Below are 57,671 nucleotides of genomic sequence, written 5' to 3' on the forward strand. Positions count from 1 at the left end.
ACGGGAGGCAATACTTCTCTAATTGTTTTTACTTTAACAAATTTTACCATTAATTTTTAGGTAGGGATGAAATGCCTTTAAATAACATCACTAACCCCCCAATTACAATAGCGATCGCAATTCCTCCCATCACCCCATCCAATACCCCTATATTTTCCATTGATTGTTAATCTCCTCTGATAATTCTGATTCTACCTTTGAAATTCTCTATCTGTTCGTATAAAACGTTATATTGATTAATAACCATTCTATAGGAACATTGGATTGTCTGACATCGAAGTAGTGGAAGAAAATACTCAAACCCCCTTTGTCCATATTCCCGTATTGAGTCGGGAATTAATTGCAGGTTTAGAAATTTGTGCGGGAGGAGAATATTTAGATGCTACCGTAGGCGGTGGCGGACATAGTTTGTTATTGTTGCAAGCGGGGGAGAATATTCGATTAACAGCAATTGACCAAGATCAAGAGGCGATCGCTGCTACTCGTGTTAAATTTGAACAAACAAATCCCTCTCTATTGGAAAGAGTGCAGTTTTGGCAAGGAAACTTTACTCAATATAACCCAAAAAGCAAACAATTTGATGGAATTATTGCGGATTTAGGAGTGAGTTCCTATCAGTTTGATCAGCCAGAAAGAGGGTTTAGTTTTCGCCATACCGCACCTTTAGATATGCGGATGAATCAACAACAATCCTTAACGGCGGCGGAGATTATTAATCGTTGGGATGAGAAGAAATTAGCGGATATTTTTTATCAATATGGGGAAGAACGGTTATCGAGACGCATTGCTAAACGAATTGTAGAAAAACGGCCATTTCAAACCACAACAGATTTAGCAAATGCGATCGCTAATTGTGTTCCGGGGAGTTATCGTCATGGACGGATTCATCCGGCTACCCGTGTTTTTCAAGCCTTAAGAATTGCGGTAAATCAAGAGTTAACTTGTTTAGAAAAGTTTTTAGATCAAGCTCAATATTGGTTAAAACCTGGAGGTAGAATTGGGGTGATTAGTTTTCATAGTTTAGAAGATAGAATCGTTAAACATCGGTTAAAAGATTCTCCTATTTTACAGGTATTAACTAAAAAACCGATTCAACCCCAACCCGATGAACTTAATCATAATCACCGTTCTCGTTCAGCAAAATTAAGATTAGCAGAACGAAAGATCATAGAATCCTAAATTTTGGTCAGAGGTAGATTTAGTTAAATTTAACTAAATTCGCCTCTATCGGAATGAACTGAAAAAGAAGGTGATCGCATCCTTCAAAAAACTCTATAATAGTTAATAATGAAATTTTGGATAACTTTATGAACATTAGTGAAATTCGCAATCAAGTTAAACATTATGTTGATCAACTATCTCCTGAAAAATTGATTATTGCTGTAGATTTTTTATCTTATTTAGCAGAACGAGATAGTCAGGAAGCTACTGAAGAATTACTCAAAATTGCTGGTTTTAAAGAAGCCTTTGAAAAGGGAAAAGAAGATGTCTTAGAAGAACGAGTTATTTCCGTTAGTGAACTCAAACGAAAATACTAAGCTTTATGTATGAAATTATTATTACTCATGAAGCGCAAGAGTTTTTTGAAGAAGCATCTGCTTCCCTTCAAAAAAAGTTAGATCGCTGAATATTTAAAAGAGTCGCTATAATACAACCGTTGAGTTAATCGTCTATTTATTTCCTGCTTATGAACATCCTCAAAAAATATTCTGTTTTTATTCTTTTGGTGATTGCGATTTTGATAGCTCCCGTTTGGACAATCTTAACATCCGCTCAAACTCCCAACACTTTACAAACACAAGTCATTGAATATCGCCAAGGAGATGCCGTTTTAGAGGGCTATTTAGCTTATGATTCCTCACAAACAGGGAAACGTCCAGGGGTGTTAGTTGTGCATGAATGGAAAGGGTTAGATGAGTATGCAAAAAAACGGACAGAACAACTAGCCAGTTTGGGTTATATCGCCTTTGCTGCGGATATTTATGGTAAAGGAATTCGACCCCAAACCGCAGAGGAAGCCAAAACCCAAGCCACTCTTTACCGCAGTAACCGGGCGTTATTACGAGAACGAGTTAATGCCGCTTTAACAGAACTTCGTAAACAACCCCAAACCGATAGTGAACGTTTAGCTGCTATTGGCTATTGTTTTGGAGGAACAACGGTTTTAGAATTAGCAAGAAGTGGTACTGATGTGGATGGTGTGGTAAGTTTTCATGGGGGTTTAGATAGTCCTAATCCCCAAGATGGGAAACAAATTAAAAGCAAAGTTTTAGTGTTACATGGTGCGGATGATCCGTTAGTTTCTCCAGAAGATATTAAAGCATTTGAGAAGGAAATGCGAGAGGGGAATGTAGATTGGCAAATGGTGAGTTATGGTAGAACTGTTCATAGTTTTACGAATCCCAAATCAGGAAATGATCCCTCTAAAGGAGTAGCCTATAATCCCGATTCTGATCGACGTTCTTTTGAAGCGATGAAACTATTTTTTGAGGAGATTTTTTAAGGGTTTAAGTTATGGAAGGTGCGATCGCTTTTTTTAAAATAGGCGATCGCCAACCCCTGATTATGCTTCTTTGACAAATCGAATAATTTCTCGAACATGATTGAGAAATTGTCCATCGGTTGTTAATTGAGCGATCGCATTTTCTGCCTCTTTTTGTAAACGCTGATGTTCCGATTGATTCGTCGCTTTTAACGTTTCTAAATCAGCCGTTACATGGGTTAAATTATCACGAACAGCTTGCCATTTTTGTTCTTGTTGAGTCGCCCAAGAATCAGGATATTTTAGATTCAATTTTCTCTCTAACTCTTTTAACGTTACTTCTACAACTTCAAAGCGATTTCGCAGTTCGACAACATCCTCACGGGGATAGGAAAATTGACGACGAACCATTGCTAACCGGGCTGCTAAATATTGATAAGCGCGTACCGATGGCCGTAAAATTGTTAATAGTAAAGCCGCCCCTGAACCTAAATAACCTACCACACTAATTCCCGACCAAGCTAACCCATAAAGCCCCAAAGTTGATAAAAAATGTAAACCTAATGCGACCCCAAGGGAACGTTGAGCTAACTGGGTAACATATTGAACTTGTTGATTTTCAATTGAAATTCCCTTTTTTTTCGATTCTTCCGCCTCGGCTAAAACTTCTTTCGCCTCAAAATGAATATTCCAAGGAACGGTTACAATTAACAATAACCACCAAAAAACAGCACAACCAATCACCCAATCTACAAAGCTTCCTGCTGGAATATGTAACCATTGTAAAACACTAAAAGTCAGTAATAGGACAACGGTTAATCCTAAACCAAAATCACCATAATTAAACTGTATTTTCATATTAATTCAATCCTCCTAATTATTAGTAGGGTGCGTAAGCAACGCGCACGCACCAAAAACCCTAAATATTCTAAAGATCATGACCATTGACCATCACAAAGTCAATTCACCCCGCTTCTGTCATCTGATTATGAAGAATAATAGTAATATTCTGATCTCGACTGTGACACTTCTTAAAGCTTCATACCCTTGAGTTAGGATAAAATTAGGTTTAAACCTTCACTTCTCTAAAATTTTACCCATGATCAGGCAAAAAGGAAAAGTTTATTTAGTTGGAGCAGGGTTAGGAGAAATTGCTTATCTAACCCTACAAGCTCAAGGGTTACTCTCCCAAGCAGAAGTTTTAATTTATGATGCTTTAGTAGATGATTCTATTTTAACATTAATTCCTGCCAATTGCTTAAAATTAGAAGTGGGAAAACGGGGTGGACAACCTAGCACTCCCCAATCAGAAATCAATCAATTATTAGTTGAATATTGCCTCCGAGGAAAACAAGTTATTCGTTTAAAAGGAGGCGATCCGTTTATTTTTGGGCGCACGACTTCCGAAATTCAAGCATTAATTGAATCTCAATGTGACTTTGAAGTCATCCCCGGACTTTCATCAGCTTTAGCCGCCCCTACTCTCGCCTATATTCCCCTTACAGATCCGGTGATGAGTCGTTGTTTTGCTGTTATGACTGGCCATGATTTAGAAGCATTAGATTGGCAAATTGTTTCCCAAATTGAAACCTTAGTGATTTTAATGGGAGGACGAAATTTAGGTGAAATTGTCCATCAACTCCTCCGTCATGAACGACTCCCTAAAACCCCTATTGCTCTAATTAAATCTGGGGGTTGTCCTCAACAAATAGTTTGGGTAGGTACATTAAATGATATTGTAGAAAGAACAGCAAATGAATCCTTATCTCCCTGTGTGATTGTGGTGGGTGAAGTTGTCCGCTTGCGTGATTTTCTCAACCCTTCCCAACAATCTTGGGGACAGGATCAACTGCCCAAAAATTCTAGCTTAAATCTGGCTACTATGAATCAACCCCTATTTGGTAAAACAATATTAGTGACTCGTTCAGCAGAACAATCGAGTCAATTTAGTGAATTACTAAAAGAACAGGGAGCAACTGTTATTGAAATGCCCGCCTTAGTGATTACGCCTCCCTCTAGTTGGGAAGGGTTAGATCAAGCCATTAAACAGTTAGAAATAACTTCTGAAACCTTTTTTGATTGGTTGATTTTAACTTCTTCTAATGGAGTTGAATACTTCTTTGATCGCTTAATGACTCTCGGAAAAGATATCCGCAGCTTAGGGAAAACAAAAATAGCAGTAGTAGGCAAAAAAACCGCCGCTAGTTTGCAAGAACGCTGCTTAAAACCTGATTTTATTCCTCCTGACTTTGTAGCTGATTCCCTGGTTGAAAATTTTCCCGAATCTTTGGAAGGTAAAAGAATTTTATTCCCCAGAGTGGAAACCGGAGGACGGGAAGTTTTAGTTCAAGAATTAACCGCAAAAGGAGCAACAATTGTGGAAGTGGCTGCTTATGAATCGGGTTGTCCCCATAATATTCCTCCAGAAGTTTTAGAGGCTTTACAACATAAAATTATTGATGTCATTACCTTTGCAAGTTCTAAGACCGTTAAAAATTTCTGTCAATTAATTCAATCCCTCCCTGAACAATCTTTACCTCCTAATTATTTAGATGGGATTTGTATTGCTTCTATTGGCCCCCAAACCTCTAAAAGTTGTCAAAGTTTATTAGGACGGGTAGATGTCGAACCTCAAGAATATACTTTAGAAGGATTAACCCAAGCTATTCTTAATCAATATCTCTGAAATCAAAATATAGTTATAAAGCTATTTGTCATCAGCTTTAATTATTTTGTGGATACCAATTATCCTCTAATAATTGTTCAACAGGATAAGGGCAAACAGGAGGAAATATATTTTGAGATAAACCTGTTTTTTTACTGACTAAACTCACAGCAACATGATAGATAGAGTCTAATTCTGGAATTAGCTTGTTTTTTAAAGTCGTCGTTAATTCATGACTTAAATCATCTCGAAAAGCAATGATTTCTGCTTGCCAATGCCGATAATTTATATCATACTCTGGCTGCCAATATTCTAACAAAAGAAGATGAATAATAATCTGCCTTGAAAGACTTCTAATTTTATTAAATTCACTTCTTCCCAAACTTTCTAACTCCTCAATTAAATTTTCTATATCTAAACTTTCAAAGTCTTTTATTTTTAATAATTCAATGGTTTGTTTTAACCATAAGTAATCGTCGCTTTGATACAATTCTTGAAGTTTATTTTTAGTTGAACTTGTCATTTTTTTTAATCTTCCTATAAATTGTGATCAATTATTTGCGATCGCATCCCTGATTTTCTTATATTAATCTATAATAGAAAGAACATTCATCATCTATTCGACTAGATACAATCAGTATCTAAGGAGATATTCATGAAAGCAGAGTTAACGGCTATCATTGAAACAGCAAAGGAAGGAGGATACTGGGCTATTTGTCCAGAAATACCTGGAGCCAATGGTCAGGGGGAAACTATAGAGGAAGCCAAAGAAAGCTTAAAAATGGCTATTCAACTGATTCTTGAAGATCGTTTGGCAGATATTCGCACCGGGGCTACCAGAAGACGCTATTGAAGCAACCATTTTAATCCATGAAACGTAAAGAATTGGAAAAATAGGGAATACATTACAGCTTCGTATGATTAATAATAATTAGTCCTAATTATTTGCACATAAAAAATAGTTTGTTGTTGCGCTTTAGCCCCCACCTAGAGCACTAAAGCGCAACAACTGATTACAATGACAAAGCTAAAGGTTTAAACCCATGTTTTACAGAAACCTCGCCAATTTTTTGCATTTTTTCAATAGTAATTTGATTTCGACCCCAAGAAAAATTGGTGTACATTTTCTCAAATTCTAGTAACATTGATTCTGCAAAACAGGCAAATAGCTGACGACCGGGTAACTTCATATCGACAATTTTCATAATTTTCCAGTCAATATCAAGGGCGTGTTCAACGATTCCCCCGTCTAAAATAAAAATTTCAGGATGCTGGATTTTTGTAGCTAAATTCTTAGGATAACCACCATCAATCAGCAAACAGGGTTTTTTCAACGTCTCAGGATTAATTTCTACCCCTTTAGGCATACTAGCCACCCAAACAATAATATCCGCTTGAGGTAAAGCTGCTTCTAATCCCATAATTTTCCCCCGCCCTAATTCTTCCTGTAAAGCATTGAGGCGTTCCTTTTCACGGGCAATTAATAACAATTCTCCGGCCTCTGTGTGGCGGTTAAGCCAACGACAAACCGCACTGCCAATATCCCCTGTGGCTCCACAAACAGCAACGGTAGCCTTAGCTAAATCAATCCCTAACCTAGCCGATTCATGTTCTACCTGACGACAGATAATATAAGCGGTGTGGGTATTTCCGGTAGTAAACCGTTCAAACTCTAACTTAATATTACGAACTTGTTGAATTTGTTCTAAGTTAAAATTTTCAAAAATAATCGAGGAAAATCCTCCTAAAGCGGTGATATTAATGCCATTTTTTTGAGCATGAGCCATAGCATTAATGATTTTGCGAGTTGCGGCTTTAATCCGACGACTGGCTAACATTTCTGGCAAAAAACAAGATTCCACATATTTGCCTTCAATGATTTGGCCTGTAATACTCGTGACTTTAATATGATCAACGATTTGAGGCGGGGCGCTACACCAAAAATCTAACCCCTGGTCAGCATATTCAGGATATCCTAAATCTCTGGCTACGGCTTGGGCGTGTTCTAGGCTGGTAAGATGACCGATTAAACCAAACATGATTCAACTATAAATTTTTTAAGATGAATTTTAGATTTTAACTCCCGAAGCCGCAGACTGGGGGGAAACCCTCGCACACTTCTAGTTTTTGTACAGACGTTGCAGTGCAACGTCTCTACTCGATGTGATCTAAAATCCAAAGGGTATTTTAGGCTGCGGCGAGACCGTAGGCGGACATCCGCATAATATCGCGGGTTGAAAACCCGATATTGCTTAGAGCTTCCCCATAAGCAATCATAAAATCCTCGACTAAAGCTTCTTTTTCCATTCCCAGAACTTCAGCATCATCGGCTACTTGGTTGAGCATTTTCCAAATAATCGGAAGATTTTGGCGGTTAGCCACTTCGAGTTCGGCTTTGGAGGTTTCAAAATGTGCTTTCAGCCATTCTTCCCCAAAATTGAGGTGCAGATACTCGTCTTTAACCACCCCTTCGGTAATTTTGCGGGCAAAATCATCTGCAACGGGAATGTAAATGTTGTAAGCTGCGATCGCAAAGCATTCAATAATTAAAGATTGAATCAGCAAGCAGGTGACAAGTTTACTTTCATCGGCTGCCTCCTTAAAATTTTGGTGCAAGGAAGAAAAGAACTCACGAGCAAATTCCATGTCCGGTGTGACTGCTAAGTTCTTACCACAGGATTGAAACCCCTTTTTATGGCGCATTTCCATTTTGGCTAAACGCGCTAAATCCTCTTGCTGCTCTGGTAACATTTTACCCAGCTTGATGTAATTGTCGTAGGCTTCCTGCTCTCCTTCAATCACAATGGCGTTAATCCTGCTATAGGCATCCTTATAGGTTTCAGATTGGAAGTCAATCGCTAGAATAGCTTCAAGCTGTGGCATAGATGTACAATCTCCTCATCACAAATGAGTTATTATTGCTAGTTTACAAACTCTCTTGCCTTTTTTGGGGCAACCTTCAGATCGGGTTGGAGAGTCCATTTTTTGAGAAACTACTTAATTAAGCTTATACGAGAATATGCTATAGCAGCAAAACCCCATCGCGTTGATTTATGTTTTCCTCAATCTGGGATGATTTTGAATGGAAACCCTGATTAGAATTGAATATCATAACTTTTCCTTAATTAATATAAGATAACAACCCATTACTTACTTATGATCAAAGCGATTACACGCGAAAAAATATTAGTGGGATTCAGTTGGGGTCTACTTTTACTTGGGGCTGGGGTTGTATTATTACCGTTATTCGTGGTCTTGCTGACTTCCTTCTCCACCCCCAACACCGTTGGAGATACCCAATTTACCCTGGCTAACTATCAAGAAGCTTGGCATCGAGGTCGCTTTCTCCTGGCGTTTGCGAATTCGACCTTAGTGGCTTTAGGCGTCACCGCATTTCAAGTTATCACCTCCGCCTTAGCGGGATATGCCTTAGCACGGTTACAGTTTCCCGGACGACAGACTCTATTATTGATTGTAATCGCCACCCTGGTAATTCCGTTTCAATTATTGGTGATTCCAATTTTTTTAGTTTTGAAGTGGGGACACCTGCTTAATACTTATTGGGCTTTAATTTTACCAACGGCTGTCAATGGTTTTGGAATATTTCTTCTGCGTCAATATTTCTTGACAATTCCAGTGGAATTAGAAGAATCCGCCGCCTTAGATGGAGCCAACCGATGGCAGATTTTATGGCAAATTATGTTACCTCTAGCTCAACCTGCCCTAATCACGTTATTTTTATTTACCTTTATTGGGGAATGGAATGATTTATTTAAACCCCTGATTTTTACAACCAAACCCCAATTAAAAACCGTGCAGTTAGTCTTAGCTGAATTTCAAGAACAATATACCAATAGTTGGCCATTATTAATGGCGGCTGTTGTAATTTCTTCAATTCCGGTGATTGTATTATTTTTGCTAGGACAGAAACAATTTATTCGCGGAATAGCCACAACCGGAATTAAAAATTAAACGATCTCGACTCCATTTATTAGGGACTGTGCAGCAGGTAGAGAATTAGATTGATATCATAATTAGGATAGGAAAATTCCGAACACTTTAAAAACGCTTGTTTGAGAGAGTCAGGAAGAACCAGATAGCCCTTAGAATCAAAACTAAATTCTTCTAAGGTCAATCCTAAAGATAGAAATTTATTCGAGATTTCTTGATGAATCACGTCTTTAACCTTGACTTCTGATTCTAAACAGTGAGGATGTTGTAGTAACCAATGGGTTGTTTCTGGACAACTATTGACAACCTCTTGAACAGCTTTCGTCAAGACTTCTTTAATATGGTTGGGATTAGGAATAAAAGTCAGAAAGTTCTTCAGGATGATCAGGTTTTTCAGATTCCTATCCCTTAGCAAAGTGATGGCAATATTAATAGTAATTTCAATATCCTTTTGCTGCTTGTACATATCAATGTTGACTGTTGACTGTTAACTGTTAACTGTTGACTGTTGACTGTTGACTGTTGACGGGCGAGGAGGGACACAAGCCCCTACTTCCCCTGCTCCTTCTTAAATACAGAGGAGGTTAATATCTGATGAATTCGGTAAATAAAGATGCAGGGTTTCTAACAACATTTGCGGCCAAAAGGGTTTGTATAAAACCGAATTCGGTAAGTAATCAACCTGCCAATCTTTAAAGGGTTTTAATTCGGCTCCCGCAATTAAAACAAACGGAATATTTCTAGTTTTCACATCGAGTTTAATTTTTTGCAGAAATTCTAATCCATTGCCATCAGGAAGTTTGTAATTACATAAAATCAGATCAGGATTGTCCCTGTGTAGAAGTTCAAATCCTTGGTGCAATGTATTTGCTTTCAGAGGAAAAAAACCGACTGAAATTATCCACTCTGATAAAATTTCTAAGAGAAAAAAATCTTTTTCAATGATTAATATCTTGTACATATTTTTTTCCTATAGGGATAGTTTTCTATAACCTCAACCTAGAAAAAATTTATGAATTATTTGTGAATTTAATTAAATTTTAATATTAGGGAATAGGGAACAGGGAACAGGGAACAGGGAACAGGGAACAGGGAACAAGGGAATGAGTTTCAGGATTTAGAACTCTCCTAACTGTAATGCGTAGTCCTATATAATCCGACAGAATTCCCTAAAATCTCGCAGACAATCTCAGCAGTTATTAATAGATTCCGATCAATTGATTTTGGTTTAAATATTTAATCCTTTATTCATTCCAATTCAAAAGCGATCGCATCTGTTTAACTAAATCTGGGGCGGTGAAAGGTTTAGTAATCATCCCATTAATCGGAAGTTCACTAAATTGTTGTTTCTCGTGTATCTGAGCTTTTGCGGTTAATAAAATAATCGGCAGAGATTCAAAAACAGAATGCGATCGCATAACTTTTAAAGTCGTTACCCCATCCATTCCCGGCATCATCATATCTAATAGAATGGCATCGGGATGTTCTATCAAAGCTTTGTCAATTCCATCCTGACCCGATGTAGCAACAATCACTTCCCAACCTGCAATTGCTTTTAAAGAAATCTGCACAATTTGACCAATTGCCCAATCATCATCAATTACTAAAATTCGCTTCATGTCTCATCGGAATAATAAAATAAAATGTACTGCCTTCTCCAACACAACTTTCAGCCCAAATCTGTCCACCATGTTGTTGAATAATGCTCCGACAAATTGCTAATCCTAAACCTGTTCCGCCTTTTTCACGCGAATCAGAAGCATCGACTTGTTGAAACCGTTCAAAAATGTTTTCCAGATTTTCCCTAGGAATTCCTCGTCCTTGATCTCGGATGGTAAATAATAGGGACTCTGAGGTGCTTCTCAGCTTGGTTTCTTGGGGGGAAGGAGAGTGATGAAGTTCTACCGAAAGCCAAATTCTAGAACCATTGGGTGAGAATTTAATGGCATTACTGAGAAGATTGATTAGCACTTGCAACAACCGATCAGGATCGGCATCAATCTCAAAGGGTTGAGCATGACTTTCAAGGACTATTTCGCCTTGATTGGCTTGCTCTTGCATTTGAGCCATAGCAGTCTCGATTAAAATCGTAACATCACAGGGGCAAATTTCCAAACGAATTTTGCCCGATTCCAAACGCTCTAAGTCCAAAATATCATTCACCAAACGGACTAACCGATTTACCCCAGTCATAACAATATCAAGGGTAATTTTTCCTTCCGCCGAAGTCGGTGTAATAATATTGCTATGAAGTAAACTCAAACCCGCTTGCATTGAAGTCAGAGGAGTTCGTAATTCATGACTGACAATCGAGATAAATTCAGCCTTCATTCGTTCGAGTTGATAGCGTTCGGTGATATCTTCTCCAATACTAATTGTACCAATAGCATTGCCATCAACATCCTGTAATAACGTATTATTCCAGGCGATCATCCGTTCCTCTCCCGATTGAGTAATAATAGAATTTTGGTAATGGGAATGGAAATGATTGGCTATGATCTCTTTGAATGTCTTCTTGACTTCCAAGTTTTGACTTTTAGGAATAAACTGATCAAACCAAAACTTTCCTAACACATCCGCTTCCGCATATCCCGTCAGTTTCAGAAAGAAAGAATTAACATATTCAATTTGACCTTGATCATTCAAACCCACAACAATTAACTGCACATTATCCAGAAGAGATTGCCAACGTCGATTCGATTCTCGCAAGTTGGCTTCTGTCTGTTTTTGTAGGGTAATATCACGGCTAATTGTAGAAATGGATTGGATTTGACCTGTCCCAAAAGTATGAGCAATTAAGACTTGAGAAATCGGAACTTCTTCTCCGTCTGTCCTTAAAATAGCCGTTTCTCCCATCCAAATTCCCTCTCGAATAGCAGTGGGAATTCCCTGATCTCGAATGATTTCTAAAGCCCATTCAGGGTGAAAATTAGAGATCGGAATTTGATGAATTGCTGTCTGTTCAGATAGTCCCAACATTCGACGACCGGATAAATTCAGATACTCCATTCGCAGTGTATTGACTTCAGCCGTACCCACAATATCAGAAGTCACTTCTAAAATATCAATCAGTTTCTCTCGTTCTATTTCAATGCGTTTGCGATCGCTAATTTCCACAATAATTTTACCAACAGCATTCCGATTTCTAGCTATTCCTGGAATTGGAAAACAAGACACTAACCAATAACGCATAACTTCAGGTTGTTGAGGTAAAGCCATTGCTATTTCTAAATTAGATACGGCTTCTCCTGTGGCTTGTACCCTTTGTAATAGGGGCAAAATTTGGTAAGCCATGTCTGGGAGGAGTTCAAAAATCGAATGATTTAGATGAGCTTCTATCGAATAACCATTCATGTCAGCCAAGGCTTGATTAATTTGGATAAAGCGTAACTGATCATCATGAATTCCTAACCCAATATGGGCAACAGATGCCGCATCAAAAAAACACTTAAGCTGTTGTTCCCGTTGTCTGAGTTCTTGTTCAATAATTTCTCGTTTAAACAGTTCTTCTTGCAAACGACTGTTAACTTGAGTTAGTTTTTCTGTGCGTTCTTGAACTCGTGCTTCTAGTTCTGTATTCAGGTTTTGTAGAACGATTTCTGCTTGTTTACGCTCCGTAATTTCTAAGGTAATTCCTAATATTCGGATCGGTTGACCCTTAGCATCAAGGATCAGATGCCCTTTTCCTAACATCCAATGGCAACTCCCATCGGGCCAATAAATCCGATATTCGACATTGTACAAAGCGCGATTTTGTAGGGTGTTTTGGATACTTTGTTCTATAATTGGAATATCATCAGGATGAACTAAAGTTTTCCAGGTTTGTTCATTAGGAGGTTGACTTCCGGGGGGTATTCCCCATAACCGTAATTGATTGTCATTACAGGTTAATTGATTCTTTTGTAAATCCCAATCCCAAGATCCAATACTGGTTAATTCTAGGGTGAGGCGAAACCGTTCTTCACTGGTTTGTAGATTTTTTTCCAGTTGTTTGCGTTCGGTAATATCTTCAGAAAAAATAATAATTCCGCAAATTTCACCCATGCTGTTATACCAAGGGCGAATTTCCCAGCGTATCCATTGTTCACTACCATCGGAACGCAGGAATAGATCTTGATCACATTTTTCAATCGCTCCTGCTAAACACCGTTTATGGATTTGTTTCCAAGGTTCACTAATTTCAGGAAAAATATCATAATGCGATCGCCCTAAAATTGATGCAATTGACTCTAATTGATAATCATCAACCCAGCGTTGACTCGCCATTACATAATGCAAATTCCGATCCAGCATGGCAATTCCTACTGGAGCATAGCTAAAAAATAGCCGCAGGGTTTCTTCCCTTTCTCGTAGGGCTATTTCTGCCTGTGTTCGTTCTAATAATTCGGCTTGTAGTTGTTCGAGTAAGGTGGCTTGTTGAATGGCAATACTAACTTGAGTGGCTAATTCTTTCATTAAGTCCACTTCATTAGTTGTCCAATATCGAGGAGCGGTACAGTGATGGGCAATTAATAGCCCCCAAAGATGATCTTGGAATAGCAGGGGAACGATGAGATTGCTGCGGACGTGCAAGTGTTCCAAAAACTCTCGATGACAGTCGCTTAAGGCGGGATCGGTGTAAATATCCTGCATAACCCGTGTCCGTCCCTGTTGATAGGGTGTTATCCAGGTGTGGGGAAAGTGTTCTTCAGGCATCGCCAGCCCTAGAATGGATAAGGCAGGATCAGAAACAGATTCCTCGATGACGATACCACAGCGCTCAGGTTGAAATTGATAGACAATTACGCGATCGCTTTGCAGAATTTGTCTAATTTCTGTAACGGTGGTCTGGAGAATTTCTGCTAAATTTAGGGACTGACGAATGGATAAAGCGGTTTTCGTGATCAGTTGTTGGCGTTGTTGTTGCCATTCCTGTTTCTGAAGCAATTGTGTTTTTTCAATCACATAATTAAGCGCTCGATTTAAACTATCGGCAGTAATATCACTTTTATCTAAATAATCTTGAGCGCCCTGTTTAATTAATTCTACAGCAATTTCTGTACTTCCCTGGGCGGTCATAATTAGGACAGGAAGCTGAGTTTTTTCCCGATATTTACGAAGTTCTTTTAAAAATTCTAACCCGTCCATATCGGGTAAACTGTAATCCAATAACAGAATATCCGGCTGATTTTTTTGACACCAACTTAAAGCTTCTTCACCTAAATTAAATTCAATAATATTATAAGTATACTCAAGATTTTGTTGAAGAAATCGTTTGTAAATACTGCGATCAATTTCTGAATCCTCTATAAATACAATCTGCAAAGATTGACGATTAACCTTTAAGTTTTGGCGGTTTGCTGACCAGCTTTTTTCGGGCGGCTCCCCCTGTTCTACCAATTGCTGAAGGGTTTTTACCTGCGCCCGTAACACGTTTAACTCAGCTATTAATTGGGCTTTAGTCTTGAGGTGATCATTCATTTCCCTCCCTCTCCTTCGGTTTTTATTTTTGTTAATGGGTATGAGCAGGTTAACTCCCTATTAGTGTTAACTTAACCCGAAAACTTCTGATTATAGCCCAGATTAGATCCCCCTAAATCCCCCTTAAAAAGGGGGACTTTGAACTCTAATTCCCCTCTTTCTAAGGGAAACTTTGATCTCTAATTCCCTCCTTTTCAAGGAAAACTTTGATCTCCTGTTCCCCCCTTTCCAAGGGGGGTTAGGGGGGATCTAGGACGCTTAAAAAAATCAACAAACTTTCGGTTTTCTAGCCTACCTTTAGCCTTAAAGTTAACATCAATGACCCCGCCCCTACGATTGATGACTGATAATCCGACTTCGCCCCTGAGCTTTCGCTTGGTAGAGGGCTGTATCAGCCGATTGATAGAGGGTTTGGATGTCGTTACCATCATCAGGAAATTGAGCAACTCCTCCACTAAAAGTAACTTGAAAAGGGGTTCCATTTTTAGCCTTAAATTGATACTGACTCAACTCATTAAGAATTTCTTGTAAGCGTTTAATTGCAGTTGTTTTTGTAAGTCCATACATCCCCATGACAAATTCCTCACCTCCCCAACGTCCTACCACGTCTTCTGGTCTTAAAGATTGTCGCAGAAGTTTGCCCAAATGATTCAAAACCTGATCTCCAATATCATGTCCATACTGATCATTGATGCGTTTGAAGTGGTCTAAATCTAATATTGCCAGACTGAAGGATTGTTGTTGACGTTGTGCTAAATGAAGTAACGAGGTCAGATCCTGTAGAGCTTTTCGACGGAGACTGACTCCGGTTAACTCATCCAATTCCGTCATTTCCCAGCGTTGACATTGTTGGAGTCGGCTTGAAATCCGGGTGAGCAATTCCTTGGGCCCAAGGGGTTTGGATAAGACATCATCGGCTCCGGCTGCAAAACTGCGTTGAACAGTCTCAACGTCAGTATAGCCGGATAAAACCACGATCGGTAATCGATTCCAACGTGGATCACGGCGAATAATTTGGCACAAATCCCAACCTGTTACCCCAGGTAAGGGGTTAGATTCTCTGGTGTTCGGTAAGGAGCAGGTCGTGGATAATTCCAAATCCAGAATTAATAGATCTGGGGTCGTGTGTTCTAAGGTTTCCCAAAAGTGTTGGGGTTGACTCAGCAAGGTGACATGGTATCCTGCGGAATCTAACACACTTTCTAATGCTTCCAGTAGCATTTGATTATCATCGACGACTAAGATTCGAGTCGGTAGGGTGTTTTTTTGTTCTAGCACTTGGGACACCGCTACCAAAACTTGATGGGGAGTAATCGGTTTTTGCAAGAAGCAGGGACTCCCCAACCGCGCCGCCTCTACCCGTTTCATCAAGGTTTCTTCAGCCGTCAACATCACCACTGAAATCTGTGGATATTCACATCGGACTTTAGCCAGAAAATCTAACCCGGTTTCTGTGGAATTGGGAAAATTGAGATCCAAGACAATACCATCAATATCATATTGCTTCAGTAATTGCTCGGCTTGGTGGAGATCCGTAGCAATATGGGATTCATATCCCCAAGTGGTGGCTTCAAGAGCAATAATTTTAGCTAAGGGAAAATCATCATCCACCACTAACAGCCTGCTGCGTTTGAGGGTGGGCGGTTGGGGGTCTGTCTTCGGGTTTACCTGTTGAGTCACCTGATCAATTGTATTTTGCAAAGCCGTTGTTAGGGTCTGGAGTTGTTCGGCGTCGGATAATTTTAATGGTTTTTCCGATTTCAAAACCTGCTGAATTTGACGGGATAAATCTGAGGCTGACATTAATCCAAAACACCCTAATGATCCAATTAAAGTATGGGTTTCTCGTTCAGCTTGGTGTTGTTGTTCTGGGGTTAATGTTCCTTGACGTAGGGCTGCGATCGCTTGTTGAATTAGGGAGATGCGATCGCTATAGGTTTGTTGAGATTCTTGCCACACGGGCCACAATTCAGGTAACATCTCAGAGGATAGGGAAAAAGGTGTCACAATTTGAGGCAAAACCCTCGAACTTTCTAGCCTTTGTTCTGGCGTTGGGGTGTGGGATTTAGTTTTCTGTACGGTTTCAATCCCTGTTTCTGACCTTAACCGATAGCCTAATTTATAAATAGTTTCTATGATATCTTCGGCTCCCTGTTCTTTGAGTTTTTTTCGCAACCCTTTAATATGCGCTCGGACTGTTCCCTCGCTGGGGAATTCATCGGATTTCCACAAACAATCTAATAAACGATTAACACTAAAAATTTGCTGAGGGTTTCGCAGAAAAATCTCTAAAAGTTCATATTCTTTTGCTGTTAATATAATCGGTTTATTTTGATAGGTAACTTCACAACTCTTGGGATTCATACACAATTTACCCCAGGTTAATAGGGGTGTTCTAATGCCTTGATGTCGTCGTAATAAAGCTCGAATTCGGGCTAAAAATTCATCTAAATCAAAGGGTTTAATGATATAATCATCGGCTCCTGCATCTAAGCCAATCACTTTATTGGTCACGGTATCTAAGGCGGTCATTAGCAGTACCGGAGTATCAGAGTTGGGAGTCAAGGGAGAGCAGGAGTTAGACCGCAGTTGTTGACAGAATTGTAAACCGTCTAATTGGGGTAAAATTAAATCCAGTAAGATCAAATCGTAGCTAAAAGTTTCCGCAAAGTTCCATCCCATCAATCCATCTGTTGCAATATCAACCTGATAATGATGTTTAACTAATGTGACTTTTAGGAGTTTAGCTAAATTGTGATCATCTTCTACACATAGAATTTTCACCGGATCATTCCTTCGTCTATCGATTAAATTTTCTTCTGTGATCATACATTCAATCACTCAAAAAAAAAGCCGTTACCAAACAACGGCGCTTTAAACCCGTTTTTTAGGTAATATGGATAGATTAACGCAGGAATGAAAAAGTAACCGATGGCTGGCTATTGATCGCAGTCTGTTTGCGAGATAAAACAGTCAACGGAGAATTTTGAACTTCTAATAAGGGCATTTCTTCCCAACAAGAACGACAAAACCAATACACTTGATGTTGGCGAGCATGACGGAGCATGGGAGAGGAACAGCAAGGACAAGTATTCATAGGAGGGTTAGAAATTTTATTCTAAAGTAAAGTTTTATTAAGGGGAAACCGGGCTTAATCTTTAATACCAGGTCTTATGTTTAAATGTAGACTCAGCTTGTGAAAATTTTGTGAATTTAATATTTTTTATTTTTGACTTTTTATAAACGCTACAGATCCCCCATAGCTCCGGTGTAGAGACGTTGCATGCAACGTCTCTACACCGAGGAATGTGTAGGTAGCAAACATTTAAGCATTTCATATAACCCATAGAGTTTCGGAAAAAACCTCTAAGATAAAGATTAGTAATGAATTAGGAGGTAAACCCTCTATGCTCCGATTGATGGAGTTGCATCGACAACGAAAAACAATCGCTGTATCTCGACCTAAATCCCTTCAAAGGTGGTGGCGTCAGTGGCGGAAGTATTTTTATCGTCGCTTTATCCACCGCCAAGGTAAACCCGAATATTTAGCGAGAGGTTTAGCGATCGGGGTATTTACAGGCTGGTTTCCGTTTTTTGGTCTACAAATTGTTTTCGGGGTTGGTTTAGCGACCCTACTCCGAGGACATAAATTATTAGCCGCCGTTGGAACTTGGATTAGTAATCCGATCACGGCTATTCCTATTTATTGGTTTAATTTTCATATTGGTCAATGGTTATTGGGTTTTCCCACACTTTCTTTGGAAGAAGAACAATCATTATCCTTTGATAATATTCTCAATTTAGGTACGGATTTAATCATCGCTTTATTGGTCGGATCATTCACCGTTGGAATTATTTGTGCAATTATTAGTTATTGGGGAAGTTTATGGTTAATTCACCGTTGGCAAAAGGTAAGAGGAAATAGGTATCTTCGCAAATTCTAAGATACAGCAATCGCCAGCGAGGATACTGGCACTGCTGTCACATATCAAATTCAATTAATTTAATCATGCTATATTTTAGACAATGCCCCGTCCTAATACTTTTCTCTTTAAAGCTAACACACGGGGACGCGCCCCTTTGCCGGAAAAACCCAACCCTTCTCGAAAGATTTCCGGCATATAAAAACGAGCTATATCTTCTTTTTCTTTATCTTCATAAATCACTCCCATGTCCTCTAATATTCTAACGGTTGTTGGTTCCATATCAAACTTTTCTACAGCAAAAGGAATGCTGCGTAGTTCAACAGAATATTGTCGTAGTGTCTCAACCCATTTTTCAAACTCTGGATATTCTTCTTTTGCTTCCTCTACTTTCTTTTCACTACAAGGTTTTAAAGCTTTACGGATTGATTGGGGCGGTAAAAGTCGGCTAGTAGACCATTTTTCAAATTGAATATTGTTGGATTGTTCCACTGTAATTTTAGCCGCATTATACAAAAACCGAACAATATCTCTGGCTTGTAATCTGCCATTAAAATCTGTTAAAGCAGCAAATATCCAAGCATAAGAATAGGCTTCTTTAGAGTGATCAGAACCCAACCTTTTACCCCATAAATCTTGTAGTTTGTCTATCAAATCTTCTCGGCTCAAACTTTCTATATTAATTTGCTCTGCACCCATTATTTTTGATTGAGCGCAAAGCCAAAAAACTAGCTTTAGAAAAGAATCTTGATCCCATAATAAATCATAAGAACGGTAAAGATTTTCAAACTGTCCTAAATTTTGAGTAATCGTATAACGGAGGAAATCTCGTCGTAAGAAAATGATCACGCCTAAATTAGATTGTCTGATTTCAGACAGCTTATTAGGTAAATCTTCAATCAAAGATTTTAACGCGATTTTTTGTTGAGAATTAGCGGCAATATCAGAAAAAATATCTTCTAATCCATCAAATAGAAAAATGATTTTCAATGATTTATCTTTTAATTCATGATTGATTGTAGAAAGACTAAGAGAACTGGTTTGATCAACATTAATCCCGATCACTCTTGCCATCTCTTTAATCCAAAATTCTGTCCATTCCGGTTCACTCCAAGCTGAGTTATGAGAAATTGCTCTTTTGATTCTATCTACACAATCTGAAGATTGAAAGCTCTGCTGGTCACCAATCACCATTTGAACTTCATTTCTAGCTTCATTGATAATATTTTTTGCCTGGTCACTCAGTTTTCCTGATTGCAACAGAGGGAAAATATAAGTTTGTGAAGTTCTTAATGGTTGGGACGGATCAATCTTTTTTAAAAAATTTTCCCAATATTTAAAGCGGGATAACTGAATATAATTAAAGGTTTTACCCGCCCCTTTAGCACCAATTGATACAACACGGGGTAAGTCATCCTGAAACTGAGTTGCTAAATTTTTTAAGGGTTCTGTCACTAATAAATCTTCCCCTTCACCCTGTTCAGCATATTCGTACTTCTCGCAGATTTGCATAAGTTTCTGAACTTCAGATAGGGGATCAGATTGATTAGTCATTCCTGAATTTAAGTTCTGATTTTCCTGCTCATACAACTGTTCGTTAGCCCACTCAAAAGCCACTTTCATGACTGAAGTTGGTCTAAGTTTTGATCGGGCTTCTTCCCAATTATTAATATAAAGTAATTCCTGGGCAAAATAAGTTTCTTTGATTTGTAGTCTTGTCGAATATAAATTATCTTCTTCAGATTGTATATAAGCAGACTGAAATCTCACCAAAGCATCCTCAAAAGCTGGTAATTGTTTGAGTTCTGGCGTGAGCATAGTAAGGATTAAAGATGGATCATAATATTGTTGATCATTTATACTATTTTCTGGCGGTGCTACGCGACCAATTTGTTCAAGCACTAAACTTGTACCGCTTATTGATTGTTCTGTAATTGTTGTTATAATAAAACGCTGAATTCGGGGATCAAAAATAATCGGACTCGATATTTCACTCAAACCTGCTCTGAGATCAATAAAAATATAATCTGCACCAACAGCATGACCTAAACGATGCAGCGCATTTCCACATTCCCAAGTTCCATCTAAAGTTCTGACTAATTGTTCAGGAAGAATGGGTGTATCTAAAAGTTGATGATCATTGAGACAAGCAGGTAAGAAATATACCGTTGACTTTCCTTCGGATTTAGAAGATTTTTTGATTTCTTTTGCTAAAAATGAAAGGGTTTGTTCTCGGTCAATTGGAGAATAATGATAGGATTCTAAAAAATCAATAAATGAAAGAGTAGGTTGTTGTTTTTCAGCACGATTCCAATAGGTCAAACCCGGAGCTTCTAAATCGGCATCAATGACTAATATCGTAATTGCTTTATCTATTTCTTTAGCTCTTTCTAACAAGGCAAAAAGATGGGCAGCTAAGTGTAGAGTTCTTCCCACTCCACCTTTAAAAGAATAGAATGCAATTAAACCGGGAGGAGTTTCATATTTTTCAGGAAGATGAACTGATTTTGATCTTTCTGCTATTACTTCGGGGTCACTTTCAAGATAAGCAATTTCTTCCCAAAAGGGACGAACAACAATATTTTTTTCATAAAAATTATCTTCTACACTAAATTCTACAGGTAATGTAGAATCACCTATATCAAGCTGAATAATAAATTGTTCCTCTTGATACCAATCACCAAACCATTTTTTTAAAATAGTATTAATTTCAGGTTTATACTCATCGTTAATAATACCAATCTCTAAAGCATCTGAAAAACAATTAATTCTGACAACTCCATTAGGTAATTGACTCCCGTAACTTGTTTCTCGACGAATCACCCTTTGCACATCAAACCAGGTCAATAATCTCATGAATTTCATCGGTTAAGCTCCTGTTCAATAAATTCACAGATTGTTAACAGCTTTCCTTCTAAATCTTCATCTGTTGAGCTTTGTTGTTCGCTTTCATCACCCCACTTTTCTAGTTTACCACCATAACGCCACATTTGATTAATTTGACCTGGCTTTAATCTTCTTGATATAGTATTATCTAGCTTGTCTGTTATATCTGACATACATATAATATTATGTAACTTTAAATCGTTACCATTATTCAGCAGATCTAACAATTTATTGATGTTATGTCCGTCACGGTAAAGATCGGGACAATCATCAGTACATTCTCCTAGATTTCTTTTTATATAAATTGCCTTTAAACCACATTCAACAGCGTAAAATAAGAATAACCTATGAGCATTAGTTTTAACTTGTGCTAAATTATAAGCTGACCTATTTTCTCTCCATGCGCTCTGCATTTCTCTCTGACTAAATGGTATTATATTTACATTTCTTCTACTCAACTTTTCATTACCTCCTAGATTATAAAAATTAATTAACGGATCAGAATATAGATAATCCCCCCTGCTACTCAGGAGGGATTGAATAATTTAAACCCCAACAATAGAATGTTGATAAACCTGTTCAATCACCGTTGCCAACCGTTTCATGCCTTCTGTAATTTCCTCATCTGTTGCTGTTAAACTAATGCGAATACATTGGTTTTTATGACTCCATTCTCCTTGTAAACCCGGAAAAAATGAACTACCGGGAACAACAATAACTCCGACTTCTTTTAACTGTTGATATAATTCCCAGTCGGTCATCGGTAAATCTTTAAACCACATCCAAGCGAAAATTGCTCCTTCTCCCCGATGTAAAAACCAAGGTAAATTGTTAGGCATTGCCTGATTTAATGCGGTTTCAACAACGGTGAATTTCTGTTGATAATAAGGACGAATGACCTCGGTAGAAATTTCTGATAACGCTCCAGAACCAATAGCACGCGCAGCGATCGCTTGTCCATAACGGGGGGAATGAATACACATATTGGTTTGAAAGGCTTCTAATACTTGAATTGTGCCTTCATCCCCAATCGCAATCCCTAATCGTTCTCCAGGTAATCCTGCTTTTGATAAACTAATACAATGAATAATATTATCCCCAAAAATGGGTTTCATCTCGGCAAAATTTAGGGCAGGAAAGGGTGGAGCATAAGCAGAATCAATAAAGACAGGAACCTCAAAAGGTTCTGCTAACGCTGCAATTTTTTTAACTTCTTCTTCGGTTAAAACATTGCCACTGGGATTACAGGGACGGGAGAAAACCACACATCCGGTGGTTTCATCAATGGTTAATTGACTGAAATCAGGACGATATTTAAAATGATGATTGACTTCATCAATATCGAGGCTGGGCTGATAGGCAAAAACAGCTTCAGGAATTAAACTCACACCCCCATATCCGGTATAATCAGGACTCAGAGGAAGAACAATTTTTTTCAATTTGCCCTCGGTGGTATATCCGCCAAAAGCATTAGCAGCATAAAAATAAATTGATTGACTTCCCGGTGTAATTAATACATTTTGTTCGGTTAAATTTAACCCATAACGAGAGTTAAAATCCTCAACAATAACATCAATAAACGGTTGATATCCCTGACTAGAACCATACCGACAAACGACTTCCCCATATTCAGGACTTGATAGCAATTGTGCAGTACAATCTCGCCATAATTGTTCAACTTCTGGTAAAATTACCGGATTTCCTGCACTTAAATTAATAAAATCTTTTCCCTTTCCTGATCTTAAGGTTTCAATAATATCTTTCATAATGGCACGAACCCCGGTTAAACGAGACATCCGTTCACCAAATTGTGTCAATGCAGGATTCATAGTTCTATAACCCAATTAATTAATTAATTAACATCATGCTCCTGTTATCAGGAGACAGCAGGCAGAATCATAACCCGAAATCTGATCCCCAAAACCAAGCGCGAGGGAATCTGACACCTGTTAATCCTCATTTGATCAATCTTAACCTTAGAATTGAAAATATATAGCAACCGTCAAGGTGGTTAGGACAAAGATTAATACTGAAATCCAGACTGTGAAGCCTTTTCTTACCTGTTCCCAGATCCGATGTTCCCTGTTCCCTGCTATAGAATAGTTTTCAGCCCAAATATTAGGGTTTTTTGTGTCTATGGTAATTTGGCAAGCTGATTTTTATCGTCGTCCTCTGAAGGATACAAGCGGACAACCTCTTTGGGAGTTGTTAGTCTGTGATCAGACTCGTAAGGTTGAGTTTATAGCGATGTGTCCTCAGTCCCAAGCGAATTCGACTTGGTTAGTTGAACAGTTGCAGCAAGCAATTGTTACGCAGAAACCGGATCGGATTCAAGTATTTCGTCCGCAATCTTTAAGTTTATTAGAACTGGCAGGAAAAGTATTAGGAATTTTCGTCGAACCTTCTCGAAATACGGTGGCATTAAAACAGTGGTTAAATGAACGTTCTCAACACTATTCTGAGCTAGAATATTATACAGGTGAACCTTATGAACCTGTAAATTTAGAACAACTGCCACCTTTACCTTTACCAGAGAATTTATGGGGCGATCGCTGGCGATTTGCTAACATTCCTGCGGGAAATTTGCAAGAATTTTTTGCAGATCGTCCGATTCCTATTCTACAAATGCCTGATCAATTTTTACCGTTTAATTTGGGGTTAGCCTCTGTGGTAGCTCTTCCGGGGATTGTGATTGATGGGGGTAAAAAATCGATGCAGTTGGCGAGATGGTTAGCGGAAATTCAACCTTTTTCTTGCAATTATATTACAGGTTCACCCGATGGATTAATTTTAGAATCCGGCTTAGTTGATCGGTGGGTTGTGGCAACCTTTGAAGATGCGGAAGTTACGGAAGCTGCTAAAATCTTTGCAGTTAGAAAACAGTTAGCCAAGGGATTACATTTTCTATTAGTTCAACCGGATGATTCTGGGATAACTTTTAGTGGATTTTGGTTATTAAAAGGGGAAATAAAAAACTAATGAGTTGAGAAATCGGGTTTCTTCAAGAAACCCAATTTCTGAATAGTCTACAGTTTAACTTCTACAGTTTCAGCAACAGATTCTAGTGTAGAATTCGGTTCAGAATTAACGATAATGCTTAAAGTTAGTCCTAAAGATTGCAGCCAACTGGATAAACTATAAATCCCTTGGCTTCCGGGTTGGTCGAGAACTGTTTTCAAACGCGATAAATGTTCTTGAAGTTGTTCTGGAGACATTTTTTCTTGTCCCAGTGCCATTGCAACATCTTGAAGGGCAGATAATAATAATTCAGGTTCAGGATCTTTTTCTTGTAAAATTGCCCAAAGATATAATGCGGCTTCAGATGGATCTTTGAGAGATTCAATTAAATAGTCTTGATAATTTCTAGTTAAAGGTTGCATTAAACCGTCTCCTGTAGTCTTCCCAGTAAGTTTTAGCTGTTCTAATATCTTCTTCTTGAGTGCTTTAATTTATTATAATTGATCAATGTAAAATGAATAGGTCAGATGATTGGGGAGGAATAATCCGGGGTGTTTGACAGTATTTGTAAGTTTCTGGCAGAAAATTTTTCTGAAGATTTGGCGAGTTGGTTGTTGGGTTCTCCCGTTGCATTAACTGAGTTGAGTCCCCAAGAGTTATCATTAGAACCAATTCGTGCTGATTCCTTGATCTTACTACAATCGGATGATCTGGTCTTGCACACAGAATTTCAAACCGAACCCGATGCTAAAATCCCCTTTCGGATGTTAGATTATCGAGTAAGGGTCTATCGCCGTTTTACTAACAAAGTCATGCGTCAGGTGGTGATTTATCTGGGTAGAACTCATTCTCCTTTAGTCCAAGAAAATAGTTTTCGCCTGGAGAATACGTTTCATCAGTTTGAGGTAATTCGTCTTTGGGAACAACCCCCTGAACGGTTTTTAAATGTAACAGGATTGTTACCCTTTGCGGTACTGAGTCAGACCGATGATCCGACAATGATATTAAGTCAAGTTGCTGAAGTAATTGAGGGAATTACCGATCAACAAGTTCAAAGTAATCTTGTTGCTGCTTCAGCAATTTTGGCGGGTTTAGTTTTAAATAAAGATACTGTGAAAAGACTTTTAAGGAGTGATATTATGCGAAATTCAGTCATCTATCAAGAAATTCTACAAGAAGGGAAATTGGNATTGTTAATTTTGGATGAATTATGCAACGCTATTTTAAGATTTTAACCTTATTTTGGGAAACTGCGATCGCCGCCGAACTGGAATATCGGATTAATTTTTTGATTTCTGCTATCACCAGTTTAGGTAGTTTAATTGGCAGTATTTTTAGCTTATTTCTATTTTATAGAACGGGTTATAGTTTTGAAGGATGGAGTTGGGAAGAAGTCTTAATTGTTCTCGGAATTTTTACAATTTTACAAGGATTTTCAACAACAATATTAGTTCCTAACTTAAACCGAATTGTCACCCAAGTTCAAGAGGGAACCTTAGATTTTGTCTTACTAAAACCCCTTAGTAGTCAATTTTGGCTGTCCACTCGCATGATATCGCCTTGGGGAATACCCGATCTAATTTTTGGCTGTTCAATTATTGCCTATCAAGGGAATAAACTAGGGTTAACAGCCAAAGATTATCTAGCCAGTTTATTACCTCTTTCCTTTGGAATCATGAGTTTATATAGTATCTGGTTTATCCTGGGAGCAACCAGTATTTGGTTTGTTAAAATTTATAATGTTACTGAGGTATTGCGAGGATTATTAGAAGCTGGACGATATCCAATGGTGGCTTATCCAATGGCTTATCGTTTCTTTTTTACCTTTATTGTTCCCGTCGCTTTTTTAACCACAATTCCAGCAGAATCAATTTTAGGACGAACTGAAATATCCTGGGTGATGAGTTCAGGATTATTAGCTCTAGGATTATTAATCATTTCCGCCAAATTTTGGCAATTTGCCTTAAAATTCTATACCAGTGCATCGAGTTGAATTATCCGATAATCTCAATTAAATTGGCGATTGTAAATAGTAATTCATGAGCTTCTATCGGTTTCGCTAAATGAGCATGAAACCCGGCGGAGAATGCTGCTTTACGATCTTCGGCTTTAGCATAAGCTGTGAGGGCTAAAGCGGGAATTTTTCCACCTTCTTCTGGGGGTAATAAACGAATTTGACGTAATAATGAATAACCGTCCCCCTGGGGCATTCCAATATCACTGACTAAGATATGAAAAGGGGATGTATTATTAGTTTTTAACGTATTTATTGCTTCTTCTGCACTCCCTACTGTCACCACATCCGCCCCACAATTTTGCAAAATATGAGCAACTAAATCACGAGCATCTACTTCATCATCCACCACTAATATTCGTATTCCCTTTAACTTCAAACAACTCTCCAGCATCAAATTATTTTCACTCAGAAAATCCTCATTATCCTTTAACAAATCCGATGTCATCAGTGGTAACTTAATCGTAAATGTTGCACCCTTTCCTAACCCTGGACTCTCAACACTAACGCTTCCTCCATGCAGTTCCACTAAATGGCGCACAATTGCTAATCCTAATCCTAATCCCCCCTGTTTGCGAGTAATTGAACCATCGGCTTGACGAAAGCGTTCAAACACAAAAGGTAAAAAGTCCGGGCTAATTCCTTGTCCGGTATCACTGACTTGAATTTCTGCATAATTCACCGTCTCAACTTGCTTAATATCGGCTTCTAAAGGTTCTTGATTTAAGGAAAGTTGAGGGTCTGAATTAGAACAGGAATTGTTCTCTTGAGACTTGTCGAGTCGGACTTGAATTTGTCCTTCTTCTGCGCTAAATTTCACCGCATTTGTCAACAGATTCCAAATCACTTGTTGTAAACGGTTGCCATCCCCTAAAACAATCCCAATATTAGGCTGAAGAGAAACATGAATCGTAATATTTTTCGCCTCAGCAGCCGGACGCACGGTGTCAATTGCCGCTTCAATAATAGGAATTAAAGAGGTAGGATTAAGAGTTAAATGCAATTTTCCATTAATAATTCGAGAGACATCTAATAAATCTTCAATCAGTTGAGCTAAAGTTCGGGTATTGCGATTAATAGTTTCTGTGGCTCGATTAAATGTTTCTTCATCTAAATGTTTCGACATTAACAGTTGTGTCCATCCTAACATAGCATTTAAAGGCGTTCGTAATTCATGGGAAAGCGTGGCTAAAAATTCATCTTTGAGGCGGTTAGCTTCTGCTAATTGTTCAGCACGGGTGCGGAGTTGCGCTTCTAATTGTTTGCGATTTGTGATATCTCGTAGGGCTGTAACTTGAACTTCACGCCCTTTATAAACCTGGGGACGACCGATAATTTCTACATAAAAATTTGTCCCATCTTTTTTGAATCCCATAGCTGAATATGGAGCTTGTAAATTATTTGTGATATTGTGTAAAATTAAAGCTTGACTCTCCGGGGTAACAAAATCCAGAAAAGAAGACCCTATCATTTCTCCTAACAAACAATCAAACATAATTGCTGCCCCTTGATTGGCATCCAGAATAATACCATTTTCATGAATAATAATCCCATCAAATGTTGTTTCAATTAACGTTCTAAACCGAGCTTCACTTTCTTGTAATTCTTCTTCGGCGTGTTTGCGTTCGGTAATATCTTCATAGATAAACACCACTTCTCGAATTTGACCAATTTCATCCCGCACCGGGTAAACATAGGCTTGTACCCAGCGTTGAGCATACCCATAAATCGACAATTTGGGGAAGGTTTGATGGGGATCATATAAAATCGGAGGAATGGCAACGGCTTCCCCAGCAAACCCCCGTTGAATATAAGGAATGATCCCTTTTTCAATTAATTGTTGATCCGCTAAAAGATTGTAGTCTTTGATGTCTTCCCCTTTAATTCCCCAGAGGTCTTCCCAGGCTCGATTGACACGCTGAACAAAACCATCTAAGGATAAAATTAAAATACTCAGAGGAGATTGTTCAATCATCGTTCGATATTGTACTTCTGAACGACGTAATAAGGCTTCAGCTTGACGGCTTTCCGTGCGATCAATTGCTACACCTCCAACTAATGGTTGTCCGTAAGCATCCCAAATTGGAAATTGATAAGCTAAAAATTCTCCGATTTTTCCATCTCGTCGAGGAATAGAATCAATTACTTCTAAAACCCGATTTTCTGAAGCCACAATAGAAATTTCCTCTAGGAATTTTGAGGCTAATTTTGGGGGAAACAAATCAAAGACCGTTTTTCCTAAAGCATCCTCTGAAATGTTAAAGGTTTGGGTATAACTTCGACTAAAATACAACATTCGACCTTCGAGATCGCAAATCCAAGCCACCGCCGGACTATAATTCATAAAAGCCTGAAATCGGGCTTCACTTTCTCGCAGGGCTTTTTCTGATTTTCTCAATTCTGTTGCGTTTTTTTCAGCAATGCGTCTGGCTTGAATTTGCGATCGCATTAATCCAAATAAAATCAGACTCACCAAACTCCCTGATAACGCAATATAGGGAGCCATTAGACGTTGAGAATTAAAATCTAATTCAGGACGAGAAGTATATACAATTGTCCAAGTTTGTTCGGCAATTGAGATCATTTTCCGACGTTCAAATCGGGGTTTGAACCCAAAGGAATGATCAGGATTAGAATCATACAGGAGATGAGCCGGAGTAATCGCTAAACCATCATAAATTTCAAAATCAATAAAAGATTCTGAATTGCTTCCAAAAAGCCCTTGCATCAAGTCACCCATCCGAAACGGACTATAAATAAATCCCAATAATTTCTGTCGTCTTTCTATAACAGTTGGGGGAATAGAATTGCCTTGATAAATCGGGAAATAAATTAAAAACCCCGCTTGTTTATTCGCATCAATTTCTTGTCGCAGTGTCACTCGACCCGATGCCGCCGGGAAGCCGCCGTCTCTGGCGCGTTCCATTGCCTTCCGACGCACAGGTTCACTAAACATATCATAACCAATCGCAGCTTGGTTACGTTGATCTAAGGGTTCGAGATAGATAATGGCATGATATTCGGGTCGATTATCATCAGGATGAATCGCAAAGTTAGAGATTCCTTCTGTTTGCATTCGGGCAATTAATTGCTCTTTTTCAGATGCTAGAAACCGAATTGTAAACCCAATTCCTTGAATACCGCGATATTCTTCACGCAGTTGTAAGCGTTCCATGTAGGCGCGAAATTCTTCTCGATCTACATCATTTTGAGCCGCAAATAATCCACTTCCTGCCCGCAGTAAGGCAATATAGGTTTTAACATGATCTCGAATCAGATTTTCCGTGCGTTGAATAGAGGTATCAAATCGCAAGCGATCCTGGGTACGCGCCGTAGATTCAACATAATAAGTGGCGATCGCCGTTAGCAGCAACGTGCTTAACAGCACCAGATAGGGAACAATCTGCCGATTGGGTGATAAGAACCTATAGAGCCATTTACGCTTCATAGAGGCATCATGGAACATCTGTTGATTAGAACTGCTGGTGGACGAGTCATGCTCTGGGTTTTGGGAATGATTGCTGTTGCTGAGAGGATCAGAATGACAACAACCTATTTTTATTGTGATGCAGCCTTGGCTGTCATGTCACAAGAAAAACATGGGAAGGTTGGAAGCCTCGTCTATAAGCGAGCGAGGAGGAAAACCGACTAAGCGCGGTTTTAACCGCCTGAGTTCTTTTAAAATCCATAAGAATAACCATCCTTTTTATGAANTAGGCTGGTCAGCTATCTAAAGTTGGAGGCATGAAGCCCCGTCACAAAGAGAGCGGGGTGCTGACATGAATTTAACAAAAACGGATATTTTCTAACCGGAGCCAGACTCTATTATAGCAGTTTCAATTTCTTTGTTCATTTTGGAATTGAGGGACAAGAAGATCAAGCAGAATTAGGGTTTGTCTCCTTCATGTGGAAAATGAATTGAATCCGTCCATAATTAAAATCAATTCTTGAAGCTTAAGGGCGAAAATGGCGATCGCTATTTTCCAGAAGATAAAGCGCGATCGCTATTTCAAATCAAACTCATAAAACGGCTAAACAGGAATTGAAATATGTTGCAAATCGTAATATTATACCCTAATCAACCATCACCCTAATATTTTTAAGAAAAAGTGTAAGGGCGAGTCGAAGCTCAGATTGATGGGAACTCCGATCTTATATAGTTTCGCCCCTACTTACAAACCCGCTACCACATCTTCCAACAGGGATGCTACCGGATTGAGTCTAAATCAGGCTCCTCTGAGTCACTCAAACGGATTGATTAACCTAGAAAACCCGAATTGAGGCGCGTAGGATACATCTCTCTGCTACTGTGAACCCATTATCGCTATAGGACTCTGGATTTGAAAATCGATAAAGTTAACAAGTTTGAACCGTAAAAATACTGATCCATACTGATTCGATGATTTAATCCCTTAACATACATACTTTGTGCATTTTGTCAATATATATAAGTAGCGATTTTGGGAACAAAAAGCTGAAAATAGACCCAAAATTGTAGCCAATATTTTCGGAATTATGCTTGATTCCTGTTTACAAAAGTTTTCACAACTGTTAATTACTTGTGATTTTCGTCACACAATCTAGAGAGAAGATCAAGTGGAATTGAATAAGAGGTATAAAAGTTTTGGGAGTATAAAACTATGTTTATCAATCTTTCTTGGAGAAGACCTGTTGCTCATCCCCGTCTGGAAAAACCCACCGTAGAAGCTCCGATTCTGACCCAGACTCAAAGCAAAAGCCTAGCAAAAAAAGGACAATTAGTGGCGCGTTGGGTAAAAGATGAAAATTCTCGGCTTTTTTGTCAATGGGTGAATGAGGAATTCCATCTATAAAAATATTCAACAATTTATGCAAGTGCAAAGTACAAACCGATCAGGACACTCATCTCCTGATCGGTTTCAACGTTTTTATAGCTTTATATCTTTTAAGCTACTGCGAGGATTAAACGTGCGACTGGCGCGAATTTTTTCATAATATTCTCGTTCATTAGAACTGAGTTCTTTAGGGGGCACCACCACAATTTTGACTAATTGATCGGTGCGACCTCCTGCTTTGGGTTTTGGCCAGCCTTTCCCCCGCAACCGTAACGACTGTCCTGAACGAATACCGGGCGGAATATTCATCGTCACCATACCATCGGGTGTGGGCACTTCAATCGATGTCCCTAAAACCAATTCATCGGGGGTTACAGGTAGTTCACAGACGAGATTTTCCCCGTCAAATTGAAAGAAAGGATGGGGTTGAATTTCCACTTTCAGATATAAATTCCCCCGTTGTTGGCTGTAGGGATCAAGTTGACCTTGACCTCGAACTCGAATTCGGCTTCCGGGTTTGACTCCGGCTGGAATCGTGACTTCTCCCGTTGCATAGCGTTTTTGAGTCCCATGAAACGCTTCACTGAGGGTGAGGGTAATGATGGCTTCTGTGTCAGCGACGGTAGAGGGATTGCGAGAATTAAATCCAGAGGAAAAATCATTATTGTAGGGACTGCCACCGAATCCCGATGGCCCTCCAGTCTGGGGACGATAGGAATAACTGCGACTGCTACTACTTCCGGGTCTAGCTCCGGCGGCACCCCGACCTAAAAGCGCGTTAATAAATTCATCAAAACTGTTAAATTCAGTAAAATCAAACCCGCTAACGTCGGCATTAGACCCGGCACCACCGGGCCAACCTGTACTTCCGGCTTGGTTCCAATATTGACCAAATTGGTCGTATTTGCGGCGTTTATCGGGGTCGGATAACACCTCATAGGCTTCGTTGACTTCTTTAAAACGCGCCTCAGCTTGTTTATTCCCCGGATTCATGTCCGGGTGATATTTTCGGGCTAGTTTCCGGTAGGCTTTTTTAATATCATCGGCCGTTGCGGTTTTGTCTAGTCCTAAAATGGTGTAGTAGTCTTTATAGTCAGTCGCAGGCATTCGTCCCCTCTCCTCAATGAGCGTGATCCCTAGGCCACTCGTTTTGTGACAGTATGCTTCTTTGTATAGGGTATCAAAGTTAAAAACAGGATTGGGTTCGGTTGTTGCTGATCTGGCGATCGCAATGTCCGAACTCCTATAAATTGACATCTCCAGGGAAACTTCATCCAGGATGGTCACCGAATGGGTAGGATCAGTAAATAGAGTTAAAAAACTCGGTAATTAATACCGTTATCAGGAGAACCGTTTATGAATCTGGTTTTACTCCAGAATGGATTAGATAATATTTCTTTTGCCATTTTGTTTACCACTCTATTGTTGTATTGGGTGGGGGCTGCATTTCCCAATATTCCTTATTTATCGGTATTAGGAACCGCAGGAATGGCGATCGCTAATCTCTGTATTGCCGCATTATTAGGAGCCAGATGGATTGAGGCGGGTTACTTTCCGATTAGTAATTTATATGAATCCCTGTTTTTCCTAACTTGGGGCATTACTACAATTCATCTAATTGCTGAACAAATGAGTCGTAGCCGCTTAGTTGGGGTTGTCACCTCTCCGGTAGCAATGGGAATTGTCGCATTTGCCGCCTTAAAATTACCGCCTCAAATGCGGGTTGCTGAACCTCTAGTCCCGGCGTTAAAGTCTAATTGGTTGATGATGCACGTCAGCGTCATGATGTTGAGTTATGCAACCTTAATGGTGGGTTCTCTGTTAGCGATTACCTTCTTAATTTTGACACGAGGGCAGGAAGTAGAATTGAGTGGTAGTTCTCTGGGAACTCGGATTTCTCGAAATCATCAAAAACCCGTTACTGATTTAATCAATTATTCTCAAGAAACCGTTGCGGAGTCTAGCCCCAAAGGGTTCATAACCAATGGTAATGGCACAACAGCCGTGTTAGAGTTTGTCAAAACCACAGACAATCTTCAATCTGCTACACTCCTTTCCCCCCAGCGATTAACTTTAGTGGAAACTATTGACAATATCAGTTATCGGATTATTGGATTAGGATTTCCGCTTTTAACCATTGGTATTATTGCCGGGGCAGTTTGGGCAAATGAAGCTTGGGGTTCCTATTGGAGTTGGGACCCTAAAGAAACTTGGGCATTAATTACTTGGTTAGTTTTCGCAGCCTATTTACACGCCCGAATTACTCGCGGTTGGCAAGGTCGAAAACCTGCTATTTTAGCGACGACAGGATTCGTTGTGGTTTGGGTGTGCTATTTAGGAGTTAATCTATTAGGAAAAGGATTACATTCCTACGGTTGGTTTTTCTAAATGAATTTGAGGGTATTCCCTCGTGCAGCAGACAATTTACAGGACATAAACATGAGCGATTCCAGCTATATTCTCAGTGATGATGATGTGATTAATACCAGTGAAAGTGCATTGATGTTTCAATGTACATTTAAAGCCAGTGAGTTCTTGTCGATTATGGAATCTAAATTAGAGGAGGAGAATTTATTTAAAGAAGGGATCGAGTGTCAACTTTTGCGTCCGGGTCAATCTTGGCAAACTGGAAAGTTTCGGATTTGTTTAGAATTTTGCCCCGATGAAGCCGAAGTAGAATCAAAAGGAGGCGTTCCCACTTCTGAATATACTTCTCCCACGGTTCCCTCTGACTCTAATTCTGATCTTCCACCTTTTATTAACCGACCCACAAAGAGTGTGGGAATGTGGAGTTAATCATTAGTCGGAAATTCAACAAATTTTATTAATGTTCAAAGTTCAAAGTTCAAAGGATTGAATTTTGAATTTTGAACATTTTTTTAGGAAGTTCAGAAAAGAAAGTTGATATAATGATTAGATAATTGCTCAAAATAGTGATTAAGTGTGTGTATTGAGGAACGTCTCAGGTTAGATGCTCAATCGATTCGAGAACAATATCTCAACAAAAGGGTTCGTAAAGGCAATGTTGCCGTGATAGAGGTACATCTTATAAATGGCATATCTTTTGGGGTGGGAGCAACTTCTCGAACAAAAAGCCCCATTCCTAAACCTAAACCTAAATCAGAGGGAGGTCAATTTGATCCCATTATTCATGAGGGTTATTTGAGGGATCACGATGCTGAATATAAAGCCCTTTCAGCAGTAGCCGATACCTTGGAAATGTTTGATAATGATCAAGTTGAAGGCAAACTATATTTATACACAGAAAGAATTCCCTGTAGAAGTTGTTGGGGCGTGATTGATCAATTTAAGGAGAAGTTTCCCCAGATTGAAATTGAAACATTGTGGGACTTTCCGAATTAATCTTAATCTATACTGAATCTAACGAGGAAAAATAAACCATGACACAACTATCTTATCAGCATCCAGAGTTTAAACAATCTAAAACTACAAAAATTCCTGATGTTTTGCAAAATGCTATTAATGAAGTGTGGCAAAAACAGTATAAAGAACTGGATGAAGAAAATGCCGATCCCAATAATAATTTAGAAACTGACGTTCAGAAAATTCTGACTGTTTTAGACAGTGATGAAGATCTTTTAGGTTATTGTCGTTATATTTGGATGGGAATTATTTTAGGTTTTGCCACTAAGCCTACAGTCACAGCTTACTTACCCAACGATCTCAGACCTTCATTAATTTTGAAAATAATTAAAGGATTTTTTTTTAGAGAACAAGCCAAACAATTATCTCACAAATTCAACTCTGTTATTCCTGAAAATTTAGAATATTCTCAAACAATTTCACAGCTTTGTGAGCAGTTATTTCCTCATAAATTTGAAGGATCACAGGCACTTGATGAAGCCTTAGATGTGTTTTGGAATCTACTCAGATTGATGGATTATAATCTAGCAGAGGAAGCCCTTTTAGAAAGTTTAGATGATTGTTTTGACGGCTATGCAATTTTTCCCGGTTCACAACACAGACGAGATTTATTTAACTGGTGGCTTTTAGATGTAGTTCCGGCGACATGGTGTTTAAAATTACCTAAAAAAATCTACACTATCAAGGGATTAAAAAAGTTTACCTCAGATCAATTTTTTGAAATCTAAAATAGTAGTAAGCCCTTCAGGGCTTAGAGGCGTGAACAGATCAATTTTTTGAAATCTAAAATAGTAGTAAGCCCTTCAGGGCTTAGAGGCGTGAACGCCTCACTACAAGATGTTTATAACGGTATGCGATCGCTAAAATCCTAATAAAACCACAGGTCATAATATTAGGATTTTGAATAGTATTTTTCAATCCTTTACAAATTTATTAATTAATAATCATTGATTTGGCTAAACGACTTTGAGAAGTTTCTGAAGCCACAATATTTAGATTACTCAGGTTATAATTAAAAGGATTAAAATAAACAATCCAATTCCTCCTAATAAAATTACACCAGCCACAATAATAATTAACTTACGAATTTCTTTTTCCTGTTTCTGTTTTAACTTAGCTTCCTGTTGCTGACGTTTGAGTTCGGCTTTCTGTTGACGTTGTAATTCAGATTCTTGCTGACGTGTTAACTTAACTTCGCGTTTTTGTTGTAATTCTTCCTGTTTCTGACGTTTGAGTTCATCTTTTTGTTGGTGTTTGAGTTCAGTTTTCTGTCGGCGTTTGAGTTTGGCTTCCTGTTGATGCTGTAATTCAATGTGGTGATTTTGAATTAATTCCTCATACTGTTCATTTAAGCGAAGGCGATAAGTTTGCAAATTATCAAAAATCGAATTAATATTAATTTCAGATTGAACATTTAAAGGATTAGCAGAGGTTAAATTAAGAGATTGTTCAAACTGCATTAAAGCGTCAATTAACCGACTCCAATCATATTTTTCTATAAATTCTGTACTATCGTTCTCATCTGTCCAGTTCTTTAATTCAATTAAAATAATATCGACTAAATAGCGGAGAGCATTTTTAATCACGGGATATTGTTGAGAATCAAAGTAATATTCTAGTAACTCAACAAAATTCAATAACAACCCGCTATCAATAGCAATCTGATTCATCAAATCTAGGCGTTTAGCATATAGAATTTTCTCTTTTTTTACAGTATCTTGATTAGCAGCCAATAAAGGCAAATGATCAATTCCAGAAAAAATCGAATGATTTCTTTTTTCGTCGTTAATTTTAGTGTTTATAGTTTTTAACTCTGGTTTAATCTCTTGTATAAATTGCAAAAAATTAGAAGAATCAAGTTCAGAACTGCCAAGAGATAACTGTATTTTTTCTACAATATTGATTAGCTGATTTTTTAAGCTTAAGACTTTGGCAACATCCATTATTATACCTCCTGGCTAGTCGGATTAATTCTTATAGAACTGTAATCTAACATATTATTGAAGTTAAAGACAAGTGAGTCTGGATGCTGGCATTAACTTAATTCACCGTTAGTTAGAATATTAGGCCACTCATAAATAGATATTCCATGATTAGGAAATCGAGATAAATCTTTTAAGTCAGTCGTGACAATAATCACTTGTTCAAAAAAATCTTTTTGTCCAATAGCTTGAGCAACCAGAATAGCATCTCCATCTAAACTCTTTGGATGCGATCCACCTTTTCCTTGCTTCCGTATTTCTGCCCACAATTGAGCAGCTTTTAACATGGTTTTTCGCTCTAAAGGTATTAGGAGATTCTGTAACAAATCTAAGCGGTCAATGCTTTTATTGAGGTTTTCTAAAAGTAGATTTCGACGAAGTTCATAATCTATTATTTCTGGAATTCGCAACTCAAAATCATTCTGATTGAGATATTCCAACCATTCTCTAATTTCTACATGATACTCACGTTTTTCGTGCTTATATTTAGGATGAACTATAGTTCCTAAAGGCCCAGAATCTAATAGTATAACTTTACTCATTCAATTTTTTATAAAGATAAGGAATTAGATTTTAGAGCCTGTTCTACTAAAGGATATACTTCTTGATCATAGCCCGATTCATCTCTTGTCCATTCCGCAAAGATATTAATTAAATCATCTAAAGATCCTTTTTTATTAGCAACTTTTGATAGATGATTTGAGGAAGTGGTTTCAATCTTAGATACTTCTGTTGTATTTTCCAGTGATAGTTGAGCATCTGAAAAAGTTTCTCGGTTTTCATTACTAGACAATTTTGTAATAAAATAATCGAGATAAAATGCTATTTCTTGACTGGCTTGAGTCCCCAGTTCATTACTTACAAAACTAATAGTAACTTTTTTCAGGAGTTGAATAGCATTAATAGTTTGATCAATAGACAGATTAATAGATTTGTAGGTTTCCTCTCTCAGACCGTTGAGAACCCGATCATCTAAAATAGAAGTATCACCTTCTAGCATTGCATACATAGAATAACGCAAAAAATACTCTAAATCGTGCTGAAAAGCTTCGATTCTCTGAATTCTATACTGATTATCCTCACTAGGGATAGTATTTTCAGACAAAGAATAATCTCTCAAAACTTCATTGATAATTTGATCTGCGTTTTTAGCAATAAATCCAGCAACATGAACTCTCAGGCTGTTTGTATGAAGGTCATCTTCGATCTTTTCAATAGCCCACTTATCAATATACGTTCCTTGGCTTTCAGCTTCCCTAATAATTTCTTTAATATTTTCTATCATTGTATTTTCCCCAATAGGTGTTTTTGATAGAACTAGCTATTGCATTATAACAAAATCAAAGGCTTACTGTAGAGAACCTAACCTTTCTCTACAGTAAACATGATCCTAAATTAACCCGGATTACGCCATAAGACTTTAGGCATAATTTGGGTATTATCAACCCGTTCCTTATACTTAATGGCGAAATTCAACAGCGAATCTAACAACGAATCCGATAGGAAATGGGGTTGTAATCCTAAATCCAATAGATTTGTATTTTTAGCGTTGAAATAATGGTCTTCTAATTCAACACGGGGATTAGGAATATTCTCCACTTCCACATCTAATCCTAAAGCAATACCTGCTTTTTTAACCATCATGGCTAAGTCACCGACGCTATGTAATTCGGTAAACTGATTAAACACGCGGAATTGTCCAGAATCTGCCGGATTTTCTAATGCTAATTCAATACAGCGTACCGTATCCCGAATATCTAAAAAGGCTCTAGTTTGTCCACCTTTTCCATACACTGTTAACGGATGACCAATGGCGGCTTGAATACAGAAACGGTTTAAAGCCGTTCCGAACACGCCATCATAGTCGAGACGGTTAATTAACAGTTCATCCATCCCGGTTTCTTCTGTCAACACCCCATAAACAACGCCTTGGTTTAAATCCGTTGCTCGTAGACCCCAAATTTTACAAGCAAAATGAATATTATGGCTGTCATGTACCTTGCTGAGATGATAGAAACTACCCGGTTGTTTAGGATAGGGTAAAGTATCTTTACGGCCGTTATGTTCGATGGTAATATATCCTTCCTCAATATCAATATTGGGGGTTCCATATTCTCCCATCGTTCCTAATTTCACTAAATGACAATCGGGGAAATGTTCCCGCATTGCATACAATAAATTTAGGTTGCCAATCACGTTGTTGGCTTGGGTGAGAACAGCGTGTTCTCTATCAATCATTGAAAAGGGTGCAGAACGTTGTTCTCCGAAGTGAATAATAGCTTGCGGTTCAAACTTTAGTAAACTTTTGATCAGGAAATCGTAGTTATTGATATCCCCAATAAACAGGTCAATAGACTTACCTGTTAAATCTTTCCAACGTTGAATCCGTTGCTGAATTGGTGTAATTGGGGTTAACGTATCAATACACAGTTGTTGATCCCAGTGACGTCGAACTAAACTATCCAGAATCCCGACTTCATAACCACGGTTGGACAAATACAACGCTGTGGCCCAACCGCAGTAGCCATCACCGCCAATAACCAGGACTTTCATAAATACACTTGTTGAATCTTGATATGCCAATACTGGGTAAATTTATCAGGAAAGGGGATCAAATTTTTACCTCGTCCGCAAAACTTCTCCAGCGCACGAATTCAAATGGCCCCGCTAAGGCTCCCCACAGTTGTTCATCGGTTTCGGGGTCGTGTCCCCGGTCGTGACTAATAAAATGGTGTTCATCAATTTCAAATTCACTCGCCAGATAGCTGACTTTTCCTTTGCGTTCCACCATACATCCTTTACCCGGTTCGACTTCACCTTTAAAACTATGTCCTGTCCAATGGGTAATAAAAGAACATTTTTCTGTTTTTTTCAAACGCTCTTTTGTTAACCCTTGAAGTCTTTCCGGTTCACGGGATGCGCCATAAAATTCCTGTTCGTTTTCGATCACATAATTCTCGATTTCAATATGATTTTCTACCGGAACTAATTTCAACACCCGCACCCGATAGGGTTGTTTTAAGTTAATATCATAGGCCTGTTCCAAATACAAGCTCACCCCATCTAATAATGTTACAGGCAAAGGACGCATACAAACCCGAATATGGGCAAAAAAAGGCGGGTTTTCAAAGGCTTGCGCTTGGTTGCTGAAGTCCGCCGCCATTAATTTCCCTAATGAGACAATATCAGTGGAATGGGTCATGATTAATCAACGGTTATCAATTTCGTTTTTTAGGATACAACGGAATCAGGAATCAGGAAAGAAAATTTAGAAAGTGTTGCATATCCTCGGTTTAATGTCCGACTCTCAAACTCAATAATAAAAACTCAGTGGTATTTTTATCATCCTCACTCATTAATACTAAACTTTGACTTCCATCGGGTAAACGAGATCCTAATGTCATTCCGCTTAACTGTTGTAAAGGAATTCCTAAATCTTGTAAATCAAGTAATAATTTTTTCCGCACAGGTTGTACTTTGATTCCGTTTCCTTTTAAACTCTTAATGCGGGAAGTATCCGTTGCATCTCCGGTGAATAATTGATAAATTTTACCCGTATTTTCTGATTGTTCTAAACTCAGTAAGGTTCCCCCTTGACCTGCGGTAATATCAACTAATTTTTGAGAGGTTTCATCTAAAAGGTATAACATTTCTGAAACCAAAAAAGAGGCTCGATCTGCTATTACATAATGCAATAATCTTAATTTAGTGGCATTTTCTGGATCTCGATCTTGAATTAACGGTTTTTCGGTGACTGTAAATAACCGAAACGGATCTCGACCATCGGGACTAAAGCCATCGGGAGAAATTGTTAACGCTTTAAAACCAAATTTGGGTTCGACTCCTTGAGTTTGTTCGGATTCATTAAATTTGGGAACATAAAAGGAGGAAAGGGGAACGGTATTTTTTAATTGTCCTGTTTTTAAATCGTATTCAGCAATGAAGGGAGGAGTGTTAACATTTTCTAAATTTTCCGCAGCAATAAAGACTGAATGACGCGGAGAAAATGCAATACTTTCAGGATAAACTTGATTGGCTAATAGCGGTTGCTCTTGTTTGTCCTTGAGAACCGTTAATCCCTCTAGGGTAATATCTTTTAAATTAATAGATTCCGAAGTCTCTAAGTTAAAGTTAAGGGTGTAAAATTTTGCTGGAGACTCTGCTATTGCTACATCGGATAACCCATAAAATTGAATTCCGCCATCCGTTGAGGTTCCATACCCCGGAACTTGATAAGTTAGAGATGACAACTGACTAACAGGTTGATCTTCTGATAAAATTGGTTTTGAGAGTTCATATTTCCCTAAAAAATTTAAGGATAAATCAACAAACATTCGATCTTCTGCGGACACTTGCGGAATAGAACAAGCGGTTAAAAACACAAGACTACAGAATAAAATAGTCAGACCTCTAAAAAAGCGATATTGCATTCGCAACTCTAGGCGATCGCATCTTTTCCAAACTCTCAACTTTCTCGGCTCCTTAATGCTTATCCTATCATTATCCCATATTAATCCCCTATTTCTGCACCGATTTTTAGCCTTTCTAGGCAAATTTGACAACGAAAGACTGATCGGACTATTTACAAAAGGTTGAAAATTGTTATAAAATGAATCTATTATATTTTAAATCCTACACTGTTGATTTTATGATGAATCGAAAAAAACTTACTATTCAGACGATAAACTCTATTTTAATAGCTGTTTTTACAATTTTATATGGTTTAGGAAGTACCGGAGTTGCGATCGCGGAAAAGAAAAAAGAAACTGAACCCGAAAAACCCCTACTTGATGATTTTTCCCCTAACCCTTTATTCAGTAAAGAACCCGATCCTTTACTTCCTTCTCCTCCCCCAGAAGGTCAAGTTTTAGGTCAAAGTCAACAAGAAATATTAGAACCGGAATTAGTCAAACTGAATGCAGAAGCAACCGCATTATTAGCCGCCCAAAATATTCCAGGTGCGTTTGAATTATGGAATCGAGAGTTAAGAATTCGTCGTTATTTTGGATTATCTCAAGAAATTGCTGCTTTAAATCGAGTCGGCTTAATTGCTTGGAATAATAGTCAACGACTCTATATAAAATTTATCACTGAACGTTTGGATCAAATATTAAAAAAACTGCAAACTGAAAAGAATAACAGTTTAGAATTATGGCAATCTTTGGGATTAACTTTTAAGAATGTTCGGGCTAAAAATCAGGCTTTAATCGTTTATCAAACTTTATTAGAAACGGCTAACAAAAGTCAAGATATTTTAGCCGAGGAACAATATTTTAATGAAATTGCTCAAATTTATATGAATTGGTTAGATTATCCCAACGCCGCAGAAACCTATGAGAATCTGTTAGAATTACAGCAGGAAATCCGCACAATACGAGGGGATGCGCTACCACCTCAACCCCAACCTGCTACCCCGGAAAATCCCAACCCAACACCGCCAGCGAGTGAAGTGCGATCGCTGCAACAATTAGCGTTTATTTATGAACAAATTGGAGAATATTTAAAGGCGATTTCTGTTAGAGAAAGATTAGCCGGATATTATGCAAATCAACCTAATTTATTTCCCATTCCCGAAATTAAATTAGCCATTGGGGGGAATTATGAAAAATTAGGACAGTTTGAGCAAGCTGGATTAACCTATCAAGAAGCCTACAGTATTGCAACTTCTATTCAACAGTTTGATAACGCCAGTGAAGCATTAGGAAGACTCGGTAAACTCTATCGATCTCAAGATCAAATTAAAACCGCTTTAGATATTTATCAAGCTCAAGTTTTAGTCAATCAACAGACTAATAATTATTATGGCATGATGACTGCTTATGATCAAATTGGAGATATTTATTTATCTCAAAAAGCTTATCAATCTGCGATCGCAGCCTTCCAACAAGGATTAGGATTAGCACAACAGTTAAAATATCGAGAGGATTATTTTGTTAAAAAAATTGATATTGTTAATCGTCAAATGAATCGGTGAATTTTAGTAGAATTTGGCATCAGGTACACCCAATACTGTTTACACTTGAATAAAAACTCCTCTCCCCCTTCTCTTCTGTTCCCTATTGCCAATTCCCCTATCCTATAATTAAATCAATCTAGCTCATGGGTGAGAACGTGGGAATTCTCGATTTAGTTAGTCAACGCAATGTACGTCTGTTAACAACCTTTGTGGCAATTGTAGCTGGGGGTGTTGCTTGTCCTCTGATTCCCGCTTTACAAGGAATTGGCCTACTGCAATGCGTTAGTGACATTGGTACAGGACTTGCTGGGAACCTATTTGCAGGTGATCTCGGAGCTATTGTCAACAGTCTGGGACAAGAGGATATTCTCTCTAACAACGACCTCACCAAAGCCGTCGGATTAGCTGTTGGGTTATTATTAGAGTCCGTCGCCACCTCTGAACAATATCGCAGTTTCCAGAAACCTTTAAAAAAATTAGCCAAAGCCGCGCCGAAAAAGTGGCTGGAATTGGCAGAAGCCAACCGCAATGGCGAAATTAATATTATTGATCCGATTCAAGAGGAAGAATTAGTTAACCTTTTTTCTCAAACCCATAATGACTTTTTTAACCAACAGCCTTTAACTCCCGCAGACTGGGAAAGTCTATTAAAAGATTGGTTATGTCCTGAAGTCGGAATCACCTTACCAGAGGAGGTCATCACCGGAGTTGCCCAAATCTTAGCCGAGAAATTCCCTAAAGCCTTACGCGAAGTCTTAAAACAAGATGCTGAACAGGGGGGGAAAGCCTTTGGGGGGTTAATGTTATCCCTATTGGGGCAAATTTTAGCCACCTTGCGAGATCAGCCCCAACAAACAGCTAATTTAGAACCGATTCAAGCGGGTTTAGCGGAGATTAAAAACTTACAGAAGGATCATACAGAACAGTTTAAACAGTTGGGAACTGAGATGGAATCGGGGTTTGATGCCGTCTTACAACAGTTGGGAATAACTCAGGCACAAATTCAAGGGTTAACACAAACCGTAGAACAGGGTTTTGAGAGGATTATCGGCTTCTTGGAGCGAGACCAATCGAAAATTCAAGCGATTTCCTTTAGTCTAAATACCACACCCCCGGCGGTGAACTATTGGCAAGGGCGAGAACGAGATTTAGCGATTGTTAACGGTTGGTTAGACGATGAAAATAATAAACTAGGTGTGATTGTGGCGATCGCTGGGATGGGAAAATCAACCCTGGCGGCAAAAGTCTTTAACGATAGAACCGATTTTGTTGATAAATTGTGGCTAGATTTAGGGCAACGTCCCCTATTTTCGATTGTCGCCCAGGGGATTTTAACTCAGTTGGGAAAACTGTCTCCAGACCAGTTAAAAGAAATTGAAGAAACTCGTTTAACCGAGGTTTTAATCCATTGTCTGCAACAACAACGGTTTTTACTGGTCTTAGATAATCTGGAATCCGTGCTTCAGGATGAAGGTTATCAGAATTTTTTGCAACACTGGCTAGGGAAATGTCATCAGACAGAAATTCTGGTGACGACCCAAGTTGTGCCGAATTTGGTACAGGATAAACCCACAGAATTAGCCCTACAGGGACTTTCAGCAACGGAAGGAAGACAATTACTTCAAAATTTAGACATTGGAGGGACAGAGGCGGAATTGGAGGCTTTTGTGGCTAAGGTGAATGGCCATCCTCTGACCTTGCGACTGGTGGCGGGGTTACTGAATGGGGAAATCGGCGAAGGGGCGACTATTGGGGATTTAGCTGCGTTAGGAATAGCCGATATTGGGGAGTTGATGGGGCGGTTACAGGGATTCCACCGTGAGGAGGCGGTGCAGTTGGTGGCCGTGTTGGATGCCAGTTTTAACCGTTTGTCGGAGAAGTTACAACGGGTGTTGTTGTCTTTAGTGGTGTTGCGTTGGGGGTTTGATGCGGTGACGGCGACGGCTATTTCTGGGGAAACGGTGACGGAGAAGGAATTGCGGGAGTTAGGGAAACGGGGATTTTTGGCGTCGGAAACCAGGGGAATTTATACATTTCTGCCCTTGATTTTGGAGTATCTCAAGTATCGGGTGGGGGATTTAAGGGGAACGCATCAGAAGGCAATTCAATTTTATCAAAGTCGGTTTAAATCCCGTGACCAGTGGCGGACGGTGGAGGATGTGCGGGAATATTTGGAGGTGTTTTATCATTGGTGCGAGTTGGGGGAATATGAAACGGCGTTTGATGTAATTCAGGATGAAAGTTATAGCGATAATTGCATTGCTAACTTCCTCAACTTACGCGGTAACAACCAACTCCTGGCTGAACTCTATCAGGAATTGGTCGAACATCTCACCGATAAGCAAGACTGGCAATATATGGCCTCTTTAACTTCGTTAGGCAATGCTTACAATTATCTAGGACGCTACGAAGAAGCCATATCCTTTTACCAGCAATCACTAGAAATTGCACGAAAGATTGGGAATAGACAGGGGGAAGCTTCTTCTTTAAACGGTTTAGGCAATGCTTACAATTCACTAGGACGCTACGAAGAAGCGATATCCTATCACCAGCAATCTCTGGAAATTTGCCGAGAGATTGGAAATAGAGGAGGGGTAGCTGCTTCTTTATACAATTTAGGCAATGCTTACAATTCACTAGGACGCTACGAAGAAGCGATATCCTATTGCCAGCAATCTCTGGAAATTTACCAAGAGATTGGGAATAGACGGGGGGTAGCTGGTTCTTTACTCGGTTTAGGCAATGCTTACAATTCACTAGGACGCTACGAAGAAGCGATATCCTATTGCCAGCAATCTCTGGAAATTTACCGAGAGATTGGGAATAGAGGGGGGGTAGCTATTTCTTTAAACAATTTAGGCACTGCTTACGATTCCCTAGTACGCTACGAAGAAGCGATATCCTATCACCAGCAATCTCTGGAAATTTACCGAGAGATTGGGAATAGAGGGGGGGTAGCTGATTCTTTAAACGGTTTAGGAAAAGTCTATGATGGTTTAGAAGACTATCAACAAGCTCTTTCTTTGTATCATGATGCCTTGACTATTGCAACAGAAATCAAAAGTCCTCAATACCAAGCCGAAATCTGGTTTAACTTTGGTAAAACCCTAACTAAACTTAACCGCATTCCCGACGCCATAGGTGCGTACCGTAATGCTCGCCAATTCTATCAACAAATGCAACTCGATCACAAAATCCAAGAATGCGATCGCGCCCTTGAGCAACTCGAAACCCCACCCATTCCGCCATCCCCGACCCGGTGGCAAAAAATTCGTCGCTGGTTTAGTCAAATCAAGCAATTTTTCCGCCAGTTATTCTCCTAGTTTTAACCCCATATTTCGGTTAACATCAACCCCCAAATTTAATCTATGTTTTAAGGAAAATAAAATGGACTCACCGACTCAACGAAACATGATCATAACTTACACAAAAGTTAATCAAAAACAACAAAAAAACGACTTCACCTATTGGCAAAAACAACCCTATTTAGAACGCCTTGCAGCCCTAGAACAAATTCGTCAAGACTATCATCAATGGAAATATCATGCTGAACCAAGACTTCAAAGAATTTATAGAATTATTAAACAATAATGATCCCCCCTAACCCCCCTTGAAAAGGGGGGGACAAGATTCAAAGTCCCCCTTTTTAAGGGGGATTTAGGGGGATCTAATCTTGAAGGTAATCAGGGATTTTTGGCGGTCGTTGACACAATTGATAATGAAAAAACAATATCCTCTATTTTCCCAAGTCGCCCTAACAGAAGATTTACCCGAATATCACCTCAAACAAGGAGATATTGCCACTATTGTTGAGTATTATCCAATGGATAATCAAGAAGATGGGTATAGTTTAGAAGGGTTTGATGTCCCGCATATTACCATTGAAGTTGCCACCTCCCAAATTATTCCAGTTAGTCAGTATTCGAGGGAAGAAGCAATTTTAGACAAGTTACATCAGCTATCCCAAACCAGACAGCAACAACTTGAAGAATACCTAGAATTTCTATTACATAAAGAAAAAGAGGATCAAGGTTAAGAAATTCCTAAAAAAAGCAGATATTGTTATAGCTTTTCAATTATAATTGATTACAGACTTATTTCTTTGTGTCCTTGTGTCTTGGTGGTAATAATAATCCCAACCACAAAGACACAAAGGTTTTTAAGTTCCTTGACTTAACCAAGCGATCGCAATAACCTCATCGGCGAATCACTATCCTGTTGTTTTCCCCGTTGTACTTCTGCTCTTCGTGTCTTTGTGGTTCCCTCAAATTAAAGCAATATCATCCTGAATATCCTCAACCCAATTAAAAATAGGATCATTAGAATCACGGTGATAGACTTCTATATATAACTCTCGAATTAACTGTTTAACAACGGTTTTTTCGAGCTTTTCTGAATTTGTATCAGAAATCAGCATTAATATCATTTCTGTAGTTTTAGTTCCATCTAAAGCAGGTAAAATATAAATAATATCTTGTAATATTTTTGCACCCAACCTTTGATAAAATTGAACTCTGCGCTGCTTTAATTCTCGATTTTCGCCAAAATGAGGATGTTCAACTTCTAAAATCAACGATTTAGACTCTCTTTTCTCTAAATCTATTAGATATTTTAAAAATTGAGAGCCGATTTTAATATTCCTTAAATGGGGAACTGTTGCTAAATAAGCTAATAGAATAAAATCAGAACTGGGAAGGGGATATAAAATTGACATTAGGGCAAATTCTTGTTGATAATAACCGCCCCATAATTGAGCTTTTTGAGATTGAATTGCTTCCCGTATCCAATTGACCGGGACTCTTTCTGGAGACGGAAATGTTTGTTCATAAAGTGCGATCGCAACTTCAAAATCAGGGTGATCAAGATGCTGAATTTGCTTAAATTCAATTTGAGAATGAGTTGGGGACATAGGATATTTAGGTTTAACTTAATTAGGGGGCGGGTTTATAAAAGTTATTGGTGGGAAACAAAAATTATTACAGAACCCGCCCCTACAATCTGATTCATCTTGTAACCCAAACTAGAAACCCGGTTTCTAGTTCACTCAACTTAACCCTATCATAAATCTGCACACCTCTTGACAATGTAGTATAAATGTAATATTATTGACATAGATGTATATTTAGAACCCCTATAAAACCTTTATGCCTTACGAAACTTTAAATCTTTCTACCCCTAAACCAGTCCTATCTTGGGCGAATCACGATTTAGGTTCAGCAGAAACCAAAATGGCGAAAAACGTCGCTTCTTTGCCCTTTGTGTTTAAACACGTTGCTTTAATGCCCGATGTTCATTTAGGAAAAGGGGCATTAGTTGGTTCTGTAATTGCGACAAAAGAAGCCATTATTCCGGCGGCTGTGGGGGTTGATGTGGGTTGTGGGATGTGTGCGCTCAAATTACCGTTTACTACCGAACAAGTAGAGGGAAAACTCAAAAAAATTCGCCAAGAAATTGAAGCCGCTATTCCAGTGGGATTTAATGACAATAAACATATTGAAAAAGCCGTCACCAACTGGCAAGGATGGCAAGAATTTAAAGACCTGCATTCTAAGGTTCAAAACTTAGAATCAAAAGCAATTAAACAAATGGGTTCTTTAGGAGGCGGTAATCATTTTATTGAACTGTGTTTAGATGAAGAAAACAACGTTTGGTTAATGTTACATTCCGGTTCTCGACATATTGGCAATATGTTAGCCCAGAACCATATTGATACCGCAAAAAACCTAGCAAAATTAGCAGAACTTAAACTTCCTGACCCTGATTTAGCTTATTTTGTATCAGGAACTCCCGAATTTGCAGCCTATTGGAATGATTTACAATGGGCGCAACATTACGCTCGATTTAATCGAGATATTATGATGGCACGGTTTAAACGAATTGTGGAAACAGCCGTTGCGGGAGGTAAACCCACGAAAGCTTTATTAGAGGTAAATTGTCATCATAATTATTCTGAAAAAGAACTGCATTTTGGCGAGGAAGTTTATGTCACTCGCAAAGGTGCTGTCCGCGCAACAGAACAAGATTATGGGATTATTCCGGGTTCAATGGGGGCAAAATCTTTTATTGTTAAAGGCAAGGGAAATCATGATAGTTACTGTAGCTGTTCGCACGGGGCGGGGCGGTTAATGTCTCGAACTAAAGCTAAAAAAACCTTTACTTTAGATGATTTAGTTCAACAAACCCAAGGGGTTGAATGTCGCAAGGATACAGGCGTGATTGATGAAATTCCGGGTGCTTATAAATCCATTGATGAAGTCATGAAACAACAATCCGATTTAGTTGAAGTTGTGGCGACTTTGAAACAAATTCTCTGTGTCAAAGGCTAAAAATTCCGTAGGGGCTTGTGCCCCTTCTCGCCCTCTACTTAATAGTAAAAAGGCGATCGCATTGAAGAGAAGAGGGGCGGGTTTAGTCAGATTATTGCTCAGAATTGAAGATAATTACAGAACCCGCCCCTACATTTTGTTGTGGAAAAAATCCGCTCGCATTTGAGCAATAATCAACAATTAAACCGTAGGGGCGGGTTCCGAGACGAGCTTTAATGATCAGTAATTATCTCCCTAAACCCGCCCTTTCTTCTCTAGGATTGTTTTTGTTCTGTAACTAAGGTTAAATTAACCCATTCTCCTTTGTGATTATATTGACGAATTAAACGCTGTCTAAGATTCGGTTTAATTAACCAACCCGCTTCAAAAAAGAAGGGTTTCCCTAACTCTACTTTCTCAGGAATTGTGGCGGAAGCCCCATCGGGTAATAATATTACTTTAACGGGGTTTTTCCCTTGATCAAAATAAAGAATAGAGCCATCAATTCTTGCTTTTGAGGATATTTTAGTTTCCTGAACTCCAAAAGTTATATTTTGCTGAAGTTGATGATCATTATCTAATTGTAACTGCATTCGAGTTGAATAAGATTCAGGAGAACGTAAATCAGGATAAATAGTAATTGCTTCTCCTTGCCATTCTCCTAATAATGCCTCAAGCGTAAAAGCAGGATATTCAACGATATCAGTTCCCTGACGTTTTTCTCGAATTAATGTTAAACTTTCTAACAGACCATCGGTGTTGAATAGTTCTACTAAACGTAACCGCCGATTTTCATAAATAAACCCGAATTCTGCGCCAGATTGTGAAACGGGAGACAGTTGAATTGTTCCTTGAGAAAAGGCCCCATTCTCAAAAAATAAAAGATCTCGTCCCAGAGATTGATATTCTCGGACTAATTCTTTAACTTCCGGTGGAGCAGTAGGATCAGAATTAGGATAAAATCGTTTGAGGGTCAGCCGTGCTGTTTGATTGTCATTCAAACTTTCTAGGGTGAGATGACTGGGAATATCAGTAATTATTTCTCCTTGGGGTGATAACTGAGCAAAAGACCCTTGCCATTCTCCGAGGTTTTTTAGAAAATTTTGCCATTGACTGTTCATTTTGAATCCGATTATTTAATAACATTGATAATGAATCAGGATAATAAAATCATAACGCTTTTAACAGACTTTGGTTTAAAAGATGTTTATGTGGGTGTGATCAAAGGGGTGATTCATCAAATTAACCCTGAGATTAATATCATTGACTTAACCCATGATATTCTGCCTCAAAATATTGCGGCGGGACGATTTTGTTTGATGAATGCTTATTCCTATTTCCCTGAAAAAACGGTTCATATTGCTGTTGTTGATCCTGGGGTAGGAACTCAACGAAGGGCGATCGCTATTCAATTTAAAAATAGCTATTTAGTCGGGCCAGATAACGGGTTGTTAACGGGACTATTAGAACCCTTTTTAACTTCTAAAATTGATATTAACTCTAATCATTTAGAATCTCCTGAAATTATTGCGATTGAATTAAATAATCCTCAATATTGGCGAACTGCTCAACCGAGTACAACCTTTCACGGTCGAGATATTTTTGCCTCAGTTGGTGCTCATTTAGCCTCTGGCGTTCCCCTAGAACAGTTGGGAACCCCTATTGACCCCAAAACCTTAATGAAACTGTCGTTACCGTCCTATCGGTTCACCGATTTGGGTATAGAGGGATCGATTCAATATATTGATGGGTTTGGGAATTTAGTCACCAATATTCCTGGGGAAGCCGTTGCTGATAAAAATTGGTATCTGGTGATCAGTAAAGGACAGAAAAAACCCAAGAATAAAAAGCATAAACAGAAAAAAACCAAGAAGAATTCCAAACAAAAATTGAAGCCAAAACAGCAAAAATTTTCGAGTTTATCCTGTTTAATTCCGAGGGGTCAAACCTATGGAGATGTTGCATTGGGTCAATTGGTGGCGTTAGTTGGTTCTCATGATTGGGTAGAAATAGCACTGAATGGGGGAAATGCTCAACAACAATTAAACATAGATTGGGGAGCAAAAATACAAGTAATGATCCGTAATCAGTCCTAGGAGCGGCGTTAACTAGCCCCTACCAGTAATCTGTCAGATCATCTAACTCAAGACTCAAACCTGCTCAATGATTAGGGATTAGGGATTACGGATTAGGGATTGGTGAAACATCCCTACAAAAATACTGGGTTTTCTACACTTCTGGATCGCCGTTAGATTTGTCATTGTATAAATAAGTAGACAACATTAGGGCTGTGAAATGAAAAATCTTATTCAATCCTTTTATAACTGGTATCGCGTCACCCTGCGGAATACAAAATATCGCTGGGTTGTGATTTTAGGAAGCTTAATTTACTTAGTGAGTCCCCTTGATATTTCTCCTGACTTTCTGCCGATTGTCGGATGGTTAGATGATGGCGTAATTGCAACTATTTTAGTTACTGAAGTATCGCAATTACTGATTGAAGGTTTAAACCGTCGCAAACAAGCTAATAAAGCAACAGAAGTTAATGAAGTCGAGTCTGTCAGTCGTGATCAAACAGTTGTGGATGTTTCCTTCAGCTAGATCATTGTTGTTCAGAACTTAAACTAAAAGGGAGTAGAGATCAATTTGAGATTGATCTCTACTCCCTTTCTTAATATCACCACAAGAATAGATTGACAAAAATATGAATATTTTAAAACTGAGGACTAGGTGAGCATCCCTATCAAAAACTATTGTGCCATGAAGATGTGGCAAGAAGTTTTCAAAGCAAGAATCAGTGTCTTAAAAAGCTGCAACCACGAGCTAGTGATTTTACGCAAGTAAAGCAAAGTTAAGCATTGTTAAATTTTTCTGTGATCCGCAAATCTTCTCTCTAAATCATGGTAAATTTTCCGACAACGAAAGCACTAGGGTGATTGTCTAAACTATATTGGGCGATCGCATACCAATTTTATACCAGGGAATAAACTAAATTATGGAACAATTTTTAAATACCCTAAAAAACATCAATATTGATGTTTCAGGTGTCCCCATCGGCAAAATTATTCTAGTGATTCTGATCCTGACAATCACGCAGGTATTCAGACGGTTTTTGATCGAAGCAATTATTAAACGGGTTGAATATTTAACTCGAAAAACCGAGAGTACACTGGATGATGAATTAATTGCCATTCTCAAACCCGCCTTAAGTTGGCTGATTTTGATTGGGGGATTGTGGCTAATAAAGGAAATTGTGGCGGTCAACATTGGGCCACAATTGAGCGAAGCAATTACTAAAGTTCTCAACTTAATTGTTTTTTTCATCGTTGCTTATGTGATTTATCGCAGTGCTTCGATTTTCGGACAGCTAATTGCTAACGTCGTGTTGCGGACTGAAACCGAACTCGATGAGTTACTCAGACCCTTGATGCCGAAGATTTTTCAATCGACAGCCATTATCGTCATCGCAATTAAAGTCAGTGAGATATTTTTAGGACAATCCGCAGCGGCACTGGTGGGTTTATTAGGGGGTGCTGGGATTACGTTAGGTTTGCTGTTGAAAGATATTGTTTATGACTGGTTTTGTACCGTTATCATCTATTCTGATGGTCTTTATCGAGAAGGAGATTGGGTTTCAGTCTCAGGATTACAGGGTTTTGTGCAGATCATGAGTATAGGATTTAGAACTACAACTCTCCATGTTTATCAATGGGGTTCAATTGTAAAAATGCCTAACTCTAAAATGATTACAGGAATTGTAGAAAATTGGTCACAAAATCCAGGTGAGGAATTAAAATGGGGCATTAGTTTAACGCTGAAAATTGATAGTATTTCAGCCAAGCAAACCGCTAGAATCTGTGATGCAATTCGAGAAATGCCCCCATCTATTCCGGGCTTATCTAAAGAGATGATTGTTCGGTTTAGTAAGATTGAAAATAATGCCCGTGTGATTAACATCGTTGCTTTTGTTAATGATGACAATCTCTACTTTGATGCGGAGAAAAATTTGAACCTAGCCATATTAGAACTCCTAGAACAAGAGGGCATCGATTTCTTGTATGTCGATCTCCGAACCGACCCAGAACACTATAAACAAAGTCAGAAAGCAGCCAACAATTAAATCTAGCCTTCCGATTTAATCGGGGTCAAAATTTATGATTTAAAGAGAATTAGTAAGAGGGAAGGGTGATAATATTTTGATCTTTATCTTGAGTCTTAGAGCCCCCCTAACCCCTTTTAAGAAGGGTAGAACAGGATTTTAAATTCCCCTTAAAACAGGGAATTCAGGAGGATCGAATCTCATATTTAATCAGGAATTTTGGGCTTAAATTAACACAAATATATCGTGCTTAAACTTGACTTAAGCACTACACAAATTTGGCTGATTCTTTTGCTTTTTTTAATGTAAAGTTTTTAAAAGTAAATCTTGACGATTGATTTGAAGTATGGAATTATGTTGATATAAAATTAAAAAAAGGGAACGTGATGTTAACAACTTGTTTGCAAAGTATTGATAAATCTAATCAACATCTAAATCGGGAGGGTGAAGATGTTATTCAAGGATTAACTAACGAATTTAAGTATTTACCCCCCAAATATTTTTACGACGATCACGGATCAAATTTATTTGAACAAATTTGTGAGTTACCCGAATATTACCCGACTCGAACAGAAGCCTTGATTTTGAGCCAATATGCCGATGAAATTGCTCAAATTACAGGCGGTTGTGAACTGGTAGAATTAGGGAGTGGCAGTTCTACAAAAACACTATTTCTGTTAGATGCTTATCAAAAAATTGCCAATCGATCTCAATATATTCCCATTGATGTAAGCGGTGGCATACTTAACTCTACCGTTGTCAAACTACAACAAAAATATCCGACTTTCTCAATTCAAGGATTAATTGGAACCTACGAACAAGCGTTAATTAAGCTAGAATCAACCCCGGCATCATCACGGATGATTTTTTTCTTAGGGAGTTCTATGGGCAATTTTAATCCCAGAGACTGTGATCTTTTCTTAAGTCAAATTGCCAAAACATTACAACCCGGTGATTACTTCCTATTGGGAATTGATTTACAAAAACCCAAAGAAATATTAGAGCCAGCTTATAACGATAGTCAGGGCGTTACGGGAGCTTTTAATCTTAATATGCTCTCCCATTTGAATTGGCGTTTTCAAGGCAATTTTGACCTGAATTTATTCACCCATCAAGCGATTTACAATCAAGAAGATCATCAAATCGAGATGTATCTGAATTGCCAAAAGAGTCATTGGGTATCCCTAGACAGTTTAGATTTAAAAGTTTCTTTTGCTAAGGGAGAATCTATTTTAACTGAAATTTCTCGCAAATTTGATTTAGCATCTCTGCAAAAACAACTAGAGTACAAGCACCTCAAAACCGTAAAAGTTTGGACAGATCCTAAAAACTGGTTTGGGTTAATACTTTGTCAAGCTGGAAACGATTTTGTTGATAAAATTGAAGAATAAAGCCCAATTTTTGGATTTTATTTTGAGAAAACATTCATCATCATTACCCATGAACACCCTTGTATCTAATTGTCCGCCCAAACTAGATTGTTGCGATCGCCAAACTCTCCTCAACTATTTTCAGGAGGCTTGGCAACTCGAAGATATTCTCCTGAAAAGTTTAGTCGGAGAAGACACATTTTATCTGAATCCTGACCCTTTGAGAAATCCGCTTATTTTTTATCTCGGACATTCGGCGGCTTTCTACATCAATAAATTAGTTCGGGTGGGATTATTAGAAAAATCTCTGAATCAGGACTATGAAATTCTGTTTGGAGTTGGAGTTGATCCCGAAACACCCACAGAATTGAATCAAGCGATCGCTCATCTCCAATGGCCAGACCTTACTTCCGCTTGGCAATATCGAGAACAAGTCTTAGAAATACTAACAGAATTCATTGAAAAAACGCCGATTACTTTGCCAATTCTTCCCGATCATCCCCTGTGGGCGTTAATCATGGGAATTGAACATCAGCGCATTCATATCGAAACATCTTCGATGTTATTTCGCCAGCTTCCCCTAGAGCGAGTTAAACGACCTTCAGAGTGGAAATATGCCCCTTCTAAAGCTTATATTCCAGAGAATGAAATGCTCAAAGTTGCAGGCGGAATTGCAAAACTTGGCAAAGCTTTTGATGATTCAACCTATGGTTGGGATATCGATTATGGCTCACGCACCGTTGAAGTTGCACCTTTTTTAGCCAGTAAATATCTCATTACTAATAGCGAATTTTTGGATTTTGTTAAGGCGGGTGGCTACGAAAATCAAGAATATTGGGATAAAAAATCTTGGCAATGGAAAACTGAAAATAATATCCAACATCCCAAATTTTGGCGCTTAGAAAAGGGCAGTTATAAATATCGCGCCCAGTTTGATGAAATGGATTTACCGTTAGATTGGCCAGTAGAAGTCAATTACTACGAAGCAATGGCTTATTGTCGTTGGAAAGGTGAGGGAACTCGGTTAATGAATGAAGCCGAGTACAATGTCGCCACTTACGGTAATGGTTTAGGAGAAGATGTAGACCATTACAATCTCAATTTCAAATTTGGTTCACCGAGTCCCGTCGGAATGTTAGAAACCGCCAAAAGTTACTCTGGACTCTATGATTTACGGGGGAATGTTTGGGAATGGTTGAGTGATCATTTAAACCCCCTTTCAGGATATGAACCCCATTTTCTTTATGAAGACAATTCTGCCATCTTTTTTGATACTCAACATCAAATGATGTTAGGAGGATGTTGGATTACAAACGGTACAGAAGCGTTGAAATATTATCGCAATTGGTTTCGGCCCAATTTCTATCAACACGCTGGTTTTCGGATCGTTCAAGATATTGATAACAGGGAACAGGGAACAGGGAACAGGGAACAGGCAGGAAAAGAGTTCTCTATTTAGATTTTAGCATCAGTCTATGTCCTAACACCCTAGATGCGACTGCTATAGCTAATACAGTTATCGGTTTGTAGGGGCGGGTTCATCAAAATTTTAGTTGGTTAACAAAGATCTGACTGAACCCGCCCTTACCAGTAATCAGTAATCTTACCCTTAATTATTGACTCTAACAATGAAATGAGCAACCTATTAATTATCTTGGCTGAAGTTAGCCTAGTGATCATTATTTTTCTAGTTTTGATTGGGTTAGTTAGAAATTCATCCCAACTCTTAATTAAATTTTCTATCTTTAAAAGCGAAGATCCTCGAATCAAAACCCTGCGTCGTAATATCACAAGATTTTTGGTATTAGTTGGCTTACTCTTGTGTATTTTGATTGTCGGGGTGAATGGTTTTTTGCTATATCAAGGTAAAAATATTCAACAATATACATTCAATTTAATTAGCCGTATTCCCCCAGGATTTTGGGTTACCCTCGGAATCGGTATTGGTCAAAGTATTGGTGCTGTTGTTGTAGCAGTAATCGCTCTAAAACTACTGAAATATTGGCTAAAAATAGCCAGCACTCGCGCCAAAAACATCGAAACAAGCACCGCCGACGATGAAAGTATTGATGCTTTCTTTACCGCCCTTTATCAAAGAATCAGAGGCGGAATTTGGCTGTGGGTAATTATTTGCTGTACCCAATTTCTCAAATTACCCGCCATCGTTTCCGAATATCTCTATATTGCACTCCGAATTTATCTGATTATAGCAGTTGGATTACTGATTCTCAAAGCCGTCGCTGCCATTGTCGATACCCTCGATGTTCTTACTCTCAAATATTCCAACTCCGATAACCTATTGCGATTTTATGCTCGTCTCCAACACCTGATTCCGTTATTAAAACGGTGTCTGGAATTTGTTATTTATGTCTGCATCGCCACATTAGTAACACAACAGATCCAATTAATCGCCCAACTCTCCACTTTTGGTCTAAGAATTATTAAAATTATTGCCATAGTCTTCTTAAGTCAAGTATTATTTGAAGTTATCCACTTGCTCGTAGAAGAAGTAGTATTTAAAGAGCAGAATTTGACGGACATCCAAAGAAGTAGACGCTTAACTCTAATTCCCTTATTTAAGAGTTTATTGCAATACTTAGTGTATTTCACCGTTGGAATTTTTATCCTTTATACCCTCGATATTAATCCTACTCCCATATTAGCAGGTGCGGGGATTGTTGGTATTGCTATCGGTTTAGGAGCTCAGACCCTAATTAACGATATCGTCAGTGGTTTTTTTATTCTGTTTGAAAACTACTATTTAGTGGGGGATTATGTTGAGTTGAGGAAAGCCGAAGAAACCAAAGTAGAAGGGATTGTTGAAGCCATCGAACTCAGAACAACTCGTATCCGCCATCCCAATGGTCAATTACAAATTATTCGCAATGGTGATATGAGTTCCATTACTAATTATTCCAAACAATATGTTTTTGCAGTAGTAGACGTTAGCATCCCTTATGATTCTAATTTAGTTGATATCTATCAAGTTATTCAGGACATAGGACAGGAGTTAAAAGCTAATTCTACAGATATTCTGGAACCTACAAAAATTGATGGGGTAGAAAGTCTGAGCGAATCCAACTTATTGCTAAGGACATTAACTAAAGTGAAACCCGGAAAACATCTTCAGATTCAGCGAATTTTACGAAAGACATTTATGGATACCTTGTTACAGGAAAAAATTCTACTTCCGGCTAATAATGAAACTAGCGAGGATTAATTTTGCGTTTTCTAAAAATATATAGAACAGGGAATAGCTTAACTATTTGCTTTGCCAATTGCTTGAGTAATTCGATCCAGTAAGATTGCTAACAAAACAATTCCTAATCCCCCCACAGCCGCCATCCCCACATCCAAACGCCCCACTCCTTGTAATACAGTTAAACCCAGTCCGGGTACTGCAATCATCGAAGCAATTACCG

The 57,671-nt window shown here is 38.5% G+C and carries 51 protein-coding genes and 1 pseudogene (2 of these 52 only partly in view); 26 read left to right on the forward strand and 26 right to left on the reverse strand.

The window, feature by feature from the left end:
* A protein-coding gene (gene glyQ / locus PL8927_RS20775; protein ID WP_083625437.1) for a glycine--tRNA ligase subunit alpha crosses the window boundary here: on the reverse strand, window positions 1–2 show a 2-nt sliver of it. 868 nt of this gene lie to the left of the window's left edge; just 2 of its 870 coding nucleotides fall inside the window; the start codon is cut by the window's left edge — 2 of its three bases fall inside, at window positions 1–2; its stop codon lies beyond the left edge, outside the window.
* A gap of 262 nt (window positions 3–264) precedes the next feature.
* On the opposite strand from glyQ, the gene rsmH reads away from it, so the two are divergent.
* From rsmH to PL8927_RS20790, 3 genes are all read left to right on the forward strand, one after another.
* A complete protein-coding gene (gene rsmH, locus PL8927_RS20780; protein ID WP_231506086.1) occupies window positions 265–1,179 on the forward strand; it encodes a 16S rRNA (cytosine(1402)-N(4))-methyltransferase RsmH in 915 nt (304 codons plus the stop codon).
* Between the two features lie 128 nt (window positions 1,180–1,307).
* Window positions 1,308–1,538, forward strand: a complete 231-nt coding sequence (locus PL8927_RS20785; protein WP_083625349.1) for a hypothetical protein — start codon at window positions 1,308–1,310, stop codon at window positions 1,536–1,538.
* A gap of 149 nt (window positions 1,539–1,687) precedes the next feature.
* Entirely contained in the window at window positions 1,688–2,503 is an 816-nt protein-coding gene (locus tag PL8927_RS20790) for a dienelactone hydrolase family protein (protein WP_083625350.1), read from the forward strand.
* A 60-nt stretch (window positions 2,504–2,563) separates the two neighbouring features.
* Here PL8927_RS20790 and PL8927_RS20795 read toward each other — a convergent pair whose 3' ends face one another.
* A complete protein-coding gene (locus PL8927_RS20795) occupies window positions 2,564–3,340 on the reverse strand; it encodes a hypothetical protein (RefSeq protein WP_083625351.1) in 777 nt (258 codons plus the stop codon).
* 241 nt (window positions 3,341–3,581) lie between these two features.
* Here PL8927_RS20795 and cobA point away from each other — a divergent pair, with 241 nt between their 5' ends.
* Window positions 3,582–5,168 (forward strand): uroporphyrinogen-III C-methyltransferase, encoded by a 1,587-nt coding sequence (gene cobA / locus PL8927_RS20800; protein ID WP_083625352.1) that lies wholly within the window; start codon window positions 3,582–3,584, stop codon window positions 5,166–5,168.
* A 37-nt stretch (window positions 5,169–5,205) separates the two neighbouring features.
* On the opposite strand, the gene PL8927_RS20805 is transcribed toward cobA, so the two are convergent.
* Window positions 5,206–5,670, reverse strand: coding sequence for a DUF29 domain-containing protein (locus PL8927_RS20805; protein WP_083625353.1), 465 nt, complete (start codon window positions 5,668–5,670; stop codon window positions 5,206–5,208).
* A 132-nt stretch (window positions 5,671–5,802) separates the two neighbouring features.
* Between PL8927_RS20805 and PL8927_RS20810 the strand changes: the two genes are divergently transcribed.
* A complete protein-coding gene (locus PL8927_RS20810) occupies window positions 5,803–6,000 on the forward strand; it encodes a type II toxin-antitoxin system HicB family antitoxin (RefSeq protein ID WP_083625354.1) in 198 nt (65 codons plus the stop codon).
* A 160-nt stretch (window positions 6,001–6,160) separates the two neighbouring features.
* On the opposite strand, the gene PL8927_RS20815 is transcribed toward PL8927_RS20810, so the two are convergent.
* Both PL8927_RS20815 and PL8927_RS20820 read right to left on the reverse strand, forming a co-directional pair.
* Window positions 6,161–7,186 (reverse strand): long-chain acyl-[acyl-carrier-protein] reductase, encoded by a 1,026-nt coding sequence (locus tag PL8927_RS20815; protein ID WP_083625355.1) that lies wholly within the window; start codon window positions 7,184–7,186, stop codon window positions 6,161–6,163.
* Between the two features lie 148 nt (window positions 7,187–7,334).
* Window positions 7,335–8,030, reverse strand: coding sequence for an aldehyde oxygenase (deformylating) (locus tag PL8927_RS20820; RefSeq protein ID WP_083625356.1), 696 nt, complete (start codon window positions 8,028–8,030; stop codon window positions 7,335–7,337).
* Between the two features lie 273 nt (window positions 8,031–8,303).
* Here PL8927_RS20820 and PL8927_RS20825 point away from each other — a divergent pair, with 273 nt between their 5' ends.
* A complete protein-coding gene (locus PL8927_RS20825; RefSeq protein ID WP_083625357.1) occupies window positions 8,304–9,119 on the forward strand; it encodes a carbohydrate ABC transporter permease in 816 nt (271 codons plus the stop codon).
* A 19-nt stretch (window positions 9,120–9,138) separates the two neighbouring features.
* Here PL8927_RS20825 and PL8927_RS20830 read toward each other — a convergent pair whose 3' ends face one another.
* The 6 genes from PL8927_RS20830 to PL8927_RS20855 form a co-directional block, all read right to left on the reverse strand.
* On the reverse strand, window positions 9,139–9,564 hold the full coding sequence (locus PL8927_RS20830; protein ID WP_083625358.1) for a hypothetical protein: 426 nt from the start codon (window positions 9,562–9,564) through the stop codon (window positions 9,139–9,141).
* Between the two features lie 102 nt (window positions 9,565–9,666).
* Complete coding sequence (locus PL8927_RS20835; protein ID WP_083625359.1) at window positions 9,667–10,059, reverse strand: response regulator; 393 nt, start codon at window positions 10,057–10,059, stop codon at window positions 9,667–9,669.
* A 283-nt stretch (window positions 10,060–10,342) separates the two neighbouring features.
* Complete coding sequence (locus tag PL8927_RS20840) at window positions 10,343–10,717, reverse strand: response regulator (RefSeq protein ID WP_083625360.1); 375 nt, start codon at window positions 10,715–10,717, stop codon at window positions 10,343–10,345.
* Entirely contained in the window at window positions 10,695–14,558 is a 3,864-nt protein-coding gene (locus PL8927_RS20845; protein ID WP_083625361.1) for a PAS domain S-box protein, read from the reverse strand. The genes PL8927_RS20840 and PL8927_RS20845 overlap by 23 nt, the downstream gene beginning before the upstream one ends.
* Before the next feature lie 330 nt (window positions 14,559–14,888).
* Entirely contained in the window at window positions 14,889–17,387 is a 2,499-nt protein-coding gene (locus PL8927_RS20850; RefSeq protein ID WP_231506087.1) for a response regulator, read from the reverse strand.
* Window positions 17,388–17,463: 76 nt separating this feature from the next.
* The gene (locus PL8927_RS20855; protein WP_083625362.1) at window positions 17,464–17,655 is read right to left on the reverse strand and encodes a hypothetical protein; all 192 of its coding nucleotides are present in this window, start codon (window positions 17,653–17,655) and stop codon (window positions 17,464–17,466) included.
* Window positions 17,656–17,965: 310 nt separating this feature from the next.
* On the opposite strand from PL8927_RS20855, the gene PL8927_RS20860 reads away from it, so the two are divergent.
* Complete coding sequence (locus PL8927_RS20860; RefSeq protein WP_156093267.1) at window positions 17,966–18,502, forward strand: DUF2062 domain-containing protein; 537 nt, start codon at window positions 17,966–17,968, stop codon at window positions 18,500–18,502.
* 75 nt (window positions 18,503–18,577) lie between these two features.
* On the opposite strand, the gene PL8927_RS20865 is transcribed toward PL8927_RS20860, so the two are convergent.
* The 3 genes from PL8927_RS20865 to PL8927_RS20875 form a co-directional block, all read right to left on the reverse strand.
* Complete coding sequence (locus tag PL8927_RS20865) at window positions 18,578–21,346, reverse strand: ParA family protein (protein ID WP_083625364.1); 2,769 nt, start codon at window positions 21,344–21,346, stop codon at window positions 18,578–18,580.
* Window positions 21,343–21,825, reverse strand: coding sequence for a hypothetical protein (locus PL8927_RS20870; RefSeq protein ID WP_197047502.1), 483 nt, complete (start codon window positions 21,823–21,825; stop codon window positions 21,343–21,345). Before PL8927_RS20870 ends, PL8927_RS20865 begins: the two co-directional genes overlap by 4 nt.
* A gap of 87 nt (window positions 21,826–21,912) precedes the next feature.
* Window positions 21,913–23,196: a valine--pyruvate transaminase gene (locus PL8927_RS20875; RefSeq protein WP_083625366.1), complete on the reverse strand. Its 1,284-nt coding sequence runs from the start codon at window positions 23,194–23,196 to the stop codon at window positions 21,913–21,915.
* 307 nt (window positions 23,197–23,503) lie between these two features.
* Between PL8927_RS20875 and PL8927_RS20880 the strand changes: the two genes are divergently transcribed.
* Window positions 23,504–24,346 carry a Tab2/Atab2 family RNA-binding protein gene (locus PL8927_RS20880; RefSeq protein ID WP_083625367.1) on the forward strand — a complete coding sequence of 281 codons (843 nt, stop codon included), beginning with the start codon at window positions 23,504–23,506 and terminating at the stop codon, window positions 24,344–24,346.
* A 47-nt stretch (window positions 24,347–24,393) separates the two neighbouring features.
* On the opposite strand, the gene PL8927_RS20885 is transcribed toward PL8927_RS20880, so the two are convergent.
* Window positions 24,394–24,747, reverse strand: a complete 354-nt coding sequence (locus tag PL8927_RS20885) for a helix-turn-helix domain-containing transcriptional regulator (RefSeq protein ID WP_083625368.1) — start codon at window positions 24,745–24,747, stop codon at window positions 24,394–24,396.
* A 129-nt stretch (window positions 24,748–24,876) separates the two neighbouring features.
* Between PL8927_RS20885 and PL8927_RS20890 the strand changes: the two are divergent.
* Both PL8927_RS20890 and PL8927_RS20895 read left to right on the forward strand, forming a co-directional pair.
* Window positions 24,877–25,503 (forward strand): annotated as a pseudogene (locus PL8927_RS20890) (Rpn family recombination-promoting nuclease/putative transposase); the annotation flags it as partial.
* A gap of 32 nt (window positions 25,504–25,535) precedes the next feature.
* A complete protein-coding gene (locus PL8927_RS20895; protein ID WP_083625370.1) occupies window positions 25,536–26,318 on the forward strand; it encodes an ABC transporter permease in 783 nt (260 codons plus the stop codon).
* 1 nt (window position 26,319) lies between these two features.
* On the opposite strand, the gene PL8927_RS20900 is transcribed toward PL8927_RS20895, so the two are convergent.
* A complete protein-coding gene (locus tag PL8927_RS20900) occupies window positions 26,320–29,787 on the reverse strand; it encodes a hybrid sensor histidine kinase/response regulator (protein ID WP_197047503.1) in 3,468 nt (1,155 codons plus the stop codon).
* A 1,192-nt stretch (window positions 29,788–30,979) separates the two neighbouring features.
* Between PL8927_RS20900 and PL8927_RS20905 the strand changes: the two genes are divergently transcribed.
* A complete protein-coding gene (locus tag PL8927_RS20905) occupies window positions 30,980–31,171 on the forward strand; it encodes a hypothetical protein (RefSeq protein ID WP_083625373.1) in 192 nt (63 codons plus the stop codon).
* A 75-nt stretch (window positions 31,172–31,246) separates the two neighbouring features.
* On the opposite strand, the gene PL8927_RS20910 is transcribed toward PL8927_RS20905, so the two are convergent.
* Entirely contained in the window at window positions 31,247–32,260 is a 1,014-nt protein-coding gene (locus PL8927_RS20910; RefSeq protein WP_083625374.1) for a DnaJ C-terminal domain-containing protein, read from the reverse strand.
* Window positions 32,261–32,509: 249 nt separating this feature from the next.
* Between PL8927_RS20910 and ccsB the strand changes: the two genes are divergently transcribed.
* The 4 genes from ccsB to PL8927_RS20930 all read left to right on the forward strand — a co-directional run bounded on the left by ccsB (window position 32,510) and on the right by PL8927_RS20930 (window position 35,265).
* The gene (ccsB, locus tag PL8927_RS20915) at window positions 32,510–33,541 is read left to right on the forward strand and encodes a c-type cytochrome biogenesis protein CcsB (RefSeq protein ID WP_083625375.1); all 1,032 of its coding nucleotides are present in this window, start codon (window positions 32,510–32,512) and stop codon (window positions 33,539–33,541) included.
* Window positions 33,542–33,592: 51 nt separating this feature from the next.
* A complete protein-coding gene (locus PL8927_RS20920) occupies window positions 33,593–33,949 on the forward strand; it encodes a KGK domain-containing protein (RefSeq protein ID WP_083625376.1) in 357 nt (118 codons plus the stop codon).
* 147 nt (window positions 33,950–34,096) lie between these two features.
* Window positions 34,097–34,516 (forward strand): deaminase domain-containing protein, encoded by a 420-nt coding sequence (locus PL8927_RS20925; protein ID WP_083625377.1) that lies wholly within the window; start codon window positions 34,097–34,099, stop codon window positions 34,514–34,516.
* A 38-nt stretch (window positions 34,517–34,554) separates the two neighbouring features.
* The gene (locus PL8927_RS20930; RefSeq protein ID WP_083625378.1) at window positions 34,555–35,265 is read left to right on the forward strand and encodes a hypothetical protein; all 711 of its coding nucleotides are present in this window, start codon (window positions 34,555–34,557) and stop codon (window positions 35,263–35,265) included.
* Between the two features lie 273 nt (window positions 35,266–35,538).
* Here PL8927_RS20930 and PL8927_RS20935 read toward each other — a convergent pair whose 3' ends face one another.
* The 6 genes from PL8927_RS20935 to PL8927_RS20960 form a co-directional block, all read right to left on the reverse strand.
* Window positions 35,539–36,480, reverse strand: coding sequence for a hypothetical protein (locus PL8927_RS20935; RefSeq protein WP_083625379.1), 942 nt, complete (start codon window positions 36,478–36,480; stop codon window positions 35,539–35,541).
* A gap of 92 nt (window positions 36,481–36,572) precedes the next feature.
* A complete protein-coding gene (locus PL8927_RS20940) occupies window positions 36,573–37,061 on the reverse strand; it encodes a type II toxin-antitoxin system VapC family toxin (protein WP_083625380.1) in 489 nt (162 codons plus the stop codon).
* An 8-nt stretch (window positions 37,062–37,069) separates the two neighbouring features.
* On the reverse strand, window positions 37,070–37,804 hold the full coding sequence (locus tag PL8927_RS20945) for a globin family protein (protein ID WP_083625381.1): 735 nt from the start codon (window positions 37,802–37,804) through the stop codon (window positions 37,070–37,072).
* Window positions 37,805–37,914: 110 nt separating this feature from the next.
* Complete coding sequence (locus tag PL8927_RS20950; protein WP_083625382.1) at window positions 37,915–39,072, reverse strand: NAD-dependent epimerase/dehydratase family protein; 1,158 nt, start codon at window positions 39,070–39,072, stop codon at window positions 37,915–37,917.
* Between the two features lie 58 nt (window positions 39,073–39,130).
* Window positions 39,131–39,721 (reverse strand): chromophore lyase CpcT/CpeT, encoded by a 591-nt coding sequence (locus PL8927_RS20955; RefSeq protein ID WP_083625383.1) that lies wholly within the window; start codon window positions 39,719–39,721, stop codon window positions 39,131–39,133.
* A 91-nt stretch (window positions 39,722–39,812) separates the two neighbouring features.
* On the reverse strand, window positions 39,813–40,988 hold the full coding sequence (locus PL8927_RS20960) for an esterase-like activity of phytase family protein (RefSeq protein WP_231506088.1): 1,176 nt from the start codon (window positions 40,986–40,988) through the stop codon (window positions 39,813–39,815).
* A gap of 179 nt (window positions 40,989–41,167) precedes the next feature.
* Between PL8927_RS20960 and PL8927_RS20965 the strand changes: the two genes are divergently transcribed.
* The 4 genes from PL8927_RS20965 (at window position 41,168) to PL8927_RS20980 (ending at window position 46,511) form a co-directional block, all read left to right on the forward strand.
* On the forward strand, window positions 41,168–42,493 hold the full coding sequence (locus PL8927_RS20965; protein ID WP_231506089.1) for a tetratricopeptide repeat protein: 1,326 nt from the start codon (window positions 41,168–41,170) through the stop codon (window positions 42,491–42,493).
* A gap of 125 nt (window positions 42,494–42,618) precedes the next feature.
* Window positions 42,619–45,798, forward strand: coding sequence for a tetratricopeptide repeat protein (locus tag PL8927_RS20970; RefSeq protein ID WP_083625384.1), 3,180 nt, complete (start codon window positions 42,619–42,621; stop codon window positions 45,796–45,798).
* Window positions 45,799–45,862: 64 nt separating this feature from the next.
* Window positions 45,863–46,066, forward strand: a complete 204-nt coding sequence (locus PL8927_RS20975; RefSeq protein WP_231506090.1) for a hypothetical protein — start codon at window positions 45,863–45,865, stop codon at window positions 46,064–46,066.
* 127 nt (window positions 46,067–46,193) lie between these two features.
* Window positions 46,194–46,511, forward strand: coding sequence for a DUF4926 domain-containing protein (locus tag PL8927_RS20980; RefSeq protein WP_083625386.1), 318 nt, complete (start codon window positions 46,194–46,196; stop codon window positions 46,509–46,511).
* Window positions 46,512–46,739: 228 nt separating this feature from the next.
* Here PL8927_RS20980 and PL8927_RS20985 read toward each other — a convergent pair whose 3' ends face one another.
* Entirely contained in the window at window positions 46,740–47,384 is a 645-nt protein-coding gene (locus PL8927_RS20985) for a GNAT family N-acetyltransferase (RefSeq protein ID WP_083625387.1), read from the reverse strand.
* A gap of 235 nt (window positions 47,385–47,619) precedes the next feature.
* Between PL8927_RS20985 and PL8927_RS20990 the strand changes: the two genes are divergently transcribed.
* A complete protein-coding gene (locus PL8927_RS20990; protein ID WP_083625388.1) occupies window positions 47,620–48,801 on the forward strand; it encodes an RtcB family protein in 1,182 nt (393 codons plus the stop codon).
* Between the two features lie 254 nt (window positions 48,802–49,055).
* Here the strand turns inward: PL8927_RS20990 and PL8927_RS20995 are convergent, their stop codons facing one another.
* Entirely contained in the window at window positions 49,056–49,901 is an 846-nt protein-coding gene (locus PL8927_RS20995; RefSeq protein ID WP_083625389.1) for a DUF3598 family protein, read from the reverse strand.
* A gap of 30 nt (window positions 49,902–49,931) precedes the next feature.
* Here PL8927_RS20995 and PL8927_RS21000 point away from each other — a divergent pair, with 30 nt between their 5' ends.
* From PL8927_RS21000 to PL8927_RS21025, 6 genes are all read left to right on the forward strand, one after another.
* A complete protein-coding gene (locus PL8927_RS21000) occupies window positions 49,932–50,876 on the forward strand; it encodes an SAM hydrolase/SAM-dependent halogenase family protein (RefSeq protein ID WP_083625390.1) in 945 nt (314 codons plus the stop codon).
* 199 nt (window positions 50,877–51,075) lie between these two features.
* The gene (locus PL8927_RS21005; RefSeq protein WP_083625391.1) at window positions 51,076–51,381 is read left to right on the forward strand and encodes a YkvA family protein; all 306 of its coding nucleotides are present in this window, start codon (window positions 51,076–51,078) and stop codon (window positions 51,379–51,381) included.
* A gap of 394 nt (window positions 51,382–51,775) precedes the next feature.
* Window positions 51,776–52,900, forward strand: coding sequence for a mechanosensitive ion channel family protein (locus tag PL8927_RS21010; protein WP_083625392.1), 1,125 nt, complete (start codon window positions 51,776–51,778; stop codon window positions 52,898–52,900).
* Between the two features lie 365 nt (window positions 52,901–53,265).
* Window positions 53,266–54,270: an L-histidine N(alpha)-methyltransferase gene (gene egtD / locus PL8927_RS21015; RefSeq protein WP_083625393.1), complete on the forward strand. Its 1,005-nt coding sequence runs from the start codon at window positions 53,266–53,268 to the stop codon at window positions 54,268–54,270.
* A gap of 49 nt (window positions 54,271–54,319) precedes the next feature.
* Window positions 54,320–55,708 (forward strand): 5-histidylcysteine sulfoxide synthase, encoded by a 1,389-nt coding sequence (gene ovoA / locus PL8927_RS21020; protein ID WP_083625394.1) that lies wholly within the window; start codon window positions 54,320–54,322, stop codon window positions 55,706–55,708.
* A 174-nt stretch (window positions 55,709–55,882) separates the two neighbouring features.
* Entirely contained in the window at window positions 55,883–57,469 is a 1,587-nt protein-coding gene (locus PL8927_RS21025) for a mechanosensitive ion channel family protein (protein ID WP_083625395.1), read from the forward strand.
* 38 nt (window positions 57,470–57,507) lie between these two features.
* Here PL8927_RS21025 and proX read toward each other — a convergent pair whose 3' ends face one another.
* On the reverse strand, window positions 57,508–57,671 hold the 3' end of the coding sequence (gene proX / locus PL8927_RS28635; RefSeq protein WP_231506091.1) for a glycine betaine/L-proline ABC transporter substrate-binding protein ProX. It continues 1,726 nt past the right edge of the window; 164 of the gene's 1,890 nt are visible here — the last part of the coding sequence; the start codon falls outside the window, past its right edge; its stop codon occupies window positions 57,508–57,510.

It is taken from the genome of Planktothrix serta PCC 8927, assembly GCF_900010725.2.
Classification (GTDB): Bacteria; Cyanobacteriota; Cyanobacteriia; order Cyanobacteriales; family Microcoleaceae; genus Planktothrix; species Planktothrix serta.

Excerpts from the sequence above, each read along its gene's own strand:
- PL8927_RS20785 (WP_083625349.1), top strand. The coding sequence starts at position 1,308 with ATGAACATTAGTGAAATTCGCAATCAAGTTAAACATTATGTTGATCAA.
- PL8927_RS20790 (WP_083625350.1), top strand. The coding sequence starts at position 1,688 with ATGAACATCCTCAAAAAATATTCTGTTTTTATTCTTTTGGTGATTGCG.
- PL8927_RS20795 (WP_083625351.1), bottom strand. The coding sequence starts at position 3,340 with ATGAAAATACAGTTTAATTATGGTGATTTTGGTTTAGGATTAACCGTT.
- cobA (WP_083625352.1), top strand. The coding sequence starts at position 3,582 with ATGATCAGGCAAAAAGGAAAAGTTTATTTAGTTGGAGCAGGGTTAGGA.
- PL8927_RS20805 (WP_083625353.1), bottom strand. The coding sequence starts at position 5,670 with ATGACAAGTTCAACTAAAAATAAACTTCAAGAATTGTATCAAAGCGAC.
- PL8927_RS20810 (WP_083625354.1), top strand. The coding sequence starts at position 5,803 with ATGAAAGCAGAGTTAACGGCTATCATTGAAACAGCAAAGGAAGGAGGA.
- PL8927_RS20815 (WP_083625355.1), bottom strand. The coding sequence starts at position 7,186 with ATGTTTGGTTTAATCGGTCATCTTACCAGCCTAGAACACGCCCAAGCC.
- PL8927_RS20820 (WP_083625356.1), bottom strand. The coding sequence starts at position 8,030 with ATGCCACAGCTTGAAGCTATTCTAGCGATTGACTTCCAATCTGAAACC.
- PL8927_RS20825 (WP_083625357.1), top strand. The coding sequence starts at position 8,304 with ATGATCAAAGCGATTACACGCGAAAAAATATTAGTGGGATTCAGTTGG.
- PL8927_RS20830 (WP_083625358.1), bottom strand. The coding sequence starts at position 9,564 with ATGTACAAGCAGCAAAAGGATATTGAAATTACTATTAATATTGCCATC.
- PL8927_RS20835 (WP_083625359.1), bottom strand. The coding sequence starts at position 10,059 with ATGTACAAGATATTAATCATTGAAAAAGATTTTTTTCTCTTAGAAATT.
- PL8927_RS20840 (WP_083625360.1), bottom strand. The coding sequence starts at position 10,717 with ATGAAGCGAATTTTAGTAATTGATGATGATTGGGCAATTGGTCAAATT.
- PL8927_RS20845 (WP_083625361.1), bottom strand. The coding sequence starts at position 14,558 with ATGAATGATCACCTCAAGACTAAAGCCCAATTAATAGCTGAGTTAAAC.
- PL8927_RS20850 (WP_231506087.1), bottom strand. The coding sequence starts at position 17,387 with ATGATCACAGAAGAAAATTTAATCGATAGACGAAGGAATGATCCGGTG.
- PL8927_RS20855 (WP_083625362.1), bottom strand. The coding sequence starts at position 17,655 with ATGAATACTTGTCCTTGCTGTTCCTCTCCCATGCTCCGTCATGCTCGC.
- PL8927_RS20860 (WP_156093267.1), top strand. The coding sequence starts at position 17,966 with ATGCTCCGATTGATGGAGTTGCATCGACAACGAAAAACAATCGCTGTA.
- PL8927_RS20865 (WP_083625364.1), bottom strand. The coding sequence starts at position 21,346 with ATGAAATTCATGAGATTATTGACCTGGTTTGATGTGCAAAGGGTGATT.
- PL8927_RS20875 (WP_083625366.1), bottom strand. The coding sequence starts at position 23,196 with ATGAATCCTGCATTGACACAATTTGGTGAACGGATGTCTCGTTTAACC.
- PL8927_RS20880 (WP_083625367.1), top strand. The coding sequence starts at position 23,504 with ATGGTAATTTGGCAAGCTGATTTTTATCGTCGTCCTCTGAAGGATACA.
- PL8927_RS20885 (WP_083625368.1), bottom strand. The coding sequence starts at position 24,747 with ATGCAACCTTTAACTAGAAATTATCAAGACTATTTAATTGAATCTCTC.
- PL8927_RS20895 (WP_083625370.1), top strand. The coding sequence starts at position 25,536 with ATGCAACGCTATTTTAAGATTTTAACCTTATTTTGGGAAACTGCGATC.
- PL8927_RS20900 (WP_197047503.1), bottom strand. The coding sequence starts at position 29,787 with ATGAAGCGTAAATGGCTCTATAGGTTCTTATCACCCAATCGGCAGATT.
- PL8927_RS20905 (WP_083625373.1), top strand. The coding sequence starts at position 30,980 with ATGTTTATCAATCTTTCTTGGAGAAGACCTGTTGCTCATCCCCGTCTG.
- PL8927_RS20910 (WP_083625374.1), bottom strand. The coding sequence starts at position 32,260 with ATGCCTGCGACTGACTATAAAGACTACTACACCATTTTAGGACTAGAC.
- ccsB (WP_083625375.1), top strand. The coding sequence starts at position 32,510 with ATGAATCTGGTTTTACTCCAGAATGGATTAGATAATATTTCTTTTGCC.
- PL8927_RS20920 (WP_083625376.1), top strand. The coding sequence starts at position 33,593 with ATGAGCGATTCCAGCTATATTCTCAGTGATGATGATGTGATTAATACC.
- PL8927_RS20930 (WP_083625378.1), top strand. The coding sequence starts at position 34,555 with ATGACACAACTATCTTATCAGCATCCAGAGTTTAAACAATCTAAAACT.
- PL8927_RS20935 (WP_083625379.1), bottom strand. The coding sequence starts at position 36,480 with ATGGATGTTGCCAAAGTCTTAAGCTTAAAAAATCAGCTAATCAATATT.
- PL8927_RS20940 (WP_083625380.1), bottom strand. The coding sequence starts at position 37,061 with ATGAGTAAAGTTATACTATTAGATTCTGGGCCTTTAGGAACTATAGTT.
- PL8927_RS20945 (WP_083625381.1), bottom strand. The coding sequence starts at position 37,804 with ATGATAGAAAATATTAAAGAAATTATTAGGGAAGCTGAAAGCCAAGGA.
- PL8927_RS20950 (WP_083625382.1), bottom strand. The coding sequence starts at position 39,072 with ATGAAAGTCCTGGTTATTGGCGGTGATGGCTACTGCGGTTGGGCCACA.
- PL8927_RS20955 (WP_083625383.1), bottom strand. The coding sequence starts at position 39,721 with ATGACCCATTCCACTGATATTGTCTCATTAGGGAAATTAATGGCGGCG.
- PL8927_RS20965 (WP_231506089.1), top strand. The coding sequence starts at position 41,168 with ATGATGAATCGAAAAAAACTTACTATTCAGACGATAAACTCTATTTTA.
- PL8927_RS20970 (WP_083625384.1), top strand. The coding sequence starts at position 42,619 with ATGGGTGAGAACGTGGGAATTCTCGATTTAGTTAGTCAACGCAATGTA.
- PL8927_RS20975 (WP_231506090.1), top strand. The coding sequence starts at position 45,863 with ATGGACTCACCGACTCAACGAAACATGATCATAACTTACACAAAAGTT.
- PL8927_RS20980 (WP_083625386.1), top strand. The coding sequence starts at position 46,194 with ATGAAAAAACAATATCCTCTATTTTCCCAAGTCGCCCTAACAGAAGAT.
- PL8927_RS20985 (WP_083625387.1), bottom strand. The coding sequence starts at position 47,384 with ATGTCCCCAACTCATTCTCAAATTGAATTTAAGCAAATTCAGCATCTT.
- PL8927_RS20990 (WP_083625388.1), top strand. The coding sequence starts at position 47,620 with ATGCCTTACGAAACTTTAAATCTTTCTACCCCTAAACCAGTCCTATCT.
- PL8927_RS20995 (WP_083625389.1), bottom strand. The coding sequence starts at position 49,901 with ATGAACAGTCAATGGCAAAATTTTCTAAAAAACCTCGGAGAATGGCAA.
- PL8927_RS21000 (WP_083625390.1), top strand. The coding sequence starts at position 49,932 with ATGAATCAGGATAATAAAATCATAACGCTTTTAACAGACTTTGGTTTA.
- PL8927_RS21005 (WP_083625391.1), top strand. The coding sequence starts at position 51,076 with ATGAAAAATCTTATTCAATCCTTTTATAACTGGTATCGCGTCACCCTG.
- PL8927_RS21010 (WP_083625392.1), top strand. The coding sequence starts at position 51,776 with ATGGAACAATTTTTAAATACCCTAAAAAACATCAATATTGATGTTTCA.
- egtD (WP_083625393.1), top strand. The coding sequence starts at position 53,266 with ATGTTAACAACTTGTTTGCAAAGTATTGATAAATCTAATCAACATCTA.
- ovoA (WP_083625394.1), top strand. The coding sequence starts at position 54,320 with ATGAACACCCTTGTATCTAATTGTCCGCCCAAACTAGATTGTTGCGAT.
- PL8927_RS21025 (WP_083625395.1), top strand. The coding sequence starts at position 55,883 with ATGAGCAACCTATTAATTATCTTGGCTGAAGTTAGCCTAGTGATCATT.